Below are 56,143 nucleotides of genomic sequence, written 5' to 3' on the forward strand. Positions count from 1 at the left end.
GAGTACGACCGTGAAAGCCCGGGCGTGGCCGGCGTCGAGGACTCAGTCGTACGTTGCCTGGGCTTGCCAGGTGTTTTGGTGGAGGGTGAAGAGCCAGGCGCGGGTGTCGGCGGTTTGGAACTGGAAGCGGGCCTGGCGGGACTCGGCGGCGGGGTCCCACCAGCGTTCGGCGGTCAGCCAGGGGCCGGCCCAGGAGGTGATCGGGTGGATCTTGTTGCTGTCGGCAACTTGGACGCCGGTGCCGCGGACCGGGTCCAGTGCGAACGCGCTGGGGGTACCGGACAGTTCGCCGCGGGCGGTGACCGAGACCGGGGTGCCGTCGGCGGCGAACACCTTCGCGGGGATCGGCTCCGGGAAGATCGTGGTCGGTGCCAGGGCCGGCCAGCGCTTCGGGTCCGGGCCGGTGATCGCCCCCGGCCACGGCTGGTCCGGTGGCCGGGCCGGCACTGCGGGGTCGCCCCATGGGATCAGCGTCTGCCGCTCCGCGAACCCCCGCCCGCCGCCGATCACCACCGACACCACCGCGCCGTGGCCGAGCATGCTCTGTACCCGCGACAACGCCCGGTGGATCCGCTCGTCCGGGCCGCCGCCCCACAACCCGTCGGCATGCGCCCCGACCGGATCCGCCTGGTCCGGGATCAGCCGGATCCGGACCACCGGTGAGGTCAGCTCGCTGGTCGCCGTACCGCTGCCCTGCAGCTGCCAGCGCACCCGGTCCACCACGTCGGCCGCGGTGAACCAGCGTGGGTGCAGCCACTCCCGTTCGTGCACCCGCCCGGACTCGGTGCCGATCTCGACCCGCAGCGTCGTACACACCAGGCCGAGCTCGGTCAGCCGGACGATCAGCTCGTCGGCGATCGACCGGACCGCGAACGCGACCTGGTCGACACGGTCCACGGACGGCTCGAAGTCGAGGGTCCGGGTGAGCTCCGGCGGGATCTCCCGGCCGGTCACCGGGCGGTCGTCACGGCCGCGGGCCAGCCGGTACGCGAACGCGCCGTCCGGGCCGAACCGCGTCAATACCTCGGTCGGCGGTAGCTGGGCGAACGCGCCGAGCGTCCGCAGCCCCAGCCGGCGCAGCAGGTCGGTGAGCACCGGCTGCTCGAGGAGGTCGACCGACAGTGGTGCGAGGAACTCCGGCGAACCGCCCGGCGGCACCACGTGCACCCGGGTCCGCGCGGAACTCACCCGGGCCGCCTGTTCCGCGGCGAACGGGCCGTCCGCGATCCCGATACGGCTGCCGTACACGTCGTACGTCTCCAGGCGGTCGAGGAGTTTCTCCGCAGCCGCCTCCTCGCTGCCGTAGAACCGGGCCGGTCCGCGGGCCTTCAACGCGCACATCCCCGGGCGGATCACCTGCACGCCCGGCGTGATCGCCTCCAGGCAGGAGATCACCGGGTCGAACGCGCGCGCGTCGAGCACTGGGTCGTACTTCAGCACGACCAGCTCCGGGCACCGCGACTGCGCGTCCCGGGCCCGTTGCCCGCGGCGCACCCCCTCGGCCCGCGCGGTCGCGGAGGTGGCGAGCACCTTGCCCTTCTCCAGTACGGCGATCGGCTCCTCCGGCGATCGCCCGCTCGCCACCGCGGCCGCCGCCACTGGCCAGTCCGGTACCCAGATCACCATCGATCGGGTCAGCGCCCGCCCACCCATCAGCCCACCGCCCCGACCTGCTCGTCCCACTCGTCCAAGAGCACCGGCTCGTCACGCCGCACGCGGCGGGTTTCAGCCCACTGAGCCGAGCGAGCCCAGTGAGCCCAGTGAGCCCAGTGAGCTAGGGCACCACGCCCCGTCGCCACCGCAGCCGCCACCAGCCAGTCCGGCACCCAGATCACTATTGACCGGGTCAGCGCCCGCCCACCCATCAGCCCACCGCCCCGATCTGTTCGTCCCACTCGTCCAAGAGGACCGGCTCTTCCCACCGCGTGCGGCGGGCTTCTGCCCATTGGGCCGTGCGGGCTGCTTCCATCCGCCCATCGGCGACCGTCCTCGGGAGGTCGTTCGCGGGGCTTTCCGCAGCCGGTTCCGTGGAGCGGATCTCGCCGTCTGCGGCCGGTAGCCAGAGTTCGTGTTTGCGGGCGTGTACGGCGGCGCGGCGGCCAGAGACGGCGATCGTCGCACGGCGGGCGGTGAGGAGGCCTTCGCCGTCGCCGAGGCCACTCCAGGTGCTGCTCTCGATCTCGAAGCGGGCCTCGCTGCCCGGCCAGGACCCGTACGCGATCAGCATCGCGCCGCGGGTCCGCAGCCGCGCCGCGAGCCGGGACGCCTCCCCCGGGGTCACCTCGCCCGGCGGCCGGACCACGACGACGGTCAGCGCGTCCACCAGCGCCGCGACGACGCTGAGCCACTCGCGCCCTGGATCCGGCACGAGCACCAGCCGCTCCAGGTCCACGCCGAGCCCGCGCGCCGCCTCGGCACCGAACGACGGAACCCCGACGACACCGCACCACGCCCCTTCCGCGGACGGCCCGGCCATCAACGCCATCACCAGCGCCGCACTCCCGCGCACCGAGTACGCCGAGCCGCCGCGTAGGCCCGCGCCGGCCAGCAGCTCCCGTACCGCCGGATGCGTCGGCAGCTCACGCTCCACCTCCGCCGTGTCCAGGGCCTGCTGCATCCGCGCTGTGCTCAGAGCCTGCTGCGCCCGCGCCGTGTCCAGGGCCTGCTGCACTCGTGCCGTCTCCAGGGCCTGCTGCATCCGTGCCGTCTCCAGGGCCTGCATCCGTGCCACCGGCGGCACCCGCCCGCCGGCCGAGGTGGGCCGCACCTCCGCAGCGGAGTCGAGGTGGTGGGTGAGATCCGGATCGAAGCTCGAAACCGTCGCCAATCGGCCCTGACCGGGGGGCGGCTGGTTGGGCAGGTGGTCGGGCAGGTGGTCGGGCAGGTGGTTAGGCGGCTGGCTGGGCAGGTGGTCTTCCGGGACGCGACCGGCAGGCGGATGGGCGTTGAAACCGGCAGGCGGATCAGCGGGGGGATCAGCAGGCGGATCGGCGGCGGCGCGGGTGGTGGCGGCTTTTTGGGCTTTGGCTCGGGCTAGGAGCAGGCGGGCCTGGTCGAGTGCTTTGACTCGACTCTCCGGTGCCGCGTTCCCCGTCATAACTCCATGTTCGAACACCTGTTCGAACAAGTCAATCCGGTCGTCCACAGGCCCGCCGCTGACTAGAGTCCGGGGCATGCGACGCGTCGATCACCCTCGGTTCATCACCGCCGTACAGCAGGTCGAAGACAGTATCGACGCCGCCTGGGACAGTTTCCGCGCCGCCTCCGGAGTACCCGTGGAAGAGGCCCGCGAGCTGGCCGAGATCGTCCTGCAGGACACCTCCGAGTTCGACTGGCGCATCGTGGACGGAGCTCTGAAGCAGCTCACGTGCCCGGACTGCGGCTCACAGCTCGGTGCCGGCGCAAAAGGATGTCCGAGCTGCGACCGCGCGAACGGCTTCCGCTTCGCGGCCCGGGAGACCGACCGCCCCGGCGTACCGCCCGGCAACGAGCACGCGATCCGGGTGTCCTCAGCCGTGGCCCGCACCCGGCACCGCTACACACCGCGCGCCCGCGCCGGTTACGAGCTGCTACTCCCCGACCTGCTCGACGGCGTACTCCCCACGACCGCACAGGCCCAGCACGCCAAGCACCTCATCAATCAGCTCAGTGACGACGAGCTGGAGCAGCTCATCACGCCGGCAGACATAGGGTGAGGGACATGCCAAGAACAATCGCCACCAACACGAAGGTCGAGCTCGACGGGCTGCTGGAGTTCGTGCGGCCGCGTCACCACATGTTGCTGATGACGACGAGGGCGGACGGGACGGTGCAGGCGTCGCCGGTGTCGGGCGGGGTGGACACCGAGGGGCGGATCGTCATCTCGTCGTACCCGGAGCGCGCGAAGAGTACGAACGTGAAGCGGACCGGCAAGGCCAGTGTCATGGTGCTGTCGGACGACTGGAACGGCGCCTGGGTCCAGGTGGACGGCAGCGGCGAGGTGATCGAACTGCCGGACGCGGTGGAGCCGCTGGTCGACTACTACCGGGCGATCTCCGGCGAGCACCCGGACTGGGACGAGTACCGCGAGGCCATGGTGAAGCAGGGCAAGTGCCTGATCCGGATCACCCCGGAGCGCTGGAGCCCGATCGCCACGGGCGGCTTCCCGGCACGCCTCGCTGACTGATGCGTACTGCGCTCGTCGTCCACGCACACCCTGACGACGAGGTCTTCGCCACAGGTGCCGCAACCTCAGTACTGAGTGAGCAGGGCTGGCACGTCGTACTGCGTGTTGCTACCGCCGGCATGTACGGAGCGTCCGACCACCTGAGCACCTCCTGCGCACTGCTGGGCATCGCCGAGTGGGACTGGCTCGGCGCAAAGGACGAGTGGATCGACGACGGCGGCCGCAACGGACCGCGCACCCTGGCAACCGCATCACCACACGACCTCACGGCAGCGATCGAAGAAGCAGTCCAGACACTCCAGCCGGACCTCATCCTCACGGTGGGCAGCGACGGGCTGACAGGTCACCCGGATCACATCGCCGTCTCACAAGCAGTTCAGCGGGTCCCGTACCGCGCGCTGGGTGCACGTCTCAGAGCGCAGGACGTACGTGCAGGTGAGCAGCTGGTCCAACAGCTTGCTCCTGGCCGGCAGATCGGCTCAGGACACGTCAAAGGCTGCGACGTGCCGCTGGAACAGATCGGTGGAGCCTCCGAGCAGCGACGGCGGCAGGCGCTGGACGCGTACTACGACGGTCTCGGTAGCAAACCGCTGGAAGAGCTCATAACAACCCACCGTGCAAGCAGCGACGGCCTGCTGTTGCGGGCGGTGTTCGACGCGACCGGCTGGCAGCAGGACCGCTTCGAGGAGCTCACTTCTTGGCCGAGCGACGCTCCATCGTCTCGGTGATGCGCTGCATGGCTCCTTCGAGGTGCTCGCGCAGTGCGGCCTCGGCGCCTTCCTCGTCGTGGGCCAGGCACGCGTCGAGGATGGCCTGGTGCTCACGCCGGGTCTGCTCGATCCGGGCCTTGGTCTGCCGGGAGCCGAACCGGTAGCGCTCGCTGTTCTGCCAGACGGGCTCGATCGCGCGCGGCAGCCAGCGCGAGCCGCCGGCCCGGTAGATCGAGAAGTGGAACTCGGTGTGCGCCTGCCGGGAGGCGATGTTGTCGCCGAGCTTCGACAGCCGGACGTGCTCGGCCAGCGCCTTGCGGGCCGCGGTCGCGTCCGCGTCGGAGAACCGGGTCGCGGCCGCCCGGACCGCCAATGACTCCAGCGCCAGCCGGGTCTCGTGGGTGTCGCGCAGGTCCTCCATCGACAGCTCCCGCACCCACGCGCCCTTGTGCGGAACGATCTCGACCAGTCCGAGTGCCGCCATCCGGCGCAGCCCTTCCCGGATCGGCATCTGGCTCATGTCCAGCCGCTTGGCGAGCTCCTCCAGCCGGAGCGCTGTACCGCTGGGCAGTTCGCCGGACAGGATGAGCTCGTGCAGCTCGGCGGCGGCTTCCTCGGCGAGCGTACGACGGCCGGTCGGTCCCCCAGGCGTGAGCTCGAGTCGTCGGATCATCAGTAGCGGGCTGCCTCTCTCCCTGTATTCAGCTCTGGAGGTACCGTAGCCGCCGACCGGGTATCTGCGGGCTTTCGACGGCGGATTGCCCAGCAAACACAAGTGGTCTAGCCCACCGGAAGGGCTGTCAGGTCGAGCAGTACGCGGCCCGCCTGGCGATCCAGGACCGCACCGATCCGGTCCGCGCCGACCACGTCGTACTCCGCTCGCCAGGTCGCCGAAGCGATGTCGGCCAGCGCCTGACCGACCGCGTCGGGAGCCAGCGTCGTGCGCTGCAGGTTCACGGGCAGCACCCGCAGGTCCCGGCCGATCAGCTGGTGCAGGTCGATCGTCGTGAACTCGCCGGCCTTGAAACCCAGTACGGCGATCCGCCCGCCCGGTGAGACGTTCCCGAGCACCCCGCCGGTGACCGGGCCGCCCATGGTGTCGACGACCGCGTCACACCAAGGCATCTCCCGGCCCACCTGTCCCAGCCCGTCCACGTGGACGATCTGGTCGACCAGGGCCGTCGTACTGTCGACGGAGTCGTCCACCCACGCCAGGCCGATCACCTTGGACGCTCCCGCGGCTCGTGCGACCGCGGCACACATCCGCCCGACCAGACCGGACACACCCGTCACAACGACGGTCTCCCCCTTCAGTACGTCGGCAACGCGACGTACTGCGGTGTGCGCCGTCAACGCAGGCGTCAGCAACGCCAGCGCCGCAGCCGGCTCCAGCGACGGCGGCAGTGCGTGTACGGCAGCGTCCGGTACAACGGCGTACCTGCCCCACACGCCCTGCCGGGTCAGGCCGACGCCCTCGCCACGTACGACGACCGCCGCACCGGGCTCGGCCACGTCCGAGCTCACCACCACGCCGGTGCCCTCGGACCCCGGAACGAACGGCGTGCACGGCAACTCGCCGGCCAGCGTCGAACGGTCCAATGGAGTCACCGCGGCCAGCCGCATCTCCACCAACGTCTCACCCGGACCCGCGGTCAGCTCGACCTCTTCGGCCTTGAGCTGTTCCCCGGGCCCGTGGCTCCGCAACACAGTCCCCCGTGCACTCACAGAACTACCCCGTTCCCCACGATTTGATATCTGATCACAACCCCGACCAGACGACCAGCGCGTCTCACTCCGCGGAGACCTCCTTCGCCAGCGGCCGGGTCAGTTCCCCGGCTGCCGCGGACCGCGCGGCGGACACCTCGTCGCTGCCCATCGGGAACGGCCAGTCGCTCCCGGCCAGCACCCGCCCGGCACCGAAAGTCGAAGTCAGCAGTTCCAGTACGGCGTCGTCGTGCACCAGGTCGTCGACGTAGAACCGGCGCAGCGCCTCGGCCACCGGCAAGGACACCGGCTGGATGCCCGGCCGGGCTTGGTCGATCCCACGCTGCCACCGTCCGGCAACGGCCGCTGTCACACCACCCCCATGACACAGGCAGAACCGGATCCCCGGAAACCGCCCCGGCACGTCCGCGAAGACGAGCGAGGCCGCCGCCACTCCGGTCTCGTACGGATTCCCCAACAGGTTCGACAGGTAAAACGAGTCAAGCCGCTTGTCGTCACTGGCACCGGGGTGAATCAGCGTGAACGCCTCGGCAGCGTCCAGCACCCGCCACACCGGATCCAGCCCGGCGTAGCTCGGCGTACCGATGGCGAACCCGCTGAAGACGCCCTCACCGGCCAGCCCGGCAGCTACACGAGGTGCGGCCGGGTGCAGCAGCGGGAGGTGCGCCAGCACGCGTAGCTGCGGTGTGGCGAGCTCCCGGAGCCCTTGGTTCACCAGCTCCGCCCACTCGAGCCCCGCGTCGTACCGGAACAGTGCGGGCGGCACTGACACCACAGCACCATCCAGGTCCTGCTCTGAGATCCAGTGCAGCAGCGCGGCCGGGTCGGCGAGTCTGCGCAGCGGCAGGCGGTCGCTGCCGACGACCAGCGAGCCGCTGTCGACGGACAGCCCGAACTCACCCCGATGCGCCGCCGCGAGCACCGTCGGCGGGATCAGGTGGGTGTGGACGTCCCAGCCGGCCATGTCAGCGCGCATCCTCGTCGTTGTCGTAGAAGTCCGGACGCTCCGGGTAGTGCGGACCGTCGTACACCTCCAGCAGCACGGAGGTCTCCTCCGCCCGCGTCGGTCCGTGCACCATGCCCTTCGGGTTCCAGTAGAAGCTGCCCTTGGTCAGGGTGGTCCCGGTCGGCAGGTACACGTACCGGCCGGACAGGCAGAACATGAACTGGTTCGAGGCGTGCTTGTGCTCCGACGGGATGCCGGACCCCTGCTCGAACCGCACCAGCGCGATCGACGCCTCGGTCTCCGGGTCCCGCCACAGCAGCTTGTGGGACAGGCCGTCCAGCGACTTCTCCACCCACTCCAGGTCGTCCGTCTGCAACAGGAGCTCCCGCAGCGGTTCGTCGAAACTCACGGCACCTCCCGACCCGTCACACGCGTGTAGAGCTCCGAAGCCACACCAGTACCCATCGGAGCCACTGCCGCGATATGACCGTCCGGCCGAATCAGTACGACGCTCTCCGCAGGCACGCCGTACCTGTTGGTGGCAACGCTTCCTGGGTCGAACAAGGCCCGGTCACGCAGACCGGAGTCGTGCGGGGCGTCCCACCGGGACACCGCGAAATGCTGCAACGCCGGCGAGCCGTTCAACGGGATCTCCGGACGACGCCGTACGTCGGTGAAGTAGAGCGCGACGAACGAGTCCCTGCACAGGTCGTGGATCGTCGTACGCCCAGTAGGGCTCTGCAGTACCAGGTCCGGCGCCCTGTCGCCTGCACGTACCGGAGGCGGCGCAGCGGACGTCGCGACCATCGACCAGTCACCTACGCCTTCAACATCGAGCCGCACGCTCAGCAGCGTCCTGTTGTACGCCGTGGCCCAAGCGCCGGTGTTCTCCGTGACAGCACCACGCTGGAAGGACATGTACTTGCGAGCGGCTTCCGCCATCTCGCCGGAGCCCTCGACCGCCACCGGCCGCTGCTCACGCTCGTAGCCGTCCAGCAGCTCAGGAGAAGCCCAGCCACGCTGTACCCAGGCCAGCCGCCACGGCAGGTTGGACGCGTCCAACGCACCGGTGTTCAGCCCCAGCGCCCACATCGGGGTGATCAGGTGCGCCGCATCGCCCATCAGGAAGACCTTGCGATCGGCAGTCCACTGCTCCGCGACCCGGTGGTGCACGTTGTAGACGACAGAGCCCAGCAGCTCGATCCGGTCCACCTCACCGATGAACTGCTTCACCTTCACCAGCAGGTCCTCGTCGCCCGGCGCGTCGGCTCCCGCCGCCAACGGGAACAAGAACCGCCAGTTGTCCGGCTGCCGGATCAGCACCATCCACTCGGACCTGTCCGCGAAGTACGCGAGGTACGGGTAGTCCCTGGCGTTGTCGACGTCCAGGTCGACCACGACGTCGATCAGCATGTACCGCTCGGGCAGGGTCTCCCCCACGACCTTCACCCCGAGCGCATCGCGGATCCGTGACCGCCCGCCGTCACAGGCCAGCAAGTGCGACGCCTCCAGCTCCCGCGGACCGTCCGGCGTCTCCAGTTGCAGTACGACGCGGTCGTCGCGGACCTCGAACGACGTCATCCGGTGCTGCGTGCGTACCGGCTCGGACAAAGCCTCCGCCAGCAGCGGCTCCATCTTCTGCTGGGGCAGGTTGATCACGAACGGGAACTGCGTGTCGTTGCCGAGCTCGGCCAGCTGTACCGAGGCCCGGGGCGTGTTGGTGGCCCGGTCGATGTCACCGATCTCGTCGATCCGCAGCGCGGCACCGAGGATGCGGTCGACCGCGCCGTACCGGTTCCAGATCTCCAGCGTCCGGCTGAGCGTCGTACCGGCCTTGGTGTCGGAGGAGAGCGTGGCGTCCTCCTCGAGCAGCACGTACGGGATGCCGTAGTGCTGCAGGCCCAGCGCGGTGGTCAGACCGATCGGTCCGGCACCTACTACCGCAACAGGAAGCTGTTGAGTCACAGATCACTCCACAAAGGTCGTGAGCTTGGCAAAAGCACGTTCCCTGGTCAGCACCGACCCCGTCATCGCAGCGGCGTCGGACAGCAGGAACAGCAACGGGCCGACCACGTCGTCGGGGTCGCCGATACCTATGGTGTCCTGCCAGTGCTCCCGGTCCGCGCCGGCGTTCGCTCCCCGGAACTGTTCGGTGTCGATCACGCCTGGCGCGACCACGTTCACCCGGACCCGCTCCGCGGCCACCTCCGCAGCCAGCGTCTTTGCGAACGCCACCAGCGCCGCCTTGCTCGCCGCGTATGCCGCAGCGCCCGGATACCCGGTCGACGCCATCCCTGACGTGAACACCACGACCGAACCGGACCGCTGCTTCACCATGTGCGGTACGACGGCCTGGCACACCCAGACAACCCCGTCCAGGTTCACCTGCAACGTACGGGTCCACTCGGTCGCGTCGAGCCCCAGTACGGGCGCCCGCGGCTGCACCGCCGCAGCGGCGACCAGTCCGTCGACACGTCCGTACTGCGCGACCACTTCGGCGACCGCCGCCTCGACTGCCAACCGGTCGGCCACATCCACCTGAACCCACGACAGACCCTCAGGCGGTTCCACGACGTCAAGAACCACCGCGGTACCGCCGGCAGCGTTCACGGCCTTCGCCAGCGCCGCTCCGATGCCCTGCGCTCCACCCGTGATCAGCACGACCTCACCGGTTGCGTCGAAGCTCGCCTTCACGGCGTGTCCTTCTGCTTCGAGGTCATGGTCTCGGTGATGCGCTGGAACGCACCGGCGAGGTGACTGCGCAACGCCTGCTCGGCCGCGTCCGGGTCGCGGGCTACACAGGCGTCCAGGATCGCCTGGTGCTCCTGCCGGCTCCGCTCGATCAGGAACGCCGTCGGACGGCTGCCGAACCGGTACCGCTCGCTGTTCTGCCAGACCGGTTCAATTGCCCGAGGCAACCACAGCGAACCACTGGCCCGGTAGATCGCGAAGTGGAACTCCGCATGCGCGTCACGAGCGCCGGCAGAGTCCTCGGCACGCGACAGCCGCAAGTGCTCAGCCAGCGCGGCCGCTGCCTTGGTCAGGTCCTCTTCGGTGAAACGAGCAGCAGCAGCCCGTACGGCGAGACTCTCCAACGCCAGCCGCGTCTCGTGCGTGTCCCGCAGATCCGCCAACGACAGGTCGCGGACCCACGCGCCGCGGTGCGGGATGATCTCCACCAGCCCGAGTGCCTCCAGCCGGCGCAGCCCTTCACGTACAGGCATCTGGCTCATCTCCAGCCGGCCGGCCAGCTCCACCAGGCGCAGCGGCGTACCGCTGGGCAGCTCGCCGGACAGGATCAACTGGTGCAGCTCCGCGGCCGCGTGCTCAGCGAGCGTACGACGGCCGCTCTTCCCGCCACCGGGCAGGAGTTCCAACGGTCCGCTCATCTCACGTCCACTCAACGCCGCGCACAACATCACCCCCGGTTATGAGACCACCGCGATCGCGGAGATCTCGATCAGATAATCAGGATCGGCGAGCTTGCTGACCTCGACCATGGTCGACGCCGGCAGGGGTTCGGTGAAGTACTGGGCCCGGATCTCGTGGATCTTGGCGAAGTCCTCCATGTTGCGGACGTACACGTCCACCCGGCAGACGTCCGCGAGCGTGCCACCGGCCGCCTCGACCGCCGCCTTCACGTTCTCGCACACCTGCCGGGTCTGCTCCCGGACGTCCCCGACGCCGGCGACACTGCCGTCCGGCCGGCGCGCGGTCATCCCGGAGACGAACACCAACCGTCCGGTCGCCTCGACCGTGGTCGCCTGCGAGAACACCCCGTTCGGGATCCGCAGCGCGTCCGTGGAAACCTGTGTCTTCGGCATCAGCTCAACACCCCTCCCGCCGGTACGACGGCACCGACCGCACGCGCGGTCGCCAGCAGCCCGTCGAGTCCCGACCTCTCGATCAGTACGCCGTTCCGCCGCTGCTGCGCCGCCCGCTCGGCCTCGATCTCGCCGGGCAGGTACAGCCGGTTCACCCCCGGCGCGGTGGCGCTTCCCCGGACCCGGGCGGCCAGCCCGGACGACCGGCGGCGGAAGTCCTCCACGCCGCCCATCAGCTCCGGGTCGATCGCCAGGAACAGGTGGGCGCAGTCGTTCGGCCGGTCCGGCTCCCGGTACAGCGGGCGGACCTGGTCGCCCCAGCCGCCACCACTGAGTACGCCGGTGAGCACGTCGATCATCAGCGCGAGTCCGAAGCCCTTGTGGCCCGCGGCCGGCAGCAGCATGCCGAGCACGGCCTCGTCCGGGTCGGTGGTCGGGACCCCGGACGGGTCGGTGGCCCAGGTGTCCGGGATCGGCCGCCCGGCCGACGCGGCCAGCCGGATCTTGCCCAGGGCGACGGCCGACAACGCCATGTCCAGCACGATCTCCACGCCACCCGTGGTCGGTACGGCGATCGCCAGCGGGTTGTTGCCGACCAGCCGTTCGGCCCCGCCGGGCGCGGGCATCAACGGCGTGGTGTTCGACATCGCGATCCCGATACACCCGGCGACACCGGCCTGCATCGCCCAGCGGCTCGCGGCGCCGAAGTGGTGGGCGTTGCGGACCGACACGATGCCGATACCGTACCGTCCGGCGCGCTCGATCGCATGACCCATCGCCTGCGGGCTGGACAGCTGGCCCATCCCGCCGCGGGCGTCCACGACCATCGCGGCACCGGCGTCGAAGAGGACGTCGAGCTCGCGGTCCCGGGTGACGCCGCCGGCGTTCAGCCGTTCGACGTACATCGGAACGAGCATCACGCCGTGCGAGCTGACACCGCGCAGGTCCGCCTCGACGAGTGCGGCCGCGATCTCGGACGCGTCCGCGGAGTCGAACCCGACCGCGGTGAACACGGCGGCCACGGTGGCTTCCAGCCACTCCGCCCGCACCAGCACACGCCGATCCGCATCGGAGGCCTGAGCGGTCATCTTTTCTCCTGCGCCCACGGGAGGAGCAGGTGCTCGAGGAGGGCCAGCGCGTAGAAGAGGACGATGCTCATCACGCTCAGCAGGGTGATCGCGGCGAAGGCCAGCGTGGTGTCGGCGCTGGCGCCGGACTGCTGGATGACGTACCCGAGACCCTTGGTCGCACCAACGAACTCGGAGATCACCGAGCCGATCACCGCGAGCGAGATGGCGACCTTGAACCCGGTGAAGATCTGCGGCATCGCGTACCGCAGCCGGAGCTTGAAGAACTCCTGCGCCCGGCTGGCCTTCAGCGACCGCATCAGCTCGACCAGCTCGGTCGGCGTCGACTTCATCCCCTGCGCGGTCGAGATCACGATCGGGAAGAAGCACATCAGCAGCACCATCACGACCTTCGGCCACTGCCCGAAGCCCATCCAGATCACCAGCAGCGGCGCGACCGCCACCTTCGGGATCGAGTTCACCATCAGCAGCAGCGGGTACACCAGCCGCTCGAGGATCACCGAGCGGACGATCACCAGAGCGATCGGTACGCCGATCGCGATCGCCAGCAGGAAGCCCTCGATCGTCTCGAGCAGCGACGTACCGGTATGGGCCAGCAGCTCACCGGGCTCGTCGAAGAGCTTGACCAGCACGTCCCCCGGCGTCGGCAGCAGGTACGGCTGGATCGAGAACACGATCGTCGCGCCCCACCACAGCCCGATCGCGGCGACCAGGCCGACGATCGGCAGCAGTACGGCCGCCACCGGCGAGGCGGTCAGCCAGGACTTCCGCTTCATCGCGCCTGCACCTCGTCCACCGGACGCGCTTGTTTCTCGGCCAGCAGCGCGTGCAGCCGGCCGCTGATCTCGGCGACCTCGGTCAGGTGCGCGTTCTGGCCGAGGCTGCGCGGCCGCGGGATGCCGATGTCGACGATCTCCCGCATCCGGCCGGGCCGCGGCGTCAGCACCACCACCCGATCCGCGAGTACGACGGCCTCCTCGATCGAGTGCGTGACGAACACGATCGTGGTGGACAGTTCCATCTTGATCCGTTGCAGTTCCTCGGACAGCTCGGTCCGGGTGAGCGCGTCGAGCGCGGAGAACGGCTCGTCCATCAGCATCACCTGCGGGTCGCGGATCAGCGACCGGCACAGCGACACCCGCTGCTGCATGCCGCCGGACAGCTCGTGCGGCAGCCGCCGTTCGAACCCCTGCAGCCCGACCAGTTCGAGCAACTCGTGGGCCCGGTCCCGGTACGACGCCTTGTCGCGCGTGCCCCGGTCGATCTCGACCGGGAGCATCACGTTCGACAGCACCGAACGCCACGGCAGCAGCGCCGGCCGCTGGAACATGAACGAGACGTCCCGGCGTGGTCCGGTGACGGGCTCCCCCGCCACCTGGACCGTGCCGGACGTGGGCGGGAGCAGTCCCGCGATCAGCCGGAGCAGCGTGGACTTGCCACAGCCGGACCGGCCGATCAGCGTGACGAACTCACCGTCGCGAACGTGCAGGTCGATCTCCTCCAGGGCGGTCACCCGGCCCTCGCGTCCGTCGAAGACCTGCCCCACACCGTCCAGGCGAATCATCCGGTGCCAGTACTCCTTACCTCAGCTCTGCCGTCAGCTCTTGGGTGCCAGGCTCATCGTCACCAGGTCGTCGGGTGTGATCGAGCCCATCGGGATGTTCGACTGCTTCAGCAGCGCGATGATCTTCTGCACCCGCTCCGGGGTGACGTCGCCGAGTGGGCCCTCGAAGCCCTTCGGCTTGATGTAGCCCTGCATGATCTTGAGCTCCTGGGTGGCCACGTCCAGGTCGGTGTCCGGCCGGTACTTCTTCAGCGTCGCGGCCGCCGCGGCCGGGTCGTCCAGGGTGTCCTGCAGACCCTTGAACAGCGCGTTGGTGAACTTCTTCACCTGGTCCGGGTGGTCCTTGGCCAGGTCCGAGCGGGTGATGATCGCGTTCCCGTACAGGTCCGGCAGCTTCTCGCCGTACGGCAGCGTGATCACCTTGCGATGCTTCTCCTTGTCGGCCTTCGCGATCAGCGGTTCGCCGACCACGAACTGGCCGATGCCCTGCACCTTGCCCGACGCCAGCAGGGTCGGCAGCCCCGGCGGCGGCGACGGCAGGAAGGTGACCGACGTCGGGTCGATACCGACCGCCTTGGCGTAGACCGGGAACATCACCGTGTTGGTGGAACCCGGCTGGTCGCCGATCGTCTTGCCCGGCAGGTCCTTCGGCGAGTTGATGCCCAGGCCCTGCAGCGACATGATCGCCGCCAGCGAGCGCTGGTGGATCATGCCCACGGTGGTGACCGGGAGCTTCTGCTTGGCGAGCGTGATCGCGAACGCGGTGAAGTCGCCGATGCCGTAGTCGGCCTGACCACCGGCGACCAGCTTCATCACGTCGACCGTACCGCTGCCGGGCGAGATCTTGACGTCGAAACCGGCGTCCTTGAAGTAGCCCTTGTCCAGCGCGACATACGCGTACGCCTCGCGACCGAAGGTGTTGAACGACGTCAGGTAGCTGACCTTCTGCAACCCGTTGTCGCCGCCCGACGCCTTGTCGTCGCCGTTGCCGCACGCACTCACCAGTGCGAGCCCCAGAACCGCCACCAAGGCGATGACGGAACGCCTCAACCTCATATCGACCTCTCTCGTCCCGATATTTGATCAAACATCAAATGCAGGAAGGTGGTCAATCCGACCGCGGGGACTTCACGGGGACTTAACGTCTGCCGCACCGGGTCCTCGCGTTCGTTGCCGGCCACCTGTCCTGGAGCTCCCACATACCTGTCCGTAGCCGGACGGGCACCCACCCCGACCACAGACCGTACCTGCCTGAGCAGCAGATCGCGACGCCCGCGACGGCCGAACCCGGCGGTGCAGCGTCAAATTTGCGTAAACACTCAACTTTCCGGGTGATACAGCCCACGTCGTCGAGGGTTTCCCTGCGCTCACCCTGGGGAGGGAGGCCGGACCACCCGGACTTTGACAGGATGTGGTCGTGCGGGTGATCAGTCAGCTGTGGCGTACGTCGACGTACCTGCGCTGGGTCTACCTGCTGCTCGGCGCCGCGCTGGTGCTGGCGTTCATCCTGGTCGACAGCGCGCTCGGCGCCGTGGTCGCGGACCTGGGTCTGCCGAAGGTTGCCACCGGCATCCTCTGGGTCGTGCTCGGCCTGGTGCCGCCGGTCGCGCTCGGCCTGCTGCCCGCGGTCCGGGAGGTCGAGGGCATCGCGGTCGAGTCGTTGCTCGCGGTCCGCTTCGAGGAACGCCCGCTCGGCCCGTCCCGGACCTGGGCCGGGCGACGGCGTACGACGGTGTGGTTCTGCCTGCACCTGCTCGCCGGTGGCGTGGTCGGCATCCTCAGTACGATCGTGTTCGGCCTCGGCGCGATCTGGCTGGCGGCCCCGTTCCGCTCCCCCGGCGCGCGTGACGTCGTACCAGGCTGGACGTACGACGTACGTGGCAACTGGACCGACCTGTGGATGCCGGCGGCAGCGATCGGGATGCTCGCCGCGCTGTTCCTGCTGTCGTCCGCGGCCGGCGCGCTGCTCGCGTACCTGGCGCCGCGCGTCCTCGGCCCGACCGCCGCGGAGCGGATCGAGCTGCTCGAGCAGCAGACCGCGACGCTTGCCGAGCGCAACCGTCTCGCCCGCGAGCTGCACGACAGCGTCGGGCACGCGCTCAGCCTGGTCACCATCCAGGCCGCCGCCGCCCGGCGGGTGCTGGCCAGCGACCCGGAGTTCGCCGAGACCGCGCTGGCCGCGATGGAGACGTCCGCACGGGCCGCCCTCGCGGATCTGGACCACGTACTCGGCCTGCTCCGCGACGACCGCCGCCCGGGCGCCCGGACGGCGCCACAGGCGACGCTCGGCGGCCTGGACCGGCTGGTCGAGGCCACCCGCGCCGGCGGCATCACGATCGACGTCGAACGCTCGGGCGACCTGGACCAGCTGCCGGCCGCGGTCTCCCGCGAGGCGTACCGGATCGTCCAGGAGGGCCTGACCAACGCGATCCGGCACGCGGGCCGCCCGGCCGGCGAGCTCGCCGTGGACCTGTCGATCCGCCTGGACGCGTCAGGGCTCCGGCTCGCGGTCGTCAATCCGGTCAACGGCCCGTCGGACAGCTCCGGCGGCGGCCGCGGCCTGGCCGGGATCCGTGAAAGAGTCGCTGTACTGCGTGGCACGGTCGACGCCGGCCCGGTCAACGGAGGTCTCGCGTGGCGTCTCGCGGTGCGATTGCCGGTCAGCATGACGAAGGGGTGACATGAGCCTGTCCGTGGTCGTCGTCGACGACGAGCCGCTGATCCGTAGCGGGTTGCGCGCGATCATCAACGCCGAGGAGGACCTCACCGTGGTCGGCGAGGCGGGTGACGGGGCGGAGGTGCTCCCGCTGGTACGGCGTACCGGTGCGGACGTCGTCCTGATGGACGTACGGATGCCCGCGGTGGACGGGATCCAGGCCACCCGGCTGCTGCTGGACAACCTCGACCCGGCACCGCGGGTGCTGGTCGTGACGACGTTCGAGAACGACGACTACGTGTACGACGCGCTGCGCGCAGGGGCGTCCGGGTTCCTGCTGAAGCGGACGCCGCCGGACGACATCATCGCGGCGATCCGGACCGTCGCGCGGAGCGAGTCGCTGCTGTTCCCGGAGGCGATCCGTTCACTCGCGCTCGCCCACGTGGGTACGCCGGCACCGACCGGGCTCGACCAGTACCAGCTGACCGAGCGCGAGCAGGAGGTGCTGCGGCTGATGGCCCGCGGGCTGTCCAACGCCGAGATCGCGGCCGAGCTCATCCTCGGGCTGCAGACCGTGAAGACGCACGTCGCCAACGTGCTGTCGAAGCTCAACGCCCGCGACCGCACCCAGGCCGTGATCCGCGCCTACGAATCAGGCTTCGTGCCGCTGCACTAGGTGTTGGCAGGATCGTCTGCTTCTGCCAAGGTGCAGGCGTTGTGCAGGGGGTCGATGGAGTTGGCCTTCATCGCGAGCCGCTGCAGGAGCATCCGGAAGCTGGCGCGCTCCGACTCGTCGAGGATGCCGAGCAGGTGGTCCTCGGTCGCGCGGAGCTTCCGCTCCAGGTCGCAGAGCGCCTCGTGCCCCTGCTCTGTCGGCGCGATCAGCCGCGCCCGGCGGTCGGCCGGGTCGGGCCGGCGCTGCACCAGACCTGCCTTCTCCAGGTCGTCCAGCAGGTACGTCATCACGGTCCGGTCGACGCCGAGCTGGGCGGCCAGGTCGAGCTGCCGCTTCGGGCCCTCGGAGCTCGTCGTCGCGAGCACCTGATAGCCGCGCGGGCCGCCGGGCAGGCCCTCGAGCGCCGCCGCGGAGGCCTTCGCGTACTGCCGGAAGACGACGCCCAGCGCCCAGCCGAGATCGGCCTCCACCGGCGCGCCACTGGCGGCCTGGGGCTCGACTCCTCGCGCACCACGGGTCGCGACGTCGGGCGAAGTACTGGACATGTCCCCCATCGTACGTGGCGTACGCCACCCGGAATACGTTCTGGCTTGAATATGTTCTGCTCTACAGATTATCTTCTAAGCAGCTCAACTCGAGCTCCCCTCGACCTGATGGAGACAGACAGATATGAGCACCCTGCTACGCGTCGACGCCAGCATCCGGCTGGACGGTTCGGTGTCCCGCGCGCTGGCCGACAGCGCGGAGGCCGCCTGGAAGGCGGAGCACCCGGACGGTGTCGTGGTACGGCGTGACCTCGGACAGCACCCGCTGCCCGCGACCCTGTGGCCGACGCTGGCCGCCGCCCAGGTGGGCCAGGAGCCGGTCGCCGACTCCGACCGGATGCCGCTCGCGGACGCCCAGGCGCTCGCCGACGAGCTGAAGGCCGAGATCGTGAACGCCGACGCGGTCCTGCTCGCCGTACCGATGTACAACTACGGCGTCGCGCAGAACGTGAAGACCTGGATCGACGTCCTGGTGGTCGACAAGGACCTGGCCTTCGGATCGCGCCCGCTGGTCGGCAGGCCGGCGATCTTCGCCATCGCCCGGGGCGGCGGCTACGGCCCGGGTTCACCGAAGCACGGCTGGGACCACGCCACGCCGTACCTGGAGCGCATCTTCGGTGACGTCTTCGGGATGAACATCCGCACCGCCGCCGCCGAACTCACCCTCGCCCCGGTCACGCCGGGCATGGAGGAGCTGATCGACGCCTCCAAGGCCTCCGAGTCCGAGGCGCACGTCGAGGCCGACAAGCACGGCACGACCGTCGCCCGCGAACTGCTCGGCAAAGCGGCCTGAGCCGACCCCGGAGCTGCACCACTCACCAACCTCACCGAATCGGCCCCGGCGAACAACTCCTGAGCGGGAGCTCCTCGCTCGGCCCGTGGTTGGTGAGTGGTGGAGGTCCGCGTCAGCGAAGGACTTGCCACGTCGACAGGGTGACCGAGAGCGTGACGATCGAAGGTTCGGGCAGTACTGCGATCCGCTGCAGGAGCTCGCGGTAGTTGAGGTGCCGGGCGCTCGGCGTCATCAGGACCAACTGCTCCACCGCGGTCCGGTCGAGGGACATCGTCTCCTCGATCACCTCGCGGCCCGTCCGCTCGAACTCGCCGTTGAGCGACTCCTCCAGGCGGCGCTCCTTCTGCTCGTCGACGCTCACCATGCCGAGTACGTCGACCAGCTCGGCCAGGTGCTGCTGGTTCGGAGTGACGACGAGCAGCCGGCCGCCCGGCGCGAGGATCCGTGCCATCTCCCTCGCGTTCCGCGGCGCGAACACGTTCAGCAGCAGCTGCGCCGATCCGTCGACGACCGGCAGCTCCCGCCACGCGTCGCACACCACCGACACGATCCGCGGATCCGCCTTCGCGGCGCGGCGGGCGGCGTACTTCGACACGTCCAGGGCGATGCCGCGCCGGTGTTCCGACATCCCGAGAACCCCGGCCAGGTAGTAGGCGGTACCGGCGCCGATCTCGACGACCAGGTCGTCCGTACCGAGCCCGGCCGCGAGGATCAGCGCGTCCCGGATCGCCGCGTAGTGGCCGGTGCCGAGGAAGACCGTACGGGCGCCGACCATCGCGGCCGAGTCACCCTCGATTCCCTTCGATGCCGTCGGCAACAGGTTCAGGTAACCCTGCTTGGCCAGGTCGTACGCGTGCCCGCGTGGACAACGAGCCGTCCGGCCGTCCAGCACGAGCCCGTCGGCGCAGGCCGGGCAACGCAGTACGGCGACGAGGTCAGGATCCACCCGGACTAGGTTATGTCGCGGCTCGTGATCCGTGCCCACGCGGCCGTGTAGAAGACCACGACGTAGCCCGCCTGGAGCAGCAGGTTGCGGGCGATCTCGTGGTAGTACGGCGGATCTCGGAGCAGGTCGGCGAACGACTGCCAGCGGAACACCAGCAGCCACGGGTGGATCGCGTGCAGCTGCGGGATCGCGGTCAGGATGCCGAGGATGACGAAGGTGCCGAACGTCGCCGCCATCGCGGCCAGCGGCGTCGACGTCAGCGACGACACGAACAGGCCGATCGCGGCCAGTCCGAGCAGCGACAGCGAGATCAGCACCGCGATCCCGAGCGCCCGCAGCAGGCCCTCGCCGAGCGAGACGGTCGAGCCGGACAGCAGCAGCACGTCGCCGACCGGGAACAGGACGAATCCGACGATGAAGCCGGAGATCCAGATCGTCATCGTCGCGGCGAAACAGAACACGATCAGCGCGACCATCTTCGCGGCGAGCAGCCGGGACCGTCCGGCCGGTGCGACGAGCAGGTTGCGCAGCGTACCGAGGCTGGCCTCGCCGGCCAGCGACTCCCCCGAGATCACGGTGACCGCGGTCGGCAGGAAGAACGGCATCGACAGGCCGAGACTGCCGACGATCAGGAACAGGCCGTTGCCGGCGATCTGCCCGAGGAACCCGTCGGTGCCGCCGTTGTTGTCGGCGATCTTGATCGCGACGCCGATCAGCAGCGGTACGGCCGCGAGCACGCCGAGGCCGACCTGCGTGCGGGCGCGGCCGAACACGAGCCGCAGCTCGGACAGGAACAGCGCGAGGGTGTGCCGGCCGGCGCTCGGCCGCTGAACAGCGGCTGCCGCGGCAGCCGGCTCGGCGGCCGCGGTCTCACTCGGCGACATCGAAGCCCTCCCCCGTGAGTGCCACGAACGCGTCCTCCAGGCTGGGGCGCTCCAGGCCGAAGCCGTGGATGCGGACGTCGGCGGCGACCAGCGCGGCCGCGAACTTCTCGATCGGGAGCTCGCCGGGATCGCCCTCGACGGTTTCCTCGGTCGTCTTCAGGTCCGTGACGCCGAGCCCCTGCAGCGTGTCGGCCGCCTGGGTGAGGTCCGGCGTACGGACGACAAGGCGTGGCCGGAGCTCCGAGCGGAGGTCGGCGACCGTGGACTGCCGGAGCAGCTTCCCGCGGCTCATCACCGCGGCGTGGGTGCAGACCTGCTCGACCTCGGCCAGCAGGTGGGTCGACGTGAACACCGTCGTACCGTCGCGGGCCAGGTCGCGGATCAGGTGCCGCACCTCGCGGGTGCCCTGCGGGTCCAGGCCGTTGGTCGGCTCGTCCAGCACGAGCAGTTCGCGGCGCTGCATCAGCGCGACCGCGATCGCGAGCCGCTGGCGCATGCCGAGCGAGTACGCGCGCACCTTCTTGCCGGCGGCGTTCGACAGACCGACCCGCTCCAGCGCCTCCCCGGCGCGCGCCTTGCGGGTCTTCGGGTCCGCCGTACGGTCCGCGGCGTCGAAGCGCAGCAGGTTCGCCTGGCCGGTCCAGAACGGGTAGAACGCCGGCCCCTCGACCAGTGCGCCGACTCGCGGCAGCACCCGCAGGTGCGCCTTCGGCATCGGTTCACCGAGCAGCTGGACCTCGCCGGACGTCGGCGCGATCAGGCCGAGCAGCATCCGGATCGTGGTGGTCTTCCCCGACCCGTTCGGGCCGAGGAAGCCGAACACGCTGCCGGCCGGCACCTCCAGGTCGACCGCGTCCACCGCGACCTGCCCGCTGTGGAACCGTTTGGTCAGTCCGTGGGTGACGACCGGCGCGCCTGCCAGTTCGGTACTCAGCGCGGTGCCTTCGCGGCCGCGGCCTGCAGGGTGTCCGGGGTGACCAGGCCGGCGAACACCCGGCCGTCGTCGGTGATCAGCGCGCTCACCATCTTGCTGGTCAGCACCTTGCCCGTGCCCCACGAGCCCTGCACGGTCGGTGCCTTCGCGAGCAGCTGTGCGAGCGGGCCGTTGCCGGTGAGGCCGTTGACCTGAGCACCTGCGCCCTTGATCATCACGACGCTGTCCCAGCCCTGACCGATCACGGTCGGCTTCTCGGCTCCCGGCGCACCGGGCTTGCGCGGCAGGGTGCCGTTCGGGGCGACCGGCTTCGGGAACTGCTTCTCGCCGGCGTTCGGCGGGACCTTCTGGTCGGTGACCTTCACACCCTTCGGCGGGGTGAAGGCAAAGGTGCTCGCGGACGGTACGTCGAACGACACCGAGGTGAACCCCACCTCGACGGCCGGCTTGCTACCGGACCGCGGCATCACGGTCACGTCCAGCGGCACCCACGTCTTGGAGTCGATCGCCAGCGTCACCGATCCGACGGTGGTCTTGTCGGTCTTCGGCACCAGGCGGAGCTTGTACGCGTCCCGGCCGGCGACCTTCTCGGTCCCGCTGACCTGGACCTTGGTGGTCGGGTCGATCGCGTCGAGGAACTGCTTCGCGACGGCCTCCGGGTCGTACGACTTCGGCTCGGCCTTGTCGGGCTTGCTGTTGTTGTGAGCCGGCAGCGTCAGCTTGGTGGCCTCGCGCCGGGACGAGTCGTACGCCCAGGCCGACGTACCGTCCGTGGTCCAGACCCGCTCGGCCTGGTTGTCGAGCACCGACACCCGCGCCTTGTCCGGCGTCGCGAACGCGACCCGCGCGGTGTGCTGACCGCTGAGGAACTCGGTGAGCTGGTTGTCACCACCGGTGATGCCCGGGATGGCCGGCAGGCCGAGGTCCGCGCTCGAGCTGACCGTGCCGCTGAGGCCGTCGACCTTCGCCGTCTGCACCTTCGCGAGCAGGTCCTGCGCGCTGATCGTCGGCAGCTTCGGCGAGGCGTCCGCGACCACCGGGCCGAGCGTCCCCACGCCTGCCACCACCGCGACTGCCGCGACCGGAACCATCCACCGTTTACTCCGCTGCGCTACACCCATGGATACAGCCTCGCACCGGCCGGTGACGGAACCAAGGGTCCTCGGGGTAGGTTCACCCGAAAGAGTGAGACCGGCGTACTACCTGGGTCGTACGCCGGACTCAGGAACGCCTCAGCGGGACTGCAGGGCGTCCAGCGCAACGGTCATCGCGGCGGCCACCCGGAAGTCCAGGCGCTGGTCCTGCACGGTGATCCGGTACCTGTCCCGGATCGACATCTTCCGCTCCACCGACAGCACCGGCTGCTGGGTGTCCCGGGCGGTGAAGTCGAAGTGGAAGATGAACGGCAGCGGGATCTCGCCGACGAACGGGACGAACTCCCAGACCCGACGGAGGATCGCGATCGTCGGGTTCCGCTCGGTGCCGTCCGCGTCGACGCCCGGCGCGCTGAGCTGCCAGCTGGATCGGAGCAGGCTCTTGCCGAACTCCTTCTTGAACCAGCCGATCGACTGGCCGTTCGCGTCGAACACGTCGTAGCCCGACCCGAGGTCGATCGTCTTCCTGGCCTTGAACGAGAACACCGGCTGGGACTTGGTGTCGTCGGTGTAGAACGTCACCTGCTCCTTGAACGCCATCCGCTTCTGCTGCGCGAACGCCAGCAGCTGCCCGTCACTCCCGTCCGGGTTGGTGGCGATCAGCTCGTACTTGTTCGCCATCATCGTGATCCGCTGCTTCATCGAGAACGCGGGTACATAAATCGGCTCGCTCATGCGCAGGAGTGTGTCAGACCACAGGCCGACGCACCGGCTTTCAGCCCTTCCGCCAGGGCCTTCGCAGCGGGCAGGTCGGTTGCGAGCTGTACCTCGAGGTGGCCCACACCTTGGAGGGCGAGGTCGCGGGCGATCTCCACGCCGTACTCCTCCGCCTCCTCGACAGTCCGCGCGGGGCGCCAGAGGACGCCGAAGTCGTGGGCCGGCTTGTCCTCGTGGAGATCCACGACGAGGGCTTCGGCGGTCTCGAGGTGGGTCGCGTCGCCGCCGACGATCACCCGGATGCGCTGGCCTGTTGCCGGTACCGCGTTCTGTGCTGCTGCGTGTGCGTCGTCGACGATCGAGGTGGTACGGCGGCCCCATTCCTCCTCGTGGATCGCCCAGGAGAGCGGGCGGCGCTTGGCCCAGCCGGATCGGACGAGCTCGGGCGCCGGGGCGAAGTGGTCGACGTACCCGACGCAGAGGTAGCCGATCAGCTCGATGTGGGGCGGGAGGCCGAGTACGTCGGCGACCTCGTCCGGGCCGAAGAACGAGACCCAGCCGACGCCGAGTCCTTCGGCGCGGGCCGCGAGCCAGAGGTTCTGGAGGGCGATCGCGGCGGAGAACCAGGTCGTCCGTGGGTCCGCGTGGCGGCCCAGTACGTGGCGGCCGCCGCGTCCGGCGTCGCAGGTCACGGCGATGTTCAACGGGGCGTCGAGGATCGCCTCGATCTTCAGTCCGTCGAACGCCTGCCGTCGTTCGTCGGGCAGCGAGTCCGCGAAAACGTCCCGCTGGCGGGTCGCCAGGTCGTGCACCTTGCGTCGCGTCGCCAGGTCCCGGATCAGCAGAAAGTCCCACGGCTGACTGAGTCCGACGCTGGGCGCCCGATGTGCCGCTTCCAGCACGCGGGTCAGCTTCTCGTCGTCGATCGGCAGCTGCAGAAACCCGCGCCGCACGTCCCGGCGTTCGGCAATCACCCGATGCACGGTCGCCCGCTCGTCAGCTTCGTAGCCGTTTGCCGGCAAGCGTCCGACGGCGACGGTGGTGTTGTGGGTCTTGCACTTCGGCACCACGAGCTCGGCGCCTGCTGCTAGTACTGCTGCTTCGGCAACGCTCGGAGTGCCCTTGAGTTCGTAGACCTGTTCGCTCGGGCTCGGGACCGGCTGCTTGGCCAACTCTTCCTTCGAGAACGTGCGCACTTCGACTCCGAGGTGGTCGGCGAGTTGTTTCAGGGCAGGCTCGGTTTCACGACCCGCGAGAGTCGCGATCAGCCGAACCTCACCAGGCAGGTCAGCGACCGCACTTTCCAGCTCGGCGTACGACGTACCGGCTCGGAGCCCGATCCCGAGGACGAGCTTCATCTCGCGTACTCCCGGGCGGCCGCGACGAACCGGGCCGGGACATCAGGAGTGGCCGTCCAGTGCAGATGCAGATACGACGCGTGGACGTGCGGGAGCGTGACGCCCTCGACACCGCCGGGCAGATGCCAAGCCGGCTGCACGCCGGCGTCGAAGTCGACCGTGGTCCGGTGGAACTCATGCCCGCGAACCCGCCGCCCCTCGTCGAAGAACGCCGTCGTGGTGGCCGCAACCGCCGTACGGTAGCCGAGCGTGAGTCGACCGGTCATCCGCGCGCTGGCGGGGAGTACGCCGGCCATCGGGTGACCGTCCAGCTCGCGGCACAAGTACAACAGCCCCGCGCACTCTGCGATCACCGGAAGCCCATCTGCTACTGCCTCTGCCACCTGCTTCCGCAGCTCGGCATTCGCCGACAACCCCTCGGCATGCAACTCCGGGAACCCGCCACCCAGATACAACGCCGCAGTTGCCGCTGGCAACTTCTCGGTCAGCGGATCGAAGGTCACGACCTCAGCCCCTGCGGCAGTCAGCAACTCGACCGTCTCCGCGTAGCGGAACGAAAACACCGGGCCCCCGGCAACAGCAACCACCGGCCGCTCCCCCGGCCCTGCGTTGCCCGTCGACGTGGTGGACCCGGCGGTCCGGAGCCATGGGGCGGTCTCGATGCCTGGGTCCCAGGGGGTTGCGGTGACGGGTGCCGTGGACTTGGCTGCAGTCACCACCGCTTCGAGGTCCACGCCCTGCCGGACCAGTTCTGCTGCGGCGGCGACCGCATCCTCGGCCTGGGTGCGTTGTTCGTTCGCGGGGATCAGGCCCAGGTGGCGGCTGGGGACTGTCAGGCGAGGGTTTCGGTGGAGGGCTCCCAGGACCGGTACGCCGGTCGGCGCGATTCCGGCTCGTACTTCGGTTTCGTGCCGGGCCGATCCGATCTTGTTCAGGATGACCCCGACTATTCGTACTTCGGTGTCGTAGGCAACGAAACCCTGGACCACCGCGCCGACGCTCCGACCGGCGGCGGAGGCGTCGACGATCAGGATGACGGGGGCCTTGAGGAGCTTGGCCACGTGGGCGGTGGAGGCGAAACCGTCCGTTCCCAGGGCGCCGTCGTACAGGCCCATCACTCCTTCGACCACGGCCAGGTCGGCATCGGCGGAGCCGTAGGCGAAGAGCGGGGCGACGAGGTCCTCGCCGGAGAGCATCGGGTCCAGGTTGCGGCCCGGGCGGCCGGTGGCGACGGCGTGGAAGCCGGGGTCGATGTAGTCGGGGCCGACCTTGAAGCCCGCGACTCGGTGACCCGCCTGACCGAGCGCCGCCATCAGACCTACGGCGACCGTCGTCTTCCCGGCGCCGGACGACGGAGCGGCGACCACCACGCGCGGGATCACCACTCGATACCCTTCTGGCCCTTCTGGCCGGTGTCCATCGGGTGCTTGAGTTTGGTCATCTCGGTGGCGAGGTCGGCGGCCTCGAGAAGTTTCGGGTGCGCGTCGCGGCCGGTGATCACGACGTACTGGTGCCCCGGTCGCGACACCAGCGTCGACACGACCTCGTCGACGTCGATCCAGCCCCACTTCATCGGATACGTGAACTCGTCGAGCACGTACAGGTCGTGCGTCTGCGCGGCCAGCCGGCGCTGGATCTCGCGCCAGCCCTCGAGGGCGTCGGCGGCGTGGTCCTCCTCGGTGCCGGACTTGCGGGACCAGCTCCAGCCCTCGCCCATCTTGTGCCATTCGACCGGGCCGCCCTGACCGGTCGACGCGTGCAGTTCACCGAGGGCCTTGAAGGCGCTCTCCTCGCCGACCTTCCACTTCGCGCTCTTCACGAACTGGAAGACCCCGAGGTTCCACCCCTGGTTCCACGCCCGCAACGCCATCCCGAAGGCGGCCGTCGACTTCCCCTTCATCTCGCCGGTGTGCACCATCAGCAGCGGCCGGTTGCGCCGCTGGCGGGTGGTCAGTCCGTCGTCCGGTACGGCGACCGGTTGTCCCTGCGGCATCAGGCCACCTTCCGATCGGTCACCGTACGAATCAGGTTGCCTGCGGCAACGTCTCCGAGGTCGAGGTACTCCGCGCCGAGGTCGGCCGCCAACTCCGCGGCGAGGCCGAGCCGGATCCCGCGGCGCGGTTCACAGTCGACGACGACGGTCGCGATCCCGCGCTGGGCGAGCCAGCCCGCTGCTTGACGGGCACGGCCGAACGCGTTGTCGCCGTACGTCGCACGCCCATCGGTGACGAGGACGAGCAGTGGACGCCGGCGCGGGTCGCGGATCGCGGCGATCCGCAGTACGTCGGCCGCCTGCAGGAGCCCTTCGGCGAGCGGGGTACGGCCGCCGGTCGGGAGGGATTCGAGCCGTCGTACGGCGGTCTCGACGCTGCCCGTCGGCGGGAGCGCGACCGTCGCGGCGGGGCCGGCGAACGTGACCAGGCCGACGGTGTCGCGGCGCTGGTACGCGTCGAGCAGCAGCGAGACGATAGCGGTCTTCACCTCGGTCATCCGCTTCTTCGTCCCCATCGAACCGGACGCGTCGACGCAGAACAGTACGAGGTTCCCCTCCCGCCCTTCCCGCACCGCGAGCCGCACGTCGCCCGCCCGCACCACCAGTCCGGGCCCGCTGCGTCCACGGGCCTTCTGGTACGGCGCCGCGCTCCGCACCGTCCCCAGTACATGCGGCCGCCCGGCCTCACGGCCGACCCGGGCCCGCTCCCCCACCACCCGCCCGACCTCGGTCAACGCCCGCGACCTACGACCGGCAACCCCCGCACCGGCGGCCTGCACGCTCAGAAGCCGAGCCTTGTACGGCGCCGAACTCCCAACCACCTCACCACTCGGAGCCGCACCCTCCACCTCGCGGCCGTCGCGGTCGTGCTCGCGGCTGTCGCGCCCGCGGCTGGTTCCCTCCGGCCCGGCGGTCCCGGCATCCGCCGTGCCTCCGTCGGCCGCACCAGCCGCACCAGCCGCGTCGGCTGCGCCGGCGCCCGGCAGCTGGTCGTCGGCCGCTGGGCCGCCGGCACCACCCGGGCCGCCCGGACCGTTCGGGTCGTCGTCGGGGTCCTCGGGTGGGGTGCTGTTGTTGATGGCCTGCTCCAGCTGGTCCTGGTCGAGGCCGGGGGCGTCGAAGGGGTTGCGGCGGCGGCGGTGTGGGAGGGCCAGCTTGGCGGCTGCTCGTACGTCCTCCACCTCGACGACCGTCCGCCCGGACCAGGCGGCGTGGGCGATCGCGGTTCGCGCGGTGACCAGGTCGGCGCGCATTCCGTCGACGTCGAAGGAGGCGCAGATCTCCGCGATCTGCCGCAGTGCGGCGTCGGTCAGGATCACCTCGGCGAGCAGGTCGCGGGCCTTCACAATGCGTTCGGCGAGCTCGCGCTGCGGTCCGTCGTACCGCGCCACAAATCCGTCCGGATCCGCCTCGTACGCGAGCCGCGCGCGCATCACCTCGACCCGGACTGCGGGGTCGCGGCTGGCGACCACGTCGACGGTCAGCCCGAAGCGGTCGAGGAGTTGCGGACGGAGTTCGCCTTCCTCGGGGTTCATCGTGCCGACGAGGACGAATCGCGCCGGATGCGTGACCGACACCCCGTCCCGTTCGACGGTCGCACGTCCCATCGCGGCGGCGTCGAGCAGTACGTCGACCAGGTGGTCGTGCAGCAGGTTCACTTCGTCGACGTACAGCAGTCCCCGGTGCGCGGCCGCGAGGAGCCCAGGCTCGTACGCCGTGACGCCTTCCGCGAGCGCCTTCTCCAGGTGCAGCGACCCGAGCACCCGGTCCTCGGTCGCCCCCACCGGCAACTCCACCAACCGCGCCGGCCGAACCACCCGCCCACCGGCCACCAGCGCGCCGGCCACGCCCGCCGCGCCCTCGACGCTCGCCGCACCCTCCACGCCCGGCGCGGTCGGCGCGGTCGGCGCGGTCGGCGCGGTCGGCGCGGTCGGCGCGGTCGGCGCGGTCGGCGCGGTCGGCGCGGTCGGCGCGGTCGGCGCGGCCACAGACTCGTCCGTGTGCGGGCCGTCCGGGCAGGTTGGGTCCGGGCGGTCCGGGTCGCACGAGAAGCGGCAGCCGGCTACGACGTCAACCGGCGGCAGGATCTCGGTGAGTGCGCGGACGGCGGTCGACTTCGCCGTACCCTTCTCGCCGCGGATCAGCACCCCGCCGATCGCCGGCGAGATCGCGGCCAGGACGAGCGCGAGCTGGAGCTCGTCCATCCCGACGACCGCGGTGAAGGGGAAGGAGTTCGGCATTGCAGCCCGCATCGGGGTCGCCCTTTCGTCGAGCGGGTGTCCACGCCCGCTACGGCACTGGTACGCCTGCCCACCTGACAGCGGGCCGGCGGACGGGCGCGGATGTCCTGGCTCCCAAAGCCGCAGCCTTGGTCACAGTGGCGGGACCGCCCCGGATTCGCACCGGTGTTCCTCCACAACCGTCGCGCCGATCATGGCACACCCGGCCCCGCCCGCCCGCGACCAGGCTCACATCGCCCGGCCGGACCTGCACCACTCACCAACCGCGTCAGACCCGGGGCTCGGGGCGACGCCTGGGCGTGAACCGGCCGAGCCGCCTGCAGTTGGTGAGTGCCTGGGGTCCGCGCACTACTTCGTAAGGCGCTTGGCGACCGCGGTTGCGGCGGCGTCGTCGCGGACCTCGCGGATGCCGGTGATCGGGGTCACCGTGACGAAACCTTCGCGCAGGAGGGCCTCGTCGGTGCCGGCGACCGGGGTGGCATCGGTGCGCTGGAGGGTGATCATCGGCTCACCGGTCGAGGCCTTCGCACCGACCAGGACGGTCCGCCGCGGTACGGACAGCGAGGCGTGCCGGACGCCGGCCAGCTGATCCAGCGGGCGGTCCGGCACATTGATCGTGAGCGCAGTACTGGCCGGCTCGTCCTCGATCCAGCCGAGGGCCGCGCCCGCGACCGTGGCCGCGGTCGGCCAGTGCGCCGGGTCGTCGGAGTCGATACTGACCGCAACCGCCGACACGCCCATCCCGGCCGCTGTCAGCGCCGCGGCGACGGTGCCCGAGTGGAAGATCGTCACGCCGATGTTCAGGCCGCGGTTGATCCCGGACAGCACCAGGTCCGGCGGCGGCCCGAACACGCCGGCGACGGCCATTGTGACCGCGAGCGCCGGCGTCCCCTCGATCCCGGTGAACGTGATCCCGTTCTCCTCGTCGGACACGGTCCGGATCGGGCGGCCGATCATCCTGGCCCGGGCCGAACCGACCCCGCTCTCGTCGACCAGCGGCGCGACCACGAGTACGTCGTACCCGAGTGCCGCGATCGCCGGCGCCAGCGCCCGGATCCCCGGAGCACGATAACCGTCGTCGTTCGTGATCAGGACCCGGTGCTTCCGAAGGGGCATACGCCCACCCAATCAGCCGCGATCCTCGATGTCACCCTCCGTCTCAAGGACGGCGTTCCGCAGGGTTTCCAGCGCCGCGTCCGACGGCTCCGCCCAGAGACCGCGCTGCGCCGCCTCGAGCAGCCGTTCGGCGATCCCGTGCCGCGCCCACGGGTTCGACTTCCGGAAGAACTCGGCCATCTCCGGGTCGGCGACGTACTCCGTGGTCAGCGACTCGTACATCCAGTCGTCGACCACGCCCGCGGTCGCGTCGTACCCGAACAGGTAGTCCACGGTCGCCGCCATCTCGAACGCGCCCTTGTACCCGTGCCGCCGCATCGCCGCCATCCACCGCGGGTTCACCACCCGCGCGCGGAACACCCGCTTCGCCTCCTCCTCCAGCGTCCGCGTCTTCACCTGCGCGGGGACGGCCGAGTCGCCGACGTACGCCTTCGGGTTCGCGCCGGTCAGGTGCCGGACCATCGCGATCATGCCGCCGTGGTACTGGAAGTAGTCGTCGGAGTCCATGATGTCGTGCTCGCGGGTGTCCGCGTTCTTGGCCGCGACCTGGATCCGGGTGTACGCGCGCTCCATCGAACCGCGGGCCTCCGCGCCGTCGAGGTCCTTGCCGTACGCGTACCCGCCCCAGACGGCGTACACCTCGGCGAGCTCGGCGTCGGTACGCCAGTTGCGGGCGTCGACGAGCGGGAGGAGTCCGGCGCCGTACGAGCCGGGCTTGGAGCCGAACACCCGGGCGGTGGCCTGCCGTACGTCGTTGCCCGCGGCAACGTCCTCGTCCACGTGTGCCTTGAGGAAGTTGTCGTCGGGCGACTCGTCCAGGCCGGCGACCGTCCGTACGGCCTCGTCGAGCAGTGCGACGACGTGCGGGAACGCGTCCCGGAAGAACCCGGAGATCCGGATCGTCACATCGATCCGCGGCCTGCCGAGCTCCGCCGGCCCGACGACCTCGAAGCCGGTCACCCGGCGCGACGCCTCGTCCCACACCGGCCGGCACCCGAGCAACCACAACACCTCGGCCAGGTCGTCACCCTGCGTCCGCATCGCCGACGTACCCCAGATCGTCAGCCCCACCGACCGCGGGTACTCCCCCGTCTCTGTGTGATGCCTCGCGAGCAACGAGTCAGCCAGGGCAACCCCGACGTCCCAGGCGTTCCGGCTGGGAATCGCCTTGGGATCAACCGCGTAGAAGTTCCGCCCGGTAGGAAGTACGTTGACGAGCCCCCGGGTAGGCGACCCCGACGGCCCCGCCTCGACGAACCGCCCGTCCAACGCCCGCAGCACATTCGCCAACTCGTCCCCGGTCCGCCCCAGCCGAGGCACAACCTCCGCCGCCGCGAACGTCAACGACTGCACGACCTCTTCAGGCTCCCGGCCCAACACCTCGGCCACCACGACCGGAACCTTCGTGACGTCCCAGCTCATCGTCTCCATCCCGAGGACGAGCTTCCGCGCCACAGCTTCCAGCAGATCGACACCGTCGGCACCACTCAGCGCAGGCAGATCAGCCAGCGTCGCAAGATCGGCTAGGTCAGCAGCCGCGCCCGGGTTGGCGAGCAGCTCCGCCTCGTCCACACCAAAGGCGTTCCCCAGCGCGGTCCGCAGCCCGGGGATCGAGTACGAACCACCCCACAACTGCCGAGCCCGCAGTACGGCAAGCACCAGGTTGACCCGCGCCTCACCGGCCGGCGCACCACCCAGTACATGCAACCCGTCGCGGATCTGCACGTCCTTGATCTCGCACAGATACCCGTCAAGATGCAGCACGAATTCGTCGAATTCGTCATCCGACGGCTTGTCGGACGTGTGCAGGTCGTGGTGCAGCTGCGCCGCCTGGATCAGCGTCCAGATCTGCGCCCGCAAGGTCGGCACCTTCTCGGGATCCAGCGCCGACACGGTCGCGTACTCGTCCAGCAAGTACTCCAGCTTCGCCATGTCGCCGTACGTCTCGGCCCGCGCCATCGGCGGGACCAGGTGGTCGACGATCGTCGCGTGCGCCCGCCGCTTGGCCTGCGTGCCCTCGCCCGGGTCGTTGACGATGAACGGGTACACCATCGGCAGATTCCCGAGCACGGCGTCCGGGGCGCAGTCGGCCGCCATCCCGATCCCCTTGCCCGGCAGCCATTCCAGCGTCCCGTGCTTCCCGAGGTGTACGACGGCCTGCGCACCGAAGCCGCCCTCCTCCGGCGAAGCCTCCAGCCACCGGTAGGCCGCGAGGTAGTGGTGCGACGGCGCCAGGTCCGGGTCGTGGTAGATCGCCACGGGGTTCTCGCCGAACCCGCGCGGCGGCTGGATCATCAGCACCACGTTCCCGAACCGCAACGCCGCCAGCGCGATCGCCGGCTCGTCGCCGGACGTGTCGACGTACAGCTCACCCGGCGCCTCGCCCCACGCCTCGATCATTGCCGTACGCAACGACTCCGGCGTCCGGCCGAACCACCGCGCGTAGGTCGACAGCGGTACCTTCGCGACCGCGGCGGCCAGCTGCTCGTCGGTCAGCCAGTCCACGTCGTGCCCGCCGGCCGCGATCAGCTGGTGGATCAGCCCGTCGCCGTCGAGCGCGCTCACGTCGAGATCGCCGAGGTCGTACCCCGCGTCCTTCAACTGCCCGAGCAGCACGACCGCCGACGCCGGTGTGTCCAGCCCGACCGCGTTCCCGATCCGCGCGTGCTTCGTCGGGTACGACGACAGCACCAGCGCGATCCGCTTCTCGGCCACCGGTACGTGCCGCAACCGTGCGTGCGCGACCGCGATCCCGGCCAGCCGCGCGCACCGCTCCGCATCCGGCGCGTACCGCGCCAGCCCGTCGGCGTCGTACGACTTGAACGAGAACGGCACCGAGATCAGCCGGCCGTCGAACTCCGGGATCGCGACCTGCGTCGCCGCGTCCAGCGGGCTCACCGCCGCGTCGCTGTCCACCCACTGCTCCCGCGTCGAGGTCAGCGCGAGCCCCTGGATCAACGGGATGTCGAGCGACGCCAGCGCACCGGCGTCCCACGCGTCGTCCGCACCACCCGCACTGGCGTTCGCTGCAACGGCACCGCCCGCCGCGAGCAGCGTCGTCACGAGTACGTCGCACTTCCGGAGCAGGTCGAACAGCCCGACGTTCTCGGCCGGATCGAGCCCACGCAGCGTCCCGCAGTACACCGGCAGCGGCTGCGCACCGGCTTCGGTGACCGCGGCGGCGAGCGCGTCGACGAACGCGGTGTTTCCGGAGATCTCGTGGGCGCGGTAGTACACGATGCCGACCACGGGCCGGTCGTCCTCGACGTACGTCCCTCGCACGCCGTACGCCGGCAGCGCGCGCGGCGGCTCGAACTCGTCGCCGGTCAGCAGCAGCGTGTCGCGGAGGAACCCGGCCAGGTTGCGGAGGTTGTCCGCGCCGCCCTCCCGGAGGTACGCGAGCGCCTCGGTCACCGCACCGGCCGGCACGGTCGAGAGCGACATCAACTCGGCGTCCGGCGCCGCCTCACCGCTCACGACCACGGCGGGTTTCCCGGACACGAGGACCGCGTCGAGCCCTTCCTCCCACGCCCGCCGCCCACCGAGCAGCCGCACCACAACCACATCGGCCCTGTCGAGCAGACCATCGAGCTGAGCCAGCTCGAGCCGAGCCGGATTGGCCACCGCCCACCCCGCGCTCGCCTCGGCCGCAGCCAGCAGGTCAGTATCAGCAGTAGACAGCAGCAGGAGATTCGCAGCCATGCGCACAAGTCCTTCCCGGGGTATCCACGCCCCAGCTACAGGTACGACGGCGGCAGTTCCTGACTCCCCCTCGCGGGGTCACAGTGGCGGGACCGTCCCGGACTCACACCGGGTTCCTGCTGATGCCGTCGAATGACGACGCTGACTCTAGCTGTGCATCAGGTAGTGGGCTGCCAGTAGGTCGGTGCCCCAGTCGTTGCGGAGGTCGCGCCAGACCGAGTGGATGTGGTTCGCGTCGTCCTGGGTGTTGTCGTACTCGGCGAGGAACGTCGGCCCGGCGATCGAGTAGTAGTGGCGGTTGCCGACGCCTGGAGTTGTCTCGCCGGCCCACGCGAACGTCAGGCGTTCGATGCCCTGCTCGGTGATGTCCTGCCAGGTCTGCAGGCCGATCGGGCCGGCAGCGCGTCCGACGTACTGGCCGATGAGCAGGCTCAGGAGCTGACGCTGCTGCTCGTCCATGTCGCCGTACGGGAGGCCGCGGTGCAGGAGTGAGGCGTCGGCGACCGGGTCGTGGCGGGTCAGGATGTCGTCGGGAGCCTCAGGTGAGACCAGTGCCACCTCGAGCTGGCCCGGCTCCAGCGCGTGGAGCAGCTGGAAGCCCAGGTCCTGTTCAGCAGCCAAGAAACGGCGTCCGGTCTGTGGGCCGGTCAGCACCTGGGCAGGGTTCGAGCCGAGGAACTGCGGGGTGAAGGAGATCGCGCCGTCGACCAGCGTGACGTGGATCGCCAGGTGGTGGCCGTTCAGCCGCCAGGCCCACGGGTCCGTGCCGGACGGGTCGCCCAGCACCCGGAGGAAGTACCGATCGCCGACGACCGAGCCCTCCCACTCTCCTGACGCCGGCAGGTCCGGGAGCCCGCGGACGATGATCTCGGAGTCCAGGACCGCCCAGACGTCGCCGGTACCTCGCTCGCTGCACCCGATCGCGACCAGCCGCTCGACGAGCTTCTGCTGCGCCGGTGTCAGCTCGGTCAACGCGAGGCCAGGCACCGGGCCGGGCAGGTACGTCCACTGCTTGTGGTCCGGCGTGTCGAACGGCGCCCGGATCTTGTCGAGCTGCGCGGGCGTGAGGCTCGCCAGCAGGTCGAGTACCGCGTCCCGCGTCTGCTCTACAACCATGCCGATCGCTCCAAGTCCGTCGGTTCGTAGGGTGTCCACTGCTCGAACGGCCGGTCAAGCTTGTACCGGAAATCGGCCTGCCGCAGCAGCACGCGTGTTTCCCCATTCTCCGGGTTCCGCAGCGACTCGAAGAAGTTGACCGACCAGTGGAACCAGCGCATGCAGAACAGCCGCATGGTGAGCCCGTGCGACACCAGCAGCACGTTCTTCGGCGAGTCCGGCGCCTCGAAGTCGCGGTGCATCGTCTCCAGGAAGGTCGACACCCGGTCGTACACGTCCGACCCGGACTCGCCGTGCGTGAACCGGTAGTAGAAGTGTCCGAACGAGTCGCGGAGCTGGCGCTGCCGCTCGATGTCCTCGGTGTCCTGGAAGTTCGCCCAGTCCTGCTCCCGCAGCCGTGGCTCCTCCCGGGCCAGACCGATCAAGTCGTCGAGGCCGAGCGAGTCCAGGGTCTGCCGAGCGCGCAGGTACGGCGACACGTACACCCGGACCGGTTCGTTCTCGAACAGCTCCCGCAGCTGCTTCCCGGCCTTGGCCGCCTGCTCGTGCCCGTGCGCGGTGAGCGGGATCGCGTGGTCCGGCAGGCGTTCGAAGAGCGTCTTGTCCAGGTTCGCCTCGGACTCGCCGTGCCGGATCAGCGCGATCCGCAACGGCCGATGGCTCAGGCCCATCGCTTCCCCTTTCCCCGTGCCGCCGCAAGTCCCACCAGCACCGCCACCCCGGCTGCCGCTGCGCCGACGCGGCGTGCGAGTTCCGCCGTACGCCGGATGTCGGCGACCGCGGGCGGCGGACCGTCACCGAGCGTGCCGCGGTCCTCCTGGTACGTCCCGTAGCTGTTCGTGCCGCCGAGAGTCAGCCCGAGCGCACCGGCGAACGCCGCCTCGACCGGCCCGGCGTTCGGGCTCGGATGCTTGGGCGCATCCCGCCGCCACACCGCCATCACCTCGGCGGGCCGACCGGCCGCCAGCCCCGTCAGCACAGCGCACACCCGGGCCGGCAGCAGATTCAGTACGTCGTCCAGGCGCGCTGACGCCCAGCCGAAGTTCTCGTACTTCGGGGAGTGGTAGCCGACCATCGCGTCGAGGGTGTTCGCGGCGCGGTAGCCGAGAAGGCCGGGGATGCCGAGGACCCCACCCCAGAGGAGAGGCGCGACGCAGGCGTCGGAGGTGTTCTCGGCGATCGACTCGACCGTCGCGCGGGCCAGTTCGTCTGCTTCCAGGTTGGTGGCGTCGCGGGCGCAGAGGTGGCTCAGGCGCTCACGCGCTGCTTCGATGTCCTTCGCCTCCAGGAGCGCGGCCATCGTCTCCGCTTCGCGTTCCAGGCTGCGGGCCCCCAGGACGGTCCAGGTGGCGGTGGCGGTTGCTGCGGTGTGGAGGAGCGGATGCTTGCGGGTCAGGCGCTCGGCCGCGAGGCCTAGGACTGTGGTGATGCCTATGAGGATCGCGGTGTAGGCGGTGCCGGCCGGGCGGGTGTTGGCGTACACGTGCTGTTCGAGCCGGGACGCCGTACGGCCGAAGCCGGCGACCGGGTGGTAGCGCCGCGGATCGCCGAGAAGACGGTCGGCGGTAAAGCCCAGGAGGATGCCGAGAGCACGGGACACCCTGGGAAGTCTGCCAGGTACGCGGTTGTGATTGGGTGATCGCATGGGAATCGCGGAGCTGCTCCAGCAGGTCGACGGGAGCGGGGAGTTCGGGGTCTGGCTGGGCCGGCTGGACGGCACACCGGTGTTCGAGCACGAGCCGGAACGGACGCACTACTCCGCGAGCACGATGAAACTGCCGGTGGCGATGGCGATGATGCGCAAGGTCGACGCCGGCGAGCTCGCCCTCGACCAGCCGGTGACGGTGCACAACGATTTCGAGTCCGCGGCCGGCGGCCGGTTCGGCGTCGACCCGGACGAGGACGAGGCACCCGCGACCTGGTCCCGGATGGGCGAGCAGGTACCGCTCGGCTGGCTGGCGACCGAGATGATCACGCGGTCCAGCAACCTCGCCACCGACCTCGTCCTCGAACAGGTCGGCGTCGACGCGGCGCACCGGATCCTCGCCGAGGCCACGCTCAAGTCGTCCCGGCAGCCCGCCTCCAGGATCCAGCGTGGGATCGACGACGGCGCTGCGCAGCGGGCCGGGATCAGCAATCTGATGAGCCCGGCCGGGCTGGCCGGCGTACTTGTTGCGGTGGGCAACCAAGAAGGTGCCTCCGGCGACTATCTGCGCGACCTGCTGGCCGGTAACCAGTGGAACGGGGAGATCCCCGCGCGGCTGCCGGCCGGGACGCGGGTCGAGCACAAGAACGGCTGGGACACCCGGATCCGGCACGACGGCGGCATCGTCCGCCCGGCCGACGCGGACCCGTTCCTACTCGTGGTGTGTACGACGTCCGACCTGCCCGACAGCGAGGCGCAGCAGCTGATCGCGTCGATCGCACTCGAGGCCTGGAACCACCGGCACGACCTGGAGTCCGTACAGTGAAGCTCACGACACACCTGGTCTCGGCGCCGTTGCACACACCGTTCGTCACCGCGCTGCGCACGGCGACGCACGCCGAGTCGCTGCTGGTCGAACTGAGCTATGGCGAGGTGGGCGACGGCGAGCTGAGCGGCTGGGGCGAGGCACCTCAGGTGTGGAAGGTGACCGGCGACTCGCTGGCCGGTTCGCGGGCGTGCATCGAGGGACCGATCACGACCGCCCTCGACGGCCTCGGACCGGACGACCTCACCGAGGCGCTGCGCCGGGTACAGGGTGCGGTGGTCGGCAACTTCGGCGCGAAGGACGCGGTCGATGTCGCGCTGCACGACCTGGCGGCCCGGCGTCGTGGGCAGACGCTGCACGGGTTCCTCGGCTCGACCGTCGACGTCGTCCGTACCGACATGACGCTGTCGGTCGGTGACCCGGACGCGCTCGCCGGCGCCGCGAAGGCGCGGATCGTGGACGGGTTCGACGTACTGAAGATCAAGGTCGGTACGGACGCGGCCGGTGACGTCGAGCGGGTCCGCCGGGTCCGGGACGCGATCGGGCCGGTGCCTCGGCTGCGGCTGGACGCGAACCAGGGCTGGACGCGCCGTGACGCGGTCACCGTGATCCGCGCGCTGGAGGACGCCGGCTGCGCGATCGAGCTCGTCGAACAGCCGGTCGCCGCGGCCGACCTGGACGGGATGGCGTGGGTGACGGACCGGGTCGGTACGCCGATCCTCGCCGACGAGTCCGTGTACGGCGTCCGTGACCTGGTGGCGGTCATCCAGCGCGGCGCGGCCGACCTGGTGAACGTGAAGCTGGCCAAGTGCGGCGGGCTGGCCCCGGCGCGGACGCTGCTCGAACTCGCCCGCGAGCACGGGCTCGGCGCGATCGTCGGCTGCATGATGGAGGGCCACGTTGGCGTCGGCGCGGCGGCCGCACTGGTGTCGGCGTACCCGACGACCGCGGTCAACGACCTGGACGCGGCCTGGTGGCTGCGCGAGCCGGCGGTGACCGGCGGGATCCGGTACGACGGTTCGCTGATCCACCTGCCTTCAGCTCCCGGACTGGGCGTGACAGGCTTGAGCGCATGAGGTTAGCCGCCACCAAGGTCCCGATCAGCACGGTCTGGACGTCGCCGGACGCCCCGCGTGACGTGGACGCACCGGCAACGGCCGCGCTCCCGGACGTCGCCGCGTGGGCGAAGTCGATGGACACCGAGACCCGGCTCGGCCTGCACGGCCGGACCCTGACCCAGCTGCTGTTCGCCGAGCCTGTGCTGGTGCGCTCCGAACGTGACGGCTGGTCCGAGATCGTCGCGCCCTGGCAGCCGTCGTCGCAGGACGAGCTCGGGTACCCGGGGTGGGTCCCGTCGAGCCACCTGGGCGAGCTGCCGACGAGTGCGTCCGACCCGGTCGCCATCGCCGTACCGACGGCCACGCTGCTGGCCGAGCCGGGCGGGCGTCCGCTCGCGGAGCTGTCGTTCGCGACGGTGCTGGCGTCGGACGAGCACGCGGACGGTCACACGCGGGTGGCAACGCCCGACGGTGGGCACGGCTGGTTGCAGGACGCCGTACTGCGTTCTGTGGTGGAGCCGTCGGACGCGGACGAGCGGTTGCGGTTGGGCGGGCTGTTCCTCGGGCTCGAGTACCTGTGGGGCGGTACGTCGGCGTACGGGCTGGACTGTTCCGGGTTGATCCACACGGTGAGCCGGGTGCTCGGCCTGCGTACTCCGCGCGATGCCCACGACCAGGCGCACGACCTGCCGAACATTCCTGTCGACGAGGTGCAGCCGGGTGACCTGTACTTCTTCGCCCGCGACGGCCAACAGATCCACCACGTCGGCTTCGTCTCCCCCACCGGCATGCTCCACGCCTCCGAAACCGGCAAACGCCTCGAAGACGCCCCCTTGACCGACGACCGCCGCAAAACCCTGCTCACCGCAGCCCGCTTCTAACCGCACCCCCACCGCCCCAGCGCCAGACCTGCGGCCCGTCGTCCTCCCCGGATCTGCGGCCTCCACCCCTCCCCCGCCCCGAGCGGAGCGAGGGGCGGGTTCTTTGGCTCAGGACTCCTTCGGGTGCAGTTCCGGGTGCTCGTCCGCGTTCAGCTTGCGGGACTTCGCCAGGCTCGCCACCGTGGTGATCCCCAGGGTGATGATGATGAAGCCGAGGGAGAACCAGATCGGGATCTCCGGTGCCCAGGTGATGTGGTGGCCTCCGTTGATGAACGGCAACTCGTTCACGTGCATCGCATGCAGCACCAGCTTCACACCGATGAACGCGAGCACCACCGACAGGCCGAGCGACAGGTACACCAGCCGCTTCAGCAGATCGCCGAGCAGGAAGTACAGCTGGCGCAGCCCCATCAGAGCGAACACGTTCGCGGTGAACACCAGGAACGGCTCCTGCGTCAGCCCGTAGATCGCGGGGATCGAGTCGAGCGCGAACAACAGATCCGTCGTACCGAGCGCGATGATCACGATCGCCATCGGAGTGACGAGCCGCTTGCCGTTCCGCACCAGGGTCAGCTTGACGCCGTTGTACTCGTCGGTCGCGTTCAGCCGCCTCTTCGCGAACCGGATGACCGCGTTCTCCTTGAAGTCGTCGTCGTCGTTCTCACCCTGCTTGGCGAGGTGGATCGCGGTGTACACCAGGAACGCGCCGAAGATGTAGAAGACCCACGAGAACTGGTTGATCGCGGCCGCGCCGACGGCGATGAAGACGCCGCGGAACACCAGCGCCAGGATGATGCCGATCAGCAACGCGGTCTGCTGGTACTGCCTGGGCACCTGGAACCTGGCCATGATGATCAGGAAGATGAACAGGTTGTCGACGCTCAGGCTGTACTCGGTGAGCCAGCCGGCGAAGAACTCCCCGGCGTACTGCCCGCCGGAGAACCACCAGACGCCGAGCCCGAAGACCGCGGCGAGGCCGATGTAGAACGCGATCGCGGTGGCCGATTCGCGAGTGCTCGGCTCGTGCGGCCGGCGGCCGATCACGAAGACGTCGAACGCCAGCAGCGCGAGCAGCAACCCGACGGTGATGTACCAAACGTAGTCAGCAACGTGCACGGAATCCTCCGGAGCTCAGACGAGAACATCGACTCCGAAGGTCTCTTCCGCCTCACCGTGAGTAACCGGTCAGACCGGAGGCACCGGGCCGTGGGACGAACCCCGGCCGTGATGACGACGCCGCCGCAAAGGAATACTCCCCTTCTCAGGAGCTATTCTGACGGTTCGGCATCCGAGATACCAAATCCACGCCCCGAGCCGTTGATCACAACCCGATCAGGGAATAGTTGCAGCGCGTGATCCATTGGCCCCCGATCAATCCCGCTCAGCGGAACTCGGCGACGTGTTCCCGTGCCCACGCGGCGAACGACACCGGAGGTCGACCGGCGATCCGCTCGAAGGTGTCCGTCCGGAACCACCCGCCCGGCTCGGTACCCCGGCGGACGAAGTGCAGGATCGCCTCGACGGTCTCCGGCTCCCCCACGCCGAACATCTCCCGGGCGCGCGCCTCGTCGATCTCCTCGACGCTGATCGGGTCACCGAGCACCGCTGCGATCGACTCGACCTGATCGCGCAGGGTCAACGGCTCCGCACCGGTCAGCAGGGCGGAGACCTCGCTCCGATCGGCACCGGACAGCGCCGCGAGCGCGACCTCGGCGATGTCGCGCTCGTCGATCGGTGCCGACATGGATCCGGGGTGGACGAGCCGGACCGTCCGCTCGGATCTGATCGACGAGGCCCAGTTCCGGGCGTTGTTGGCGAGAACTAGCGGCCGGATCGGGACCAGTTCCGGGCCGCTACCGGCCAGCAGTTCCTCGGTGATCCGGTGCTCGACGGTGATCGGGTTGGACGTTGCCCAGGGCACCAACACGCTGCCGGACGAGAGCAGTACGACGCGCTCGACGCCCGCGACCAATGCGGCCTTGCCGAAGTCGGCCGCGCCGCTGGGTTCGGCGTACAGGAAGACCTGATCGACGCCGTCGAGGGCCGCGGGCAACGAATCCGGGCGGGTCAGGTCGGCCTGGACGACGTCGACGCCGGGGCCGAAGTCGGCCTTGGCCAGGTCCCGGACCGAGGCGCGGACCGGCGTACCGGCTGCCTGCAGCCCGGCGAGGACGTGCCGGCCGACGGCGCCACGGGCACCAATGACGAGGGTGGTCATGAACTCGGACTCCTCAGGCTTGACTGATTCCGTCGATCAGCCTGCCCGTGGGCAACGTGAATCCGTGCGAGTTCAGCGACAGGTGCCCAGATCTCGACATCCAATCGGGCTCTGCTGTCGTTATCCGACAGGGTGACGCAGCCCGTAGTGCGTGGTGGCGGCCTTGACCGTCCGTAGGACCGGCGTCAGGTTCACTCCGGTGACGCCCGACTGACCGGCGATCTTGGTTGTCAGGTACCGGTACAGGCCGTCGGGCGAGGGACTGCCGATGGCCGCGAACAGCGAGGTCGACCCGGTGGTCGCGGCCACGAAGGCGACCTCGGTGTGCTCGGCGAGCGCGCGGCCGGTCGCGTCGAGCCGGTCCGGCGTGACGGCCAGCCGCAGCATCGCCCGCGCGGGTACTCCCATCAGGCGTGGATCCGCGTCGATGTCGAAGCTGACAACGCCGCCGGCGACCAGCGCGTGCAGCCGACGACGTACGGTCGGCGCGGAGACTCCGCACACCTTCGCCAGTTGCTCGATCGGCGCCCGGCCGTCGCGCCGCAACTCGTCGTAGAGCTGCCGGTCGATGTCATCGAGTACGACGGTCTCGACAGGTTCGGGCGCGTGCCGTTGGAGCTCCGCGATCTGGTCGGGCCGCAACGATCCGACCTTGTCGTACGGCGAACCCGCGCCGTAGAAGACCTGCAACACCTCTGCGGCCTCGACGTCGATCACCTGCCGGGTCCGGGGCAGTACCTCGAGCAGGAGCGGGCCGACGTCGCCGCCGTACACCGTGCACTCGATCTCGGTACCGCCCGCGCACAGGTTCACCCAGCTCGTGTCCGGTCGCCGGGCCAGCGCATCAGCGACCTCACCCGCGGCGCTCGGTACAGCACGGACCCGGAGCAGCCACTGCACCTGGCCCGGGTCGCTCAGCGCCGTGACCCGCAGCGCGCCGCTCTCCCGCAGCCGGGCGTACCGCCGCGCGACGGTCTGGTCGGATACGCCGAGCACCTCCCCCAGCCGGCGGAACGGTGCCCGCGCGTCGAGGTGCAACGCGTGCAAGAGCGCCCGGTCGAACTCGTCGTACGTCACGCGGGGCGGAGGCGTTTCGGTAGTTTGGACACCACCGTGGCGTACGACGTGTCGACCAGCTCCAGGATCTCGTCGTCCGGCACGGCGCCGCCGAGCTGCACGGTGTTCCACCCGGCGCGCCCGATGTAGGCCATCTTCCGCACGTCCTCCGGGTACGCCGCGACCAGCTCGTCGGCCTCGTCCCGGTTCGCGCCGCACTTCAGCCCGACGCTGCCGTCACCGAGGAACGCGAAGATCTTCTCCCCGACCTTCGCCACCGTGTCCCCGTCCCACGGCTCGTCCGGCCAGGCGCCCGGCTTGTCCAGGCAGTACTCGCGGAGGGCGTCGCCCGTCAGCCGTTTCTCAGGCATGCGTGACGACTTCCACGTTGTTGCCGTCCGGGTCTCGCAGGAACACCGCGTAGTAGCCCGGGTGGTACTCCGGCCACTCCTTGGGCTCATGCAGCACCTCGGCCCCGAGGTCCACCCCCAGCCGATGAACAGTCTCGACAGTTGCCCGGTCCGGCGCGGTGAACGCCACGTGGATCTCCCGCTGCGTCCCACCGGTGGTCTGCTTCCCGAGCCAGAACTTCGGTACGCCGTCGCTCCCGGACAGCCCGAGCACATCGCCGAAGTCCATCGTGACGCTGACCCCCAACGGCCCCAACACAGCCTCGTAGAACCGCCGGCTGGCGTCCAGGTCATCGCACTGCAACGACAGGTGGTCGAACATCCGCGTCCTCCCTAGGCGACGCCGGCGCGGCTACTTCGCGCCGGCGTTGGTCATCTGGCGGAGCTCCTTCTTCAGTTCGGAGATCTCGTCGCGGTAGCGGGCGGCGACCTCGAACTGCAGTTCGGCGGCCGCGTTGTGCATCTGGTCCGTGAGCTGCTGGATCAGGTCGGCCAGGTCGGACGACGGCAGGCCGCCGGCCAGCTCCTTCGCCTTCTCGCCCGCCTTCCCCTTGCCGCCACCGGGCACCGGCGCCTTGCCGCGGGACTGGGTCCGGCCGGAGCCGAGCAGCTCGGCGGTGTCGGCGTCCTCGCGGGCCAGCATGTCGGTGATGTCGGCGATCTTCTTCCGCAGCGGCTGCGGGTCGACCCCGTTCGCCTGGTTGTACGCGATCTGCTTCGCGCGCCGCCGGTTCGTCTCGTCGATCGCCTGCTCCATCGACGGCGTGATCTTGTCGGCGTACATGAACACCTGGCCGGACACGTTCCGGGCGGCACGGCCGATGGTCTGGATCAGCGACCGCCCGGACCGCAGGAAGCCTTCCTTGTCCGCGTCCAGGATCGCGACCAGCGACACCTCGGGCAGGTCCAGGCCCTCACGCAGCAGGTTGATGCCGACGAGCACGTCGTACTCGCCCATCCGCAGCTCGCGGAGCAGCTCGACCCGGCGCAGCGTGTCCACCTCGCTGTGCAGGTACCTGGTCCGGATGCCCATCTCCAGCAGGTAGTCGGTGAGGTCCTCGGACATCTTCTTGGTCAGCGTGGTGACCAGCACCCGCTCGTCGCGCTCGACCCGGAGCCGGATCTCGTGGATCAGGTCGTCGATCTGCCCCTTGGTCGGCTTCACGATCACCTCGGGGTCGACCAGACCGGTCGGCCGGATGAGCTGCTCGACATACCCGTCGGACTTGTCCTGCTCGTACTGCCCCGGCGTGGCGGACAGGTACACGGTCTGGCCGATCCGCTCCAGGAACTCCTCCCAGCGCAACGGCCGGTTGTCCATCGCCGACGGCAGCCGGAAGCCGTGCTCGACCAGCGTCCGCTTCCGGGACATGTCGCCCTCGTACATCCCGCCGATCTGCGGGACGGTCACGTGCGACTCGTCGATCACCAGCACGAAGTCCTCGGGGAAGTAGTCCAGCAGACAGTGCGGCGCCGTACCGGGCTCGCGGCCGTCGGTGTGCCGGGAGTAGTTCTCGATCCCGGAGCAGGTACCGATCTGGCGCATCATCTCGATGTCGTACGTCGTCCGCATCCGCAGCCGCTGCGCCTCCAGCAGCTGCCCGTTCCGCTCGAGCTCAGCGAGCCGCTCCTCCAGCTCGGCCTCGATCGAGATGATCGCCCGCTCCATCCGCTCCGGCGCGGTCACGTAGTGCGTGGCGGCGCCGATGTAGACCTCGTCCTCCTCGGACAGCACCTCGCCGGTCAGCGGGTGCAGCGTCATCACCCGCTCGATCTCGTCCCCGAAGAACTCCACCCGGACCGCGAGCTCCTGGTACACCGGGAAGACCTCGAGCGTGTCGCCGCGGACCCGGAACGTGCCACGGGTGCCGGCCAGGTCGTTGCGCGCGTACTGCACCCCGACGAGCTGCCTCAGCAGCCCGTCGCGGTCCATCTCGGTGCCGACCTTCACGTGGATCATCCGGTTCAGGTACTCGTCCGCGGAGCCCAGGCCGTAGATGCACGAGACGGTCGCGACCACGATCACGTCGCGGCGGGTCAGCAGCGACCAGGTCGCCGAGTGCCGGAGCCGCTCGACCTCCTCGTTGATCGAGGAGTCCTTCTCGATGTAGGTGTCCGTCTGCGGGACGTACGCCTCGGGCTGGTAGTAGTCGTAGTACGACACGAAGTACTCGACGGCGTTGTCCGGGAAGAACTGGCGCAGCTCGTTCGCGAACTGGGCAGCCAGGGTCTTGTTCGGCTGCAGGACCAGCATCGGTCGCTGGACCTTCTCGGCCAGCCAGGCGATCGTCGCGGTCTTACCCGTTCCGGTCGCGCCGAGCAGCACGACGTCCTGCTCGCCGGCGTTGATCCGCCGCTCGAGGTCCGCGATCGCGGCCGGCTGGTCACCGGCCGGCTCGAAGTCCGACACCACCTTCAGCGGGGCGACCATCCGCTGCAGATCCGACACCTGTCTCATGCCCACCACCGTACGGCCCGCTGCCGACAGTTTCTAAAAACCCAAAAACCAACCCCCAAAAACACACCCGCCTCGCTCCGCTCGGCGGGTGGTGGTTGGTGTTGGGCCGCCCGACAACAGTTTCTAAAAGCCCAGGTCAGAAGCTTTTTATCAGGGTGTTGTTCATGTAGATCAGCTCGTTCACCCGGCGCTTGTACACCCGGGTCTCCAAAGCCGCGTCGGTCGCCGTGACCCGGTCGAACTTGTCCTGGTACGCCGTCACGAAGCCCTGCATCGCGACGTGCCTGCCGTTCTTCGCCACCCAGTCGCCGGTGTACGTGAGCGCGTAGCACGCCTTGATGTTCGGGTTGGCCGGCGTGCACACGGTGCCCTTGCCGATCCGGACGCCCTGCATCCCGTTCGACTCGACGTCGACCAGGTGCTCCGCGAAGCCCTTCGCGTCGTACAGCTCGGTCTGGCGGACCCAGTAGTACCCGTCGATCAGGCCGCGGGCGCTGAACTGCTGCAGGATGTAGTTCTTCCCGGCCTTGGTCTTGTCCCAGTCCGGCAGCCAGCCCTTGGACGGCGTGAACCAGACGCCGTACCCGACCTCGACACCGACGTCGTTCGGCCCCTTGGAGTCGTCCGGGGTCGGCGTCGGCGACGGCGTGTACATGGTGCCGAGCGGCTCCGGCGTCTGCTGACCGGTGGTCGTCTTGCCGTCCTTGCCGGTCACCAGCAGTACGACGCCGATCGCCACCAGCAGCACCGCGACGATCGCGGCCGCCATGATGATCCACGGCGTCCTGCTCGGCCTCGGCGGCCGGACCGGGCGCGACGGCCCGGGACCCCAGCCGCCGGGGGCCGGAGCGGAAACCGGCGGCGGGCCCGGCGGCGGACCGTACTGCTGACTCATCGTTGTTGTTCCTCGCGGTAGTTCTGGGGACCGGGGTTCTGGGGACCGGTCACATGCTGTCGATCACGGACTTCTTCATGATCGCGGCGTCCGCCTCGGCCTTCGGGGCGAAGTCGGCGTTGGTCCGGAAGTCCAGCGCGGTGACCACGCCGTCCTTGCGCCGGTACGCCTCGACGGAGCCCTTGACCTTCGTCTCGGCGCCGTTCTTGGTGAAGCTGGAGGTGTAGTCGATCGCGACGCACTCCACCAGGACGTCCTTGGGGCACGGCAGGTTCCGTACCGCGCCGAGCTGGGTGATCTCCTCCTCGGTCTCGCCCTCGACGATCCCGAGCAGGTACGCGTTCGCGGTCACGTCGCGCTTCTGCCGGACCCAGAAGAACGCCCGCGCGTCCGCCTTCGTGTTCGGCGGGTAGGTAGCGACCTGCTTGCCGTCCGGCGGGTTCGGGAACAGCGTCCAGCCCGGAGCCGGGACGAGCGAGACGCCGAAGCCGACCGGGATCGCGTTCGGCGGCGGCTGGTACGACGTCTTCGGCGCCGCCGGGGTACTCGCCGGCGTACTGCCCGGCGTACTCGGCGGGTTCTGCGCGGCCTTGTCGCCACCGCCGGACAGCGCCACCAGGACGATCGCCACGATCACCACGACGAGCAGGCCGGCGCCGATCGGGATCAGCAGCGGCGGGACCCGCGGCAGCTGGAAGCCCTTCTTCTCCGGCGGCGGCCGGCGCAGCGACGGCGGGCCGACCTTGTCGCCCCAGGCCGACGACGTCTGGGTCGCCGGCCCTTCCCCCGGACCACCCGGACCACCTGGACCACCCGGTCCGCCCGGTCCGTTCCCGGGCGCGGCAGAGCCGCCCCACGGTGACGGGGGCGGCTGTACCTCGAGGTCCCAGGGCGACGGCGGGAGCTGCTCCTCCGGTTCGTCGTCCGGCTCCGGTCCGGGCTGGTTGACCCAGGGGTTACCGCCGGTCCCTTTGTCTCGCTTTCCGCTCACTGACTCTCGAGCACCGACTTCAGCATCGCCGTCGAGTCCGGTTCGAGGGTCGACAGCTTGTCCTTACGCCCGAACACGCGGGCGAGGGTGATCACGCCGTCCTCGCGCTGCACCACGGCGACGAAACCGACAGCCTCGAAGCTGCCGCTCTGCGAGGTGCTGACACCCGAGTAGCTCTGGCTGAGCAGCGTCCGGACCGGGGTGTTGTCCGCGGCGGTGTACGTCGACTTCTTCATCGGCTTGGTCTGCACCGACGACAGGCCCTTCGTGTCGGCCTTGAGGGCCTCGGCGAGGATCGAGTCCGGGCTGCCCGGCGCCTTCGCGGCCGCGACCATGAAGAGGCCCTCACCCTGCTTGACCAGGAACACGCCGCTGTAGCCGTCCAGGCTCTTCCGGACGTAACCGTCGGCCGGCTTCACGTAGATGCCCTCGGCGACCGCGATGCCCTCGTCCCCGCCGGTGCTCGGCTGGGTCGTCGGTTCGGCGGTCGGTGAGGACGTCGGCTCACCGGTCGGCTGCTCCGTGGGCTGCCCGGTCGGTTCACCCGTCGGCTGCGCGGTCGGCGCACCGGTCGGGGTCGGCGTCGGGTCGGCCTGGTCGTCGCCGCCCTTGAAGATCAGCGCGAGCACGACACCGATGATCGCGACCAGTGCGAACGCACCACCCGCGATCAGCAGCGTCTTGCCGCTGCCACCGCCCTTGCGCGGAGGCTGCTGGCTCCACGGCTGCTGGCCGCCGTACTGCTGCTGGCCCGGGAAGCCCTGCTGGTACTGCTGCTGGCCCGGGTACCCCTGCTGCGGCTGCTGGTACTGCTGCTGCCCAGGGAACGCGGGCTGACCCGGCTGCTGACCCTGCTGAGGGTACTGACCGCCGTGCCCGGGCTGCTGGTACTGCCCAGGCTGCGGCTGACCGGGCTGCTGCTGACCGGGCTGGCCCGGGCCAGGCTGCTGACCCGGCTGCGGCTGACCCGGCTGGCCGTAGCCAGGGCCCGGCCGTTGACCAGGCTGCGGCCCCGGCTGGCCACCCGGACCACCCTGTCCGCCGTACGGCTGCTGTCCGCCCTGACCACCGTACGGCGGCTGCTGGTTGCTCATACCTGCGTCTCTCCAGTCGTCGCAGCGGTCGGTGCGGACACCCCACGGGCGGACTTCGGTACCGAACGCACCGAGTTGCCGCACGCGGAGCAGAAGTCGGAATGCGGGAGCAGCGGCATCTCACAGCGCGAGCAGAACGCCAGGTCGCCGGACGCGTGGTTCGAACCACCGCGCGCGGCCGACTCCAGCGCCGCCTCCAGCAGGCCCTTGTGCAGCACGGTCCGGACCCGGATGATCAGCGCCCCGAGCAACGCCAGACCCCAGACGACGCCGAGGATCGCGCCGATCGTGGAACCCCGGCCGCCGACGAAACCGAGCAGGTAGACACCACCCTGGAACAGGGCGTTCACCACCATCGCCTGGAGCAGGCCGCCGACCCAGCGCGGCGTGAACCCGTCGTACCCCTCGCCGAGGCCGGAGAACTCCGCGCCAGCGAGACCTGTGGCCGAGCCGTACACCAGCGGCTTGATGAAGCCGTGCAGGACGACGATCGAGATCCACGTACCGGCGCTGCTGCCCGGACCAGCGAAACCGCCGCTGATCCAGCCCCAGTGCAGGACGAGGGTCTCGAAGCACGCGTAACCGACACCGGCGACGACACCGAACGTGAAGCCGTCCATCAGGTCGTCGTACCGCGGCCGGGAGGCCAGGTAGAGCGGGCCGACCTGGCGGATCAGCTCCGACACGACCGGTACCAGCAGGAGCAGGATCAGCAGGTCCCGCAGCGACGGCCCGGTGGAACTGTTGCCGATGGCGTCGAGCGTCAGCCCGACCTTGTCCGACCAGATCCAGGTGAACAGCGCCGCCAGGACGCCGGTCAGCACGAAGGCCGCGGCGACCACCGGGATCGGCTCGTCCTCCCACAGGTTCACGTCGTACAAGTAGATGATGTAGACGATCGGGATGGCGAAGGCCGCGATCATGATCGCCACCGGGAGCGCACCGAGCGCCGCCGTCACCACCGTCAGCAGCAGGGCGATGCCGAGCGCGACCTTGTAGGTGTACGGCTGTTTGCCGGATCCCTGCGGCATGATCGTCGAGACCAGTTTGAACGACGCCACCGGCTCGTCCGGCCTGGCGGCGTACGCGTTCTTCCGCTCGTTGTCCCCGGAGCGCAGGTCGTTGCCACAGTGATGGCAGAAATGCGACACCTCGGGAACGTCAGAGCTGCAGCGCGGACAAACCACGCCATCCTCCCAACCTCGGACGTCCGGACCGGAGCGGGACGCACCGGCCGTGCCCAGCCGTGAACACCACGGGCCGGACCGGGACAGATTCTCGTACAGGGGGTCCCACCGGCATCATTTCCCGCGCAAGGGTCACCTTTTCGTGTCCGGACCGTGGCTTAGCCGGTGTTCGAAGGTGGCCCACACCTCGTCCAGGCGGTGATCCAGGTCGGCCAGGCTGCCGGAGTTGTCCACCACCACGTCCGCGACCGCGAGCCGGTCCGCCCGGGACGCCTGGCTGGCGATCCGCTGCTCGGCCTCCTCCGCGGTCATCCCGCGCTGCGCGGTCAGCCGTTCGACCTGGGTCTCCACCGGTACGTCGACCACCAGTACCAGGTCGAACCGGTCCGCCTGACCGGTCTCGACGAGCAGCGGGATGTCGTGGACGACGATCGCGTCCGCTTCCGCCGCGGCCTCGATCTCCGCGGCCCGCGCCCGGACCCGCGGGTGGACGATCGCCTCGAGCTCGCGCCGGGCGGGTTCATCGCCGAACACGATCTTGCCGAGCGCCGGCCGGTCCAGGTCACCGTCGGCCGTCAGTACGCCTGGACCGAACGCCGCGACCACCTCGGCCAGCCCGTCGGTCCCGCGCGCCACGACCTCGCGCGCGAGCACGTCGGAGTCGATCACGACGGCCCCGCGCACAGCCAGCCGCGCCGACACCGCACTCTTCCCGGACCCGATCCCGCCGGTCAGTCCCACTCTCAACACGCCAGCACCTTATCTAGGTGGCTAGCATGGCTTATGGGGTGGTGGCGGAGGCAGCGGCGTGCGGAGGAGTTGCGGCAGGTTCGGGTGATGGCCCAGGAGGACGTGGTTCTCTTCGGCGAGGAGCTCAGCCGGCTCGGGGAGTTGCTGGAGGGCGTCGAGCTGGACGCGGAGACGCGGCACGACTACCAGGCCGCGCTGGACGCGTACGAGACCGCCGAGCGGCTGGTGGACCGGCTCAGCACCTTCGACGCGATCAGTTCGATCGTCGACACGCTGACCGGCGGCCGGTATGCGCTCGCGTGCGTCCGGGCCCGGGTCGCGGGCGAGCCGCTGCCGGTACGTCGTACGCCGTGCTTCTTCAACCCGCAGCACGGACCGGCCGCCGTCGACGTGGTGTGGACGCCGAGCTCGGGACCGACCCGCCGGGTACCGGCCTGTGCGCAGGACGCGGCCCGGGTCCAGGCGGGCGAGGACCCGCCGGTGCGGACCGTACGGTACGGCGAGCACGACGTACCGGCGTGGGAGGCCGGCTCACCGAACGAGCCGTACCTGATCGGCTTCTTCTCGGCGAGCGGCGCCCGCGCGCAGGTGGTGGAACTCAAACTGCGCCTGAAGGGCGAGGGCCGCGGCCAGTGGGGCACGGACCTCGGCAAGCCCCGGATCCGCCGGCCCTACGACTAGGTCCTGTATGAACGTGCGAGACCCCCGCACCCTGGTGGGTGCGGGGGTCTCGAAGGGTCGGACCGATCAGCCCTGGCCGGTCAGCTTCTCGCGAAGAGCCTGCAGCGCCTCGTCGGAAGCGAGCGCACCCTCGACGGGGGCGTCGTCCTTCGGGGCAGCGGCCGAGGAGTACGTCGAGGCCTCGCCGGCCTCCACGTCGGCCGTCTTGGCCTCCTCGATCTGCTTCTTGTGGGCCTCCCAGCGCGCGTGGGCCTCGGCGTACTGCCGCTCCCACTCCTCACGCTGCTTGTCGAAGCCCTCGAGCCACTCGCCCGTCTCCGGGTCGAAGCCCTCCGGGTAGATGTAGTTGCCCTGGTCGTCGTACGTCGCCGTCATGCCGTAGAGCGTCGGGTCGAAGTCGTCCGAGACCGGGTCGACACCCTCGTTGGCCTGCTTGAGCGACAGCGAGATCCGGCGCCGCTCCAGGTCGATGTCGATGATCTTGACCATGACGTCGTCGTTGACCTGGACGACCTGCTCCGGGATCTCGACATGCCGCTCGGCCAGCTCGGAGATGTGCACCAGACCCTCGATGCCCTCCTCCACGCGGACGAACGCACCGAACGGAACCAGCTTGGTGACCTTGCCGGGCACGATCTGGCCCATCTGGTGGGTCCGGGCGAACTGCTGCCACGGGTCTTCCTGGGTCGCCTTCAGCGACAGCGAGACGCGCTCGCGGTCCATGTCGACGTCCAGCACCTCGACGGTGACCTCCTGGCCGACCTCGACGACCTCGGTCGGGTGGTCGATGTGCTTCCAGGACAGCTCCGAGACGTGCACCAGGCCGTCCACGCCGCCGAGGTCCACGAACGCACCGAAGTTGACGATCGAGGACACGACGCCCTTGCGGATCTGGCCCTTCTGCAGCTGGGTGAGGAAGTTCATCCGCACCTCGGACTGGGTCTGCTCCAGCCAGGCGCGGCGGGACAGGACCACGTTGTTGCGGTTCTTGTCCAGCTCGATGATCTTCGCCTCGATCTCCTGGCCGACGTACGGCTGGAGGTCGCGGACCCGGCGCATCTCGACGAGCGAGGCGGGCAGGAAGCCACGGAGGCCGATGTCCAGGATGAGGCCACCCTTGACGACCTCGATGACGGTACCGGTGACGACGCCGTCCTCTTCCTTGATCTTCTCGATCGTGCCCCAGGCCTTCTCGTACTGGGCGCGCTTCTTCGAGAGGATCAGACGGCCTTCCTTGTCCTCCTTCTGGAGAACCAGGGCCTCGACGTGATCGCCGACGTTGACGACCTCGTTCGGGTCGACGTCGTGCTTGATCGACAGCTCGCGGGAGGGGATCACGCCCTCGGTCTTGTAACCGATGTCGAGGAGGACCTCGTCCCGGTCGACCTTGACGATGGTGCCCTCGACGATGTCGCCGTCGTTGAAGTACTTGATGGTCTGATCGATCGCGGCGAGGAAGTCTGCCTCCGACCCGATGTCATTGACCGCTACCTGCGGGGTGGTGCGTACTGCGGGGTCGAGGGGAGCCTCGATGCTGGCCGTCATGTGGTGGGTTGCTCCGTGGACTGGTGGTGTTGTGCGGTCGCGTCATGAACCGTTGGATCGCACCAAACCGCGGGATTGCCAGAAGACGACAGATTCACCACCGAGCTGCTGCGAGTCACGAGCCTGCTCCGTCCGAGGTCGCGCGGGCCCATAGCGCATCTCACAGAATACCGGGCTTGACGAAGGCAGCACAACCTGGGGCACCCGTCGTCACCGGGCGCCCGCCGAGGTACCCCGACGTGCCGATGCTCTCAATGTACGACGTCCAGGTCCGGACGGCCGCCCGCGAGCGTGCCCGTGTCCGCCATTCGGGAGACCAGCCGGTACGCGGCGGCCGCGACCTCGTGCTCGGCGGCCCGGCTCGCCAGGTCCAGCAGCGCCCACAGGTCGGCCGCCCGCCCCAGGTCCACCAGCGGCTCCCCGAGCCCGCGTAGCTGGTCCAGTACGGCGCGCGCCAGCACCGAGTCCTCGCAGAACCGGAGCAGGTTGCCGAGGTCCGCGTACGGCGAACCCGCGTGCGCGAACTCCCAGTCGATCAGGCCGGTGATCCGCGCGGTGCCGGGGTCGACCAGCAGGTTCTTCGGGTTGAAGTCGCTGTGCACCAGGCAGAACCGGTCGACGCCGGCGGCGAGCACGTCCTCGGCCTCGTCGATGACTGCGGCGAAACCGTCGCCCAGGTCCAGGTTCAGCCCGGCCACGTACTCCGCCAGGTCACCGGACCCGAAGGGCTCGACCGTCAGCTCCCCGCCCCGGAACATCCCGGCCTGCAGGAACGGCATCCCGCTCAGCCGCGCCAGCACCTCCCCCAGCTGCGTCCCGACCGTCCGCCGCTCGCCCTCGTCCGCGGTCTCCAGGAACACCTGCAGGTTGATTCCCGGGAGCCGCTCGGTCAGCAGGTACGGCGGGTCGTCGTACGACCCCTCCCGCTTCAGCTCCAGCACCCGTGGCACCGGCAACAGCCCCCGGACCAACTGCAGCAGAGCAGCGTCGACAGCAGCCCGGTCCGGGTCCTTCACGTAGAGCTTCAGCACCGCGTCCTCGCCGCCCGCACTCACGGCGTACGTCTGACCGCCGTACCCACCTGATAACGGAACGGCATGAGCTGCGAAGTCCGACATGCCGTCGACACTAGAGTGTGGCGGGTGAACGAGCCGGTACGGGTTGAGCTGACCGAGGCGGAGACCTCGCGGGCCAGTCGTACCTACTGGGACGAGGTCGCCGACGAGTACCTGGCCGAACATGGCGAGTTCCTCGGTGAGGACCGGTTCATCTGGTCGCCCGAGGGCGTCGACGAGGCCGACGCGCAGCTGCTCGGGCCGGTTCGGGGACGGCGGATTCTCGAGGTCGGGTGTGGTGCCGCACAGTGCTCGCGGTGGCTGGTGACGCAGGGCGCGGACGTGGTGGCGTTCGACATCTCCGTCGAGCAGTTGCGGAACGCGAAGACCCTCGACGAGCGGACGGGTACGGCGGTTCGTACGGTCGCCGCGGACGCCGTCGCACTCCCCTACCGGGACGCCACCTTCGACATCGTCTGCTCGGCCTTCGGCGCACTCCCGTTCGTCGCCGACGTGGGTACTGCCTTCCGCGAGATCGCGCGCGTACTACGGCCCGCCGGGACGCTCGTGTTCTCCGTGACGCACCCGTTCCGCTGGACGATGCCCGACGACCCGTCGCCCGCCGGGCTGCGGATCACCCACTCGTACTTCGACCGCAGGCCGTACGTCGAGCTCGACAGCTCCGGTACGCCGGTCTACGCCGAGCACCACCGCACGACGGGCGACTGGATCCGGGAGCTGACCGGCGCCGGCTTCGTCGTCGACGACCTGCTCGAACCGGAGTGGCCTGCCGGGCACGAACTGATCTGGGGCGGCTGGGGCCCCGAACGCGGCCCACTGGTCCCCGGTACTGCGATCTGGACGGCACACAAAGCATGAGACATACACGCTTCCCCGCGGTCGACGGACTGCGCGTGATCGCCGCATTGGCGGTCGTGGTGTCGCAGGTCGGCTTGCACGCGCATGCCCCGCTCGCAGGCGTCGTCTCACGGCTGGACGTGGGCTGGGCGATCTTCTGTGCCCTGTCCGGCTTCCTCCTGTACCGCCCGCACGTGCTGGCCTGGTTCTCAGGCACCCTGCCGCCGCTGACGTTGCCCTACCTCCGCAACCGCGCCTTGCGCATCCTGCCCGCGCTACTGATCGCAGTACTACTGTCGATCGCCTTCGTCCCGCACCCGGCGACCACTTACCTTCGCTGGGCCGCGCTGACACCTCTCCCCTTCTACCTGCTCCTCCCTGGCCTAGGGCGCCTGCTGACCGGGTACGAGCGTCCCACTCGGCGCAGTGTCCGCTGGCGGCTCCTGGTCCTGGTCGCACTGACCATTCTTGGACCGGTGTGGATGGCAGCCGTGATGGCAACAGGCCATCCGAGCGCAGGCCTCTGGCTGCCGGGCTACCTCGGCTGGTACGCCGTGGGCATGGGTATGGCGCTGTGGCAGGTCTCCCGTGCCACCGGACGGCTCGGCCCGTCCACGCTCGACACACTGACCAGGGTCCCCGGCACGCTCTGGGGAATCGCCGCAGCACTCCTCCTGATCGCAGCGACGCCCATCGCCGGGCCGTACGACCACTCCGTCCCCACACCGGCCCAGGCCCTCATCAAGAGCCTCTTGTACACAGTGGCCGTCGCCTGTGCGCTCTTCCCGGTGCTGACACCAACGGCCGGCACGGTCCGCTTCCTCGGCGGTCGCACGGCGCAGTTGGCCGCGAAGCTGTCGTACGGCGTCGTGGTGTATCAGTTCGTCGTACTAGGACTCCTGCACGGCCCGTTCGCCGTACGGCTTCCTGTGACGCTCACAGCGTCCACGGCGATCGCAGCGGTGAGCTACCGGTTCGTGGAGCGTCCTGTCTGGAAGAAGAGCGCGACGGCCAAGACCGAGAGCAGCGTGACCAGCCCGAGCAGCAGCGCGGCCCTGTAGGTACGGTCCGGCATGAAGCGGGCCGTGACCAGCTGCTCCGGTCCCGCGGGTAGCAGCCAGCCTTGCTGCCAGCCGGCGATCCGGATGGGCGTCAGCTTCCGGCCGCTGCCGTCGTACGCCACCCAGCCCTCGTTGTAGTTCTGCGCGACGGCCAGCACGGACGGCTCGCTCGTGCCCGGCGCCTCCACTGTCAGCTCGGTCGGATTCGGGCGCCACACCTCCACACCCTGCACCCGCGGACCGGTCCCGCTGCCGAACCCGGTCTTGGCCATCGTGGTCTCGATCGGTACGAGCCCGCCGTTCGCCTGGATCTCGATCTGGTGCCGCCCGGACCGCAGCGGGACCGCCGGGATCCTCCCGCACAGGTTGAACGCCACCGGCCGCCGCTGCAGCAACTGCTGCATGGTCGCGGTCACCTGTGTCCGCATCGGTACGCCGTCGATCCGGACCGCCGGGCCGTTCCCGCAGTACGCCGGGACGCGCCGGCGCGGATCGACCGCCTTGCGCAGCTCGTCAGCGCCGAGCACCTCGACCTCGTCCACCCCGACCGGGCTGGTCCGCGCGTCCTGCAGCGGCTTCGTCGAGGTGAAGTCGATCTTGACTGTCCGCGTGTGCCGCGCCGCGAACCGGACGTATCCGCCGTCGTCGACCGTGGCCTTCACCGGCGCGCTGTTGTCGAAGT

55 protein-coding genes and 2 riboswitches (1 of these 57 cut by a window edge) are annotated in these 56,143 nt (G+C 69.7%); of the genes, 12 read left to right on the forward strand and 43 right to left on the reverse strand.

Annotated elements, in window-relative coordinates; translation table 11 throughout:
• Positions 1-42 precede the first annotated feature (42 nt).
• Complete coding sequence (locus ACZ5BU_RS12680; RefSeq protein WP_465698266.1) at positions 43-1,683, reverse strand: DNA polymerase Y family protein; 1,641 nt, start codon at positions 1,681-1,683, stop codon at positions 43-45.
• Between the two features lie 181 nt (positions 1,684-1,864).
• A complete protein-coding gene (locus ACZ5BU_RS12685) occupies positions 1,865-3,097 on the reverse strand; it encodes a hypothetical protein (RefSeq protein ID WP_465698268.1) in 1,233 nt (410 codons plus the stop codon).
• 76 nt (positions 3,098-3,173) lie between these two features.
• Here ACZ5BU_RS12685 and ACZ5BU_RS12690 point away from each other — a divergent pair, with 76 nt between their 5' ends.
• The 3 genes from ACZ5BU_RS12690 to ACZ5BU_RS12700 are packed head-to-tail and all read left to right on the forward strand — an operon-like array spanning position 3,174 to position 4,893.
• The gene (locus ACZ5BU_RS12690; protein WP_465698270.1) at positions 3,174-3,695 is read left to right on the forward strand and encodes a hypothetical protein; all 522 of its coding nucleotides are present in this window, start codon (positions 3,174-3,176) and stop codon (positions 3,693-3,695) included.
• Positions 3,696-3,700: 5 nt separating this feature from the next.
• Entirely contained in the window at positions 3,701-4,165 is a 465-nt protein-coding gene (locus tag ACZ5BU_RS12695) for a PPOX class F420-dependent oxidoreductase (protein ID WP_465698272.1), read from the forward strand.
• On the forward strand, positions 4,165-4,893 hold the full coding sequence (locus ACZ5BU_RS12700) for a PIG-L deacetylase family protein (protein WP_465698274.1): 729 nt from the start codon (positions 4,165-4,167) through the stop codon (positions 4,891-4,893). Before ACZ5BU_RS12695 ends, ACZ5BU_RS12700 begins: the two co-directional genes overlap by 1 nt.
• Here ACZ5BU_RS12700 and ACZ5BU_RS12705 read toward each other — a convergent pair.
• The 12 genes from ACZ5BU_RS12705 to ACZ5BU_RS12760 form a co-directional block, all read right to left on the reverse strand.
• A complete protein-coding gene (locus tag ACZ5BU_RS12705; RefSeq protein ID WP_465698276.1) occupies positions 4,856-5,548 on the reverse strand; it encodes a GntR family transcriptional regulator in 693 nt (230 codons plus the stop codon). The two genes, ACZ5BU_RS12700 and ACZ5BU_RS12705, sit on opposite strands and share 38 nt — an antisense overlap.
• A gap of 107 nt (positions 5,549-5,655) precedes the next feature.
• Entirely contained in the window at positions 5,656-6,600 is a 945-nt protein-coding gene (locus ACZ5BU_RS12710; RefSeq protein ID WP_465698278.1) for an alcohol dehydrogenase catalytic domain-containing protein, read from the reverse strand.
• A gap of 64 nt (positions 6,601-6,664) precedes the next feature.
• The gene (locus ACZ5BU_RS12715; RefSeq protein WP_465698280.1) at positions 6,665-7,576 is read right to left on the reverse strand and encodes an amidohydrolase family protein; all 912 of its coding nucleotides are present in this window, start codon (positions 7,574-7,576) and stop codon (positions 6,665-6,667) included.
• Positions 7,566-7,955: a cupin domain-containing protein gene (locus ACZ5BU_RS12720; RefSeq protein ID WP_465698282.1), complete on the reverse strand. Its 390-nt coding sequence runs from the start codon at positions 7,953-7,955 to the stop codon at positions 7,566-7,568. Before ACZ5BU_RS12720 ends, ACZ5BU_RS12715 begins: the two co-directional genes overlap by 11 nt.
• Complete coding sequence (locus ACZ5BU_RS12725; protein ID WP_465698284.1) at positions 7,952-9,511, reverse strand: FAD-dependent monooxygenase; 1,560 nt, start codon at positions 9,509-9,511, stop codon at positions 7,952-7,954. Before ACZ5BU_RS12725 ends, ACZ5BU_RS12720 begins: the two co-directional genes overlap by 4 nt.
• Positions 9,512-9,514: 3 nt before the next feature.
• On the reverse strand, positions 9,515-10,240 hold the full coding sequence (locus ACZ5BU_RS12730; RefSeq protein WP_465698286.1) for an SDR family NAD(P)-dependent oxidoreductase: 726 nt from the start codon (positions 10,238-10,240) through the stop codon (positions 9,515-9,517).
• The gene (locus ACZ5BU_RS12735; RefSeq protein ID WP_465698288.1) at positions 10,237-10,935 is read right to left on the reverse strand and encodes a GntR family transcriptional regulator; all 699 of its coding nucleotides are present in this window, start codon (positions 10,933-10,935) and stop codon (positions 10,237-10,239) included. The genes ACZ5BU_RS12730 and ACZ5BU_RS12735 overlap by 4 nt, the downstream gene beginning before the upstream one ends.
• A 39-nt stretch (positions 10,936-10,974) precedes the next feature.
• The gene (locus ACZ5BU_RS12740; protein WP_465698290.1) at positions 10,975-11,370 is read right to left on the reverse strand and encodes a RidA family protein; all 396 of its coding nucleotides are present in this window, start codon (positions 11,368-11,370) and stop codon (positions 10,975-10,977) included.
• Positions 11,370-12,458 carry an Ldh family oxidoreductase gene (locus tag ACZ5BU_RS12745; protein ID WP_465698291.1) on the reverse strand — a complete coding sequence of 363 codons (1,089 nt, stop codon included), beginning with the start codon at positions 12,456-12,458 and terminating at the stop codon, positions 11,370-11,372. Before ACZ5BU_RS12745 ends, ACZ5BU_RS12740 begins: the two co-directional genes overlap by 1 nt.
• Entirely contained in the window at positions 12,455-13,234 is a 780-nt protein-coding gene (locus ACZ5BU_RS12750) for an ABC transporter permease (RefSeq protein WP_465698293.1), read from the reverse strand. The genes ACZ5BU_RS12745 and ACZ5BU_RS12750 overlap by 4 nt, the downstream gene beginning before the upstream one ends.
• Positions 13,231-14,022 carry an ABC transporter ATP-binding protein gene (locus ACZ5BU_RS12755; protein ID WP_465698295.1) on the reverse strand — a complete coding sequence of 264 codons (792 nt, stop codon included), beginning with the start codon at positions 14,020-14,022 and terminating at the stop codon, positions 13,231-13,233. The genes ACZ5BU_RS12750 and ACZ5BU_RS12755 overlap by 4 nt, the downstream gene beginning before the upstream one ends.
• A gap of 33 nt (positions 14,023-14,055) precedes the next feature.
• On the reverse strand, positions 14,056-15,078 hold the full coding sequence (locus ACZ5BU_RS12760) for an ABC transporter substrate-binding protein (RefSeq protein ID WP_465698297.1): 1,023 nt from the start codon (positions 15,076-15,078) through the stop codon (positions 14,056-14,058).
• A gap of 361 nt (positions 15,079-15,439) precedes the next feature.
• Between ACZ5BU_RS12760 and ACZ5BU_RS12765 the strand changes: the two genes are divergently transcribed.
• Positions 15,440-16,702 (forward strand): sensor histidine kinase, encoded by a 1,263-nt coding sequence (locus ACZ5BU_RS12765; protein ID WP_465698299.1) that lies wholly within the window; start codon positions 15,440-15,442, stop codon positions 16,700-16,702.
• Between the two features lies 1 nt (position 16,703).
• A complete protein-coding gene (locus ACZ5BU_RS12770) occupies positions 16,704-17,354 on the forward strand; it encodes a response regulator transcription factor (RefSeq protein WP_465698301.1) in 651 nt (216 codons plus the stop codon).
• Here the strand turns inward: ACZ5BU_RS12770 and ACZ5BU_RS12775 are convergent.
• Positions 17,351-17,899 (reverse strand): MarR family winged helix-turn-helix transcriptional regulator, encoded by a 549-nt coding sequence (locus tag ACZ5BU_RS12775; protein WP_465698303.1) that lies wholly within the window; start codon positions 17,897-17,899, stop codon positions 17,351-17,353. The two genes, ACZ5BU_RS12770 and ACZ5BU_RS12775, sit on opposite strands and share 4 nt — an antisense overlap.
• Before the next feature lie 124 nt (positions 17,900-18,023).
• Here ACZ5BU_RS12775 and ACZ5BU_RS12780 point away from each other — a divergent pair, with 124 nt between their 5' ends.
• Positions 18,024-18,692, forward strand: coding sequence for an FMN-dependent NADH-azoreductase (locus tag ACZ5BU_RS12780; RefSeq protein WP_465698305.1), 669 nt, complete (start codon positions 18,024-18,026; stop codon positions 18,690-18,692).
• Positions 18,693-18,804: 112 nt separating this feature from the next.
• Here the strand turns inward: ACZ5BU_RS12780 and ACZ5BU_RS12785 are convergent, their stop codons facing one another.
• The 14 genes from ACZ5BU_RS12785 to ACZ5BU_RS12850 form a co-directional block, all read right to left on the reverse strand.
• Positions 18,805-19,638, reverse strand: coding sequence for a putative RNA methyltransferase (locus ACZ5BU_RS12785; RefSeq protein ID WP_465698306.1), 834 nt, complete (start codon positions 19,636-19,638; stop codon positions 18,805-18,807).
• Between the two features lie 5 nt (positions 19,639-19,643).
• Positions 19,644-20,522 carry an ABC transporter permease gene (locus ACZ5BU_RS12790; protein ID WP_465698308.1) on the reverse strand — a complete coding sequence of 293 codons (879 nt, stop codon included), beginning with the start codon at positions 20,520-20,522 and terminating at the stop codon, positions 19,644-19,646.
• Complete coding sequence (locus ACZ5BU_RS12795; RefSeq protein WP_465698311.1) at positions 20,509-21,381, reverse strand: ABC transporter ATP-binding protein; 873 nt, start codon at positions 21,379-21,381, stop codon at positions 20,509-20,511. The genes ACZ5BU_RS12790 and ACZ5BU_RS12795 overlap by 14 nt, the downstream gene beginning before the upstream one ends.
• Positions 21,382-21,452: 71 nt before the next feature.
• Positions 21,453-22,577, reverse strand: a complete 1,125-nt coding sequence (locus ACZ5BU_RS12800; protein WP_465698313.1) for a LolA family protein — start codon at positions 22,575-22,577, stop codon at positions 21,453-21,455.
• Positions 22,578-22,688: 111 nt separating this feature from the next.
• Positions 22,689-23,285 carry an LURP-one-related family protein gene (locus ACZ5BU_RS12805; protein ID WP_465698315.1) on the reverse strand — a complete coding sequence of 199 codons (597 nt, stop codon included), beginning with the start codon at positions 23,283-23,285 and terminating at the stop codon, positions 22,689-22,691.
• Positions 23,282-24,625, reverse strand: coding sequence for a 5,6-dimethylbenzimidazole synthase (gene bluB / locus ACZ5BU_RS12810; protein WP_465698317.1), 1,344 nt, complete (start codon positions 24,623-24,625; stop codon positions 23,282-23,284). The genes ACZ5BU_RS12805 and bluB overlap by 4 nt, the downstream gene beginning before the upstream one ends.
• On the reverse strand, positions 24,622-26,010 hold the full coding sequence (locus ACZ5BU_RS12815; RefSeq protein ID WP_465698319.1) for a cobyrinate a,c-diamide synthase: 1,389 nt from the start codon (positions 26,008-26,010) through the stop codon (positions 24,622-24,624). The genes bluB and ACZ5BU_RS12815 overlap by 4 nt, the downstream gene beginning before the upstream one ends.
• Entirely contained in the window at positions 26,004-26,618 is a 615-nt protein-coding gene (cobO, locus tag ACZ5BU_RS12820; protein WP_465698321.1) for a cob(I)yrinic acid a,c-diamide adenosyltransferase, read from the reverse strand. Before cobO ends, ACZ5BU_RS12815 begins: the two co-directional genes overlap by 7 nt.
• On the reverse strand, positions 26,618-28,870 hold the full coding sequence (locus ACZ5BU_RS12825; protein ID WP_465698323.1) for a magnesium chelatase subunit D family protein: 2,253 nt from the start codon (positions 28,868-28,870) through the stop codon (positions 26,618-26,620). Before ACZ5BU_RS12825 ends, cobO begins: the two co-directional genes overlap by 1 nt.
• Positions 28,871-28,938: 68 nt before the next feature.
• Positions 28,939-29,054, reverse strand: a riboswitch (cobalamin riboswitch).
• A gap of 152 nt (positions 29,055-29,206) precedes the next feature.
• The gene (gene surE, locus ACZ5BU_RS12830) at positions 29,207-29,974 is read right to left on the reverse strand and encodes a 5'/3'-nucleotidase SurE (protein WP_465698325.1); all 768 of its coding nucleotides are present in this window, start codon (positions 29,972-29,974) and stop codon (positions 29,207-29,209) included.
• Positions 29,975-29,986: 12 nt separating this feature from the next.
• Positions 29,987-33,676 carry a cobaltochelatase subunit CobN gene (gene cobN, locus ACZ5BU_RS12835; RefSeq protein WP_465698327.1) on the reverse strand — a complete coding sequence of 1,230 codons (3,690 nt, stop codon included), beginning with the start codon at positions 33,674-33,676 and terminating at the stop codon, positions 29,987-29,989.
• 37 nt (positions 33,677-33,713) lie between these two features.
• Positions 33,714-33,831: riboswitch (cobalamin riboswitch) on the reverse strand.
• Positions 33,824-34,792, reverse strand: a complete 969-nt coding sequence (locus ACZ5BU_RS12840) for a DUF3500 domain-containing protein (protein WP_465698329.1) — start codon at positions 34,790-34,792, stop codon at positions 33,824-33,826. (Overlaps the previous riboswitch by 8 nt.)
• On the reverse strand, positions 34,783-35,463 hold the full coding sequence (locus tag ACZ5BU_RS12845) for a phosphoglycerate mutase family protein (protein ID WP_465698331.1): 681 nt from the start codon (positions 35,461-35,463) through the stop codon (positions 34,783-34,785). Before ACZ5BU_RS12845 ends, ACZ5BU_RS12840 begins: the two co-directional genes overlap by 10 nt.
• Positions 35,454-36,392, reverse strand: coding sequence for a cobalamin biosynthesis protein (locus ACZ5BU_RS12850; protein ID WP_465698333.1), 939 nt, complete (start codon positions 36,390-36,392; stop codon positions 35,454-35,456). Before ACZ5BU_RS12850 ends, ACZ5BU_RS12845 begins: the two co-directional genes overlap by 10 nt.
• Positions 36,393-36,435: 43 nt before the next feature.
• On the opposite strand from ACZ5BU_RS12850, the gene ACZ5BU_RS12855 reads away from it, so the two are divergent.
• From ACZ5BU_RS12855 to ACZ5BU_RS12865, 3 genes are read left to right on the forward strand one after another with little or no spacing between them, the layout of a single operon-like run.
• Positions 36,436-37,263 (forward strand): serine hydrolase, encoded by an 828-nt coding sequence (locus ACZ5BU_RS12855; protein ID WP_465698335.1) that lies wholly within the window; start codon positions 36,436-36,438, stop codon positions 37,261-37,263.
• Positions 37,260-38,339 (forward strand): mandelate racemase/muconate lactonizing enzyme family protein, encoded by a 1,080-nt coding sequence (locus ACZ5BU_RS12860; protein WP_465698337.1) that lies wholly within the window; start codon positions 37,260-37,262, stop codon positions 38,337-38,339. The genes ACZ5BU_RS12855 and ACZ5BU_RS12860 overlap by 4 nt, the downstream gene beginning before the upstream one ends.
• Positions 38,336-39,202, forward strand: a complete 867-nt coding sequence (locus ACZ5BU_RS12865) for a C40 family peptidase (protein ID WP_465698339.1) — start codon at positions 38,336-38,338, stop codon at positions 39,200-39,202. The genes ACZ5BU_RS12860 and ACZ5BU_RS12865 overlap by 4 nt, the downstream gene beginning before the upstream one ends.
• Before the next feature lie 108 nt (positions 39,203-39,310).
• On the opposite strand, the gene ACZ5BU_RS12870 is transcribed toward ACZ5BU_RS12865, so the two are convergent.
• The 11 genes from ACZ5BU_RS12870 to coaE all read right to left on the reverse strand — a co-directional run bounded on the left by ACZ5BU_RS12870 (position 39,311) and on the right by coaE (position 50,261).
• On the reverse strand, positions 39,311-40,318 hold the full coding sequence (locus tag ACZ5BU_RS12870; RefSeq protein ID WP_465698341.1) for a TerC family protein: 1,008 nt from the start codon (positions 40,316-40,318) through the stop codon (positions 39,311-39,313).
• A gap of 265 nt (positions 40,319-40,583) precedes the next feature.
• The gene (locus ACZ5BU_RS12875) at positions 40,584-41,420 is read right to left on the reverse strand and encodes an SDR family oxidoreductase (RefSeq protein ID WP_465698343.1); all 837 of its coding nucleotides are present in this window, start codon (positions 41,418-41,420) and stop codon (positions 40,584-40,586) included.
• A 120-nt stretch (positions 41,421-41,540) separates the two neighbouring features.
• A complete protein-coding gene (locus tag ACZ5BU_RS12880) occupies positions 41,541-42,497 on the reverse strand; it encodes an Lrp/AsnC family transcriptional regulator (RefSeq protein ID WP_465698345.1) in 957 nt (318 codons plus the stop codon).
• On the reverse strand, positions 42,494-42,847 hold the full coding sequence (locus ACZ5BU_RS12885; protein ID WP_465698347.1) for an MmcQ/YjbR family DNA-binding protein: 354 nt from the start codon (positions 42,845-42,847) through the stop codon (positions 42,494-42,496). Before ACZ5BU_RS12885 ends, ACZ5BU_RS12880 begins: the two co-directional genes overlap by 4 nt.
• Entirely contained in the window at positions 42,840-43,208 is a 369-nt protein-coding gene (locus ACZ5BU_RS12890; protein ID WP_465698349.1) for a VOC family protein, read from the reverse strand. The genes ACZ5BU_RS12885 and ACZ5BU_RS12890 overlap by 8 nt, the downstream gene beginning before the upstream one ends.
• A 30-nt stretch (positions 43,209-43,238) precedes the next feature.
• Positions 43,239-45,344: an excinuclease ABC subunit UvrB gene (gene uvrB, locus ACZ5BU_RS12895; RefSeq protein ID WP_465698351.1), complete on the reverse strand. Its 2,106-nt coding sequence runs from the start codon at positions 45,342-45,344 to the stop codon at positions 43,239-43,241.
• Positions 45,345-45,480: 136 nt separating this feature from the next.
• Positions 45,481-46,239 (reverse strand): hypothetical protein, encoded by a 759-nt coding sequence (locus tag ACZ5BU_RS12900; RefSeq protein WP_465698353.1) that lies wholly within the window; start codon positions 46,237-46,239, stop codon positions 45,481-45,483.
• 49 nt (positions 46,240-46,288) lie between these two features.
• Positions 46,289-47,230, reverse strand: coding sequence for a hypothetical protein (locus ACZ5BU_RS12905; RefSeq protein WP_465698355.1), 942 nt, complete (start codon positions 47,228-47,230; stop codon positions 46,289-46,291).
• Positions 47,227-48,324: a PT domain-containing protein gene (locus ACZ5BU_RS12910; protein WP_465698357.1), complete on the reverse strand. Its 1,098-nt coding sequence runs from the start codon at positions 48,322-48,324 to the stop codon at positions 47,227-47,229. The genes ACZ5BU_RS12905 and ACZ5BU_RS12910 overlap by 4 nt, the downstream gene beginning before the upstream one ends.
• The gene (locus ACZ5BU_RS12915) at positions 48,321-49,475 is read right to left on the reverse strand and encodes a PrsW family glutamic-type intramembrane protease (RefSeq protein WP_465698359.1); all 1,155 of its coding nucleotides are present in this window, start codon (positions 49,473-49,475) and stop codon (positions 48,321-48,323) included. The genes ACZ5BU_RS12910 and ACZ5BU_RS12915 overlap by 4 nt, the downstream gene beginning before the upstream one ends.
• A 168-nt stretch (positions 49,476-49,643) precedes the next feature.
• The gene (coaE, locus tag ACZ5BU_RS12920) at positions 49,644-50,261 is read right to left on the reverse strand and encodes a dephospho-CoA kinase (protein WP_465698361.1); all 618 of its coding nucleotides are present in this window, start codon (positions 50,259-50,261) and stop codon (positions 49,644-49,646) included.
• Between the two features lie 87 nt (positions 50,262-50,348).
• On the opposite strand from coaE, the gene ACZ5BU_RS12925 reads away from it, so the two are divergent.
• Positions 50,349-50,942: a hypothetical protein gene (locus ACZ5BU_RS12925; protein ID WP_465698363.1), complete on the forward strand. Its 594-nt coding sequence runs from the start codon at positions 50,349-50,351 to the stop codon at positions 50,940-50,942.
• A gap of 66 nt (positions 50,943-51,008) precedes the next feature.
• Here ACZ5BU_RS12925 and rpsA read toward each other — a convergent pair whose 3' ends face one another.
• Entirely contained in the window at positions 51,009-52,487 is a 1,479-nt protein-coding gene (gene rpsA / locus ACZ5BU_RS12930; RefSeq protein ID WP_465698365.1) for a 30S ribosomal protein S1, read from the reverse strand.
• A 251-nt stretch (positions 52,488-52,738) separates the two neighbouring features.
• Positions 52,739-53,605, reverse strand: a complete 867-nt coding sequence (locus tag ACZ5BU_RS12935) for a phosphotransferase family protein (RefSeq protein ID WP_465698367.1) — start codon at positions 53,603-53,605, stop codon at positions 52,739-52,741.
• A gap of 24 nt (positions 53,606-53,629) precedes the next feature.
• Here ACZ5BU_RS12935 and ACZ5BU_RS12940 point away from each other — a divergent pair, with 24 nt between their 5' ends.
• Both ACZ5BU_RS12940 and ACZ5BU_RS12945 read left to right on the forward strand, forming a co-directional pair.
• Positions 53,630-54,421 (forward strand): class I SAM-dependent methyltransferase, encoded by a 792-nt coding sequence (locus tag ACZ5BU_RS12940; RefSeq protein ID WP_465698369.1) that lies wholly within the window; start codon positions 53,630-53,632, stop codon positions 54,419-54,421.
• Positions 54,418-55,461 (forward strand): acyltransferase family protein, encoded by a 1,044-nt coding sequence (locus ACZ5BU_RS12945; RefSeq protein ID WP_465698371.1) that lies wholly within the window; start codon positions 54,418-54,420, stop codon positions 55,459-55,461. The genes ACZ5BU_RS12940 and ACZ5BU_RS12945 overlap by 4 nt, the downstream gene beginning before the upstream one ends.
• Here the strand turns inward: ACZ5BU_RS12945 and ACZ5BU_RS12950 are convergent.
• Positions 55,368-56,143 carry the end of an alpha-(1->3)-arabinofuranosyltransferase domain-containing protein gene (locus ACZ5BU_RS12950; RefSeq protein WP_465698373.1) on the reverse strand. Its footprint extends 1,903 nt past the window's final position, so 776 of the gene's 2,679 nt are visible here — the last part of the coding sequence; its start codon lies beyond the right edge, outside the window — the gene reads right to left on this strand; its stop codon occupies positions 55,368-55,370. The two genes, ACZ5BU_RS12945 and ACZ5BU_RS12950, sit on opposite strands and share 94 nt — an antisense overlap.

The organism is Kribbella sp. NPDC031520, from assembly GCF_055580825.1.

Excerpts from the sequence above, each read along its gene's own strand:
- ACZ5BU_RS12685 (WP_465698268.1), bottom strand. The coding sequence starts at position 3,097 with ATGACGGGGAACGCGGCACCGGAGAGTCGAGTCAAAGCACTCGACCAG.
- ACZ5BU_RS12690 (WP_465698270.1), top strand. The coding sequence starts at position 3,174 with ATGCGACGCGTCGATCACCCTCGGTTCATCACCGCCGTACAGCAGGTC.
- ACZ5BU_RS12695 (WP_465698272.1), top strand. The coding sequence starts at position 3,701 with ATGCCAAGAACAATCGCCACCAACACGAAGGTCGAGCTCGACGGGCTG.
- ACZ5BU_RS12700 (WP_465698274.1), top strand. The coding sequence starts at position 4,165 with ATGCGTACTGCGCTCGTCGTCCACGCACACCCTGACGACGAGGTCTTC.
- ACZ5BU_RS12705 (WP_465698276.1), bottom strand. The coding sequence starts at position 5,548 with ATGATCCGACGACTCGAGCTCACGCCTGGGGGACCGACCGGCCGTCGT.
- ACZ5BU_RS12715 (WP_465698280.1), bottom strand. The coding sequence starts at position 7,576 with ATGCGCGCTGACATGGCCGGCTGGGACGTCCACACCCACCTGATCCCG.
- ACZ5BU_RS12735 (WP_465698288.1), bottom strand. The coding sequence starts at position 10,935 with ATGAGCGGACCGTTGGAACTCCTGCCCGGTGGCGGGAAGAGCGGCCGT.
- ACZ5BU_RS12740 (WP_465698290.1), bottom strand. The coding sequence starts at position 11,370 with ATGCCGAAGACACAGGTTTCCACGGACGCGCTGCGGATCCCGAACGGG.
- ACZ5BU_RS12745 (WP_465698291.1), bottom strand. The coding sequence starts at position 12,458 with ATGACCGCTCAGGCCTCCGATGCGGATCGGCGTGTGCTGGTGCGGGCG.
- ACZ5BU_RS12750 (WP_465698293.1), bottom strand. The coding sequence starts at position 13,234 with ATGAAGCGGAAGTCCTGGCTGACCGCCTCGCCGGTGGCGGCCGTACTG.
- ACZ5BU_RS12755 (WP_465698295.1), bottom strand. The coding sequence starts at position 14,022 with ATGATTCGCCTGGACGGTGTGGGGCAGGTCTTCGACGGACGCGAGGGC.
- ACZ5BU_RS12760 (WP_465698297.1), bottom strand. The coding sequence starts at position 15,078 with ATGAGGTTGAGGCGTTCCGTCATCGCCTTGGTGGCGGTTCTGGGGCTC.
- ACZ5BU_RS12770 (WP_465698301.1), top strand. The coding sequence starts at position 16,704 with ATGAGCCTGTCCGTGGTCGTCGTCGACGACGAGCCGCTGATCCGTAGC.
- ACZ5BU_RS12775 (WP_465698303.1), bottom strand. The coding sequence starts at position 17,899 with ATGTCCAGTACTTCGCCCGACGTCGCGACCCGTGGTGCGCGAGGAGTC.
- ACZ5BU_RS12780 (WP_465698305.1), top strand. The coding sequence starts at position 18,024 with ATGAGCACCCTGCTACGCGTCGACGCCAGCATCCGGCTGGACGGTTCG.
- ACZ5BU_RS12790 (WP_465698308.1), bottom strand. The coding sequence starts at position 20,522 with ATGTCGCCGAGTGAGACCGCGGCCGCCGAGCCGGCTGCCGCGGCAGCC.
- ACZ5BU_RS12800 (WP_465698313.1), bottom strand. The coding sequence starts at position 22,577 with ATGGGTGTAGCGCAGCGGAGTAAACGGTGGATGGTTCCGGTCGCGGCA.
- ACZ5BU_RS12805 (WP_465698315.1), bottom strand. The coding sequence starts at position 23,285 with ATGAGCGAGCCGATTTATGTACCCGCGTTCTCGATGAAGCAGCGGATC.
- bluB (WP_465698317.1), bottom strand. The coding sequence starts at position 24,625 with ATGAAGCTCGTCCTCGGGATCGGGCTCCGAGCCGGTACGTCGTACGCC.
- cobO (WP_465698321.1), bottom strand. The coding sequence starts at position 26,618 with ATGCCGCAGGGACAACCGGTCGCCGTACCGGACGACGGACTGACCACC.
- ACZ5BU_RS12825 (WP_465698323.1), bottom strand. The coding sequence starts at position 28,870 with ATGCGGGCTGCAATGCCGAACTCCTTCCCCTTCACCGCGGTCGTCGGG.
- surE (WP_465698325.1), bottom strand. The coding sequence starts at position 29,974 with ATGCCCCTTCGGAAGCACCGGGTCCTGATCACGAACGACGACGGTTAT.
- cobN (WP_465698327.1), bottom strand. The coding sequence starts at position 33,676 with ATGGCTGCGAATCTCCTGCTGCTGTCTACTGCTGATACTGACCTGCTG.
- ACZ5BU_RS12840 (WP_465698329.1), bottom strand. The coding sequence starts at position 34,792 with ATGGTTGTAGAGCAGACGCGGGACGCGGTACTCGACCTGCTGGCGAGC.
- ACZ5BU_RS12845 (WP_465698331.1), bottom strand. The coding sequence starts at position 35,463 with ATGGGCCTGAGCCATCGGCCGTTGCGGATCGCGCTGATCCGGCACGGC.
- ACZ5BU_RS12855 (WP_465698335.1), top strand. The coding sequence starts at position 36,436 with ATGGGAATCGCGGAGCTGCTCCAGCAGGTCGACGGGAGCGGGGAGTTC.
- ACZ5BU_RS12865 (WP_465698339.1), top strand. The coding sequence starts at position 38,336 with ATGAGGTTAGCCGCCACCAAGGTCCCGATCAGCACGGTCTGGACGTCG.
- ACZ5BU_RS12875 (WP_465698343.1), bottom strand. The coding sequence starts at position 41,420 with ATGACCACCCTCGTCATTGGTGCCCGTGGCGCCGTCGGCCGGCACGTC.
- ACZ5BU_RS12885 (WP_465698347.1), bottom strand. The coding sequence starts at position 42,847 with ATGCCTGAGAAACGGCTGACGGGCGACGCCCTCCGCGAGTACTGCCTG.
- ACZ5BU_RS12890 (WP_465698349.1), bottom strand. The coding sequence starts at position 43,208 with ATGTTCGACCACCTGTCGTTGCAGTGCGATGACCTGGACGCCAGCCGG.
- uvrB (WP_465698351.1), bottom strand. The coding sequence starts at position 45,344 with ATGAGACAGGTGTCGGATCTGCAGCGGATGGTCGCCCCGCTGAAGGTG.
- ACZ5BU_RS12900 (WP_465698353.1), bottom strand. The coding sequence starts at position 46,239 with ATGAGTCAGCAGTACGGTCCGCCGCCGGGCCCGCCGCCGGTTTCCGCT.
- ACZ5BU_RS12910 (WP_465698357.1), bottom strand. The coding sequence starts at position 48,324 with ATGAGCAACCAGCAGCCGCCGTACGGTGGTCAGGGCGGACAGCAGCCG.
- ACZ5BU_RS12925 (WP_465698363.1), top strand. The coding sequence starts at position 50,349 with ATGGCCCAGGAGGACGTGGTTCTCTTCGGCGAGGAGCTCAGCCGGCTC.
- rpsA (WP_465698365.1), bottom strand. The coding sequence starts at position 52,487 with ATGACGGCCAGCATCGAGGCTCCCCTCGACCCCGCAGTACGCACCACC.
- ACZ5BU_RS12935 (WP_465698367.1), bottom strand. The coding sequence starts at position 53,605 with ATGTCGGACTTCGCAGCTCATGCCGTTCCGTTATCAGGTGGGTACGGC.
- ACZ5BU_RS12945 (WP_465698371.1), top strand. The coding sequence starts at position 54,418 with ATGAGACATACACGCTTCCCCGCGGTCGACGGACTGCGCGTGATCGCC.